This window comes from Cellulosimicrobium sp. SJTW-1 (assembly GCF_047716875.1).
Taxonomy (GTDB): Bacteria; Actinomycetota; Actinomycetes; order Actinomycetales; family Cellulomonadaceae; genus Cellulosimicrobium; species Cellulosimicrobium funkei.
This window is the reverse complement of sequence record NZ_CP136680.1, coordinates 2,121,781-2,176,366: the sequence shown is the minus strand read 5'-3', so window position 1 is coordinate 2,176,366 and position 54,586 is coordinate 2,121,781. Positions and strand designations below refer to the sequence as shown.

At 76.3% G+C, this 54,586-nt stretch carries 54 protein-coding genes and 1 tRNA gene (2 of these 55 running past the window's edge); 28 read left to right on the top strand and 27 right to left on the bottom strand.

Features of this window, described 5'->3' with window-relative positions; genetic code table 11:
• Both RSE42_RS09945 and RSE42_RS09940 read left to right on the top strand, forming a co-directional pair.
• Positions 1-279 carry the final stretch of an alpha/beta fold hydrolase gene (locus RSE42_RS09945; RefSeq protein ID WP_051028337.1) on the top strand. The gene continues 558 nt to the left of window position 1, outside the view, so 279 of the gene's 837 nt are visible here — the last part of the coding sequence; its start codon lies off the left edge, out of view; it ends in the stop codon at positions 277-279.
• 100 nt (positions 280-379) lie between these two features.
• Complete coding sequence (locus RSE42_RS09940; protein WP_415296013.1) at positions 380-964, top strand: putative immunity protein; 585 nt, start codon at positions 380-382, stop codon at positions 962-964.
• Between the two features lie 29 nt (positions 965-993).
• On the opposite strand, the gene RSE42_RS09935 is transcribed toward RSE42_RS09940, so the two are convergent.
• Positions 994-2,214: a Fic family protein gene (locus RSE42_RS09935; RefSeq protein ID WP_415296011.1), complete on the bottom strand. Its 1,221-nt coding sequence runs from the start codon at positions 2,212-2,214 to the stop codon at positions 994-996.
• Between the two features lie 151 nt (positions 2,215-2,365).
• Between RSE42_RS09935 and RSE42_RS09930 the strand changes: the two genes are divergently transcribed.
• The 10 genes from RSE42_RS09930 to glsA all read left to right on the top strand — a co-directional run bounded on the left by RSE42_RS09930 (position 2,366) and on the right by glsA (position 9,746).
• Positions 2,366-3,010: a GntR family transcriptional regulator gene (locus RSE42_RS09930; RefSeq protein ID WP_415296010.1), complete on the top strand. Its 645-nt coding sequence runs from the start codon at positions 2,366-2,368 to the stop codon at positions 3,008-3,010.
• The gene (locus RSE42_RS09925) at positions 3,007-4,359 is read left to right on the top strand and encodes an MFS transporter (protein WP_415296009.1); all 1,353 of its coding nucleotides are present in this window, start codon (positions 3,007-3,009) and stop codon (positions 4,357-4,359) included. Before RSE42_RS09930 ends, RSE42_RS09925 begins: the two co-directional genes overlap by 4 nt.
• Before the next feature lie 57 nt (positions 4,360-4,416).
• Positions 4,417-4,490, top strand: a tRNA-Pro gene (locus tag RSE42_RS09920).
• 96 nt (positions 4,491-4,586) lie between these two features.
• Positions 4,587-5,000, top strand: a complete 414-nt coding sequence (locus RSE42_RS09915) for a DUF6153 family protein (protein ID WP_144723230.1) — start codon at positions 4,587-4,589, stop codon at positions 4,998-5,000.
• Between the two features lie 93 nt (positions 5,001-5,093).
• Positions 5,094-5,723 carry a DUF305 domain-containing protein gene (locus RSE42_RS09910; protein ID WP_415296006.1) on the top strand — a complete coding sequence of 210 codons (630 nt, stop codon included), beginning with the start codon at positions 5,094-5,096 and terminating at the stop codon, positions 5,721-5,723.
• Between the two features lie 343 nt (positions 5,724-6,066).
• Positions 6,067-6,492: a hypothetical protein gene (locus RSE42_RS09905; protein ID WP_415296005.1), complete on the top strand. Its 426-nt coding sequence runs from the start codon at positions 6,067-6,069 to the stop codon at positions 6,490-6,492.
• A gap of 25 nt (positions 6,493-6,517) precedes the next feature.
• Entirely contained in the window at positions 6,518-7,222 is a 705-nt protein-coding gene (locus RSE42_RS09900; protein ID WP_415296003.1) for a histidine phosphatase family protein, read from the top strand.
• Positions 7,223-7,286: 64 nt separating this feature from the next.
• Positions 7,287-7,835: a DUF3090 domain-containing protein gene (locus tag RSE42_RS09895; protein WP_034652290.1), complete on the top strand. Its 549-nt coding sequence runs from the start codon at positions 7,287-7,289 to the stop codon at positions 7,833-7,835.
• Between the two features lie 122 nt (positions 7,836-7,957).
• Complete coding sequence (locus tag RSE42_RS09890) at positions 7,958-8,710, top strand: SCO1664 family protein (RefSeq protein WP_144723320.1); 753 nt, start codon at positions 7,958-7,960, stop codon at positions 8,708-8,710.
• 43 nt (positions 8,711-8,753) lie between these two features.
• Positions 8,754-9,746, top strand: coding sequence for a glutaminase A (gene glsA / locus RSE42_RS09885; RefSeq protein ID WP_415296001.1), 993 nt, complete (start codon positions 8,754-8,756; stop codon positions 9,744-9,746).
• A gap of 46 nt (positions 9,747-9,792) precedes the next feature.
• On the opposite strand, the gene RSE42_RS09880 is transcribed toward glsA, so the two are convergent.
• Positions 9,793-10,557: an SDR family oxidoreductase gene (locus RSE42_RS09880; RefSeq protein ID WP_396051684.1), complete on the bottom strand. Its 765-nt coding sequence runs from the start codon at positions 10,555-10,557 to the stop codon at positions 9,793-9,795.
• 100 nt (positions 10,558-10,657) lie between these two features.
• On the opposite strand from RSE42_RS09880, the gene RSE42_RS09875 reads away from it, so the two are divergent.
• Complete coding sequence (locus RSE42_RS09875) at positions 10,658-11,524, top strand: helix-turn-helix transcriptional regulator (protein WP_396051681.1); 867 nt, start codon at positions 10,658-10,660, stop codon at positions 11,522-11,524.
• A gap of 4 nt (positions 11,525-11,528) precedes the next feature.
• On the opposite strand, the gene RSE42_RS09870 is transcribed toward RSE42_RS09875, so the two are convergent.
• Positions 11,529-11,909, bottom strand: a complete 381-nt coding sequence (locus tag RSE42_RS09870; protein WP_114553458.1) for a VOC family protein — start codon at positions 11,907-11,909, stop codon at positions 11,529-11,531.
• Positions 11,910-12,006: 97 nt separating this feature from the next.
• Between RSE42_RS09870 and RSE42_RS09865 the strand changes: the two genes are divergently transcribed.
• Positions 12,007-13,266, top strand: a complete 1,260-nt coding sequence (locus RSE42_RS09865; RefSeq protein WP_043657815.1) for an AI-2E family transporter — start codon at positions 12,007-12,009, stop codon at positions 13,264-13,266.
• 19 nt (positions 13,267-13,285) lie between these two features.
• Here RSE42_RS09865 and RSE42_RS09860 read toward each other — a convergent pair whose 3' ends face one another.
• Positions 13,286-13,663, bottom strand: a complete 378-nt coding sequence (locus RSE42_RS09860) for a hypothetical protein (protein WP_415295998.1) — start codon at positions 13,661-13,663, stop codon at positions 13,286-13,288.
• 103 nt (positions 13,664-13,766) lie between these two features.
• Here RSE42_RS09860 and RSE42_RS09855 point away from each other — a divergent pair, with 103 nt between their 5' ends.
• A complete protein-coding gene (locus RSE42_RS09855) occupies positions 13,767-14,372 on the top strand; it encodes a DUF4334 domain-containing protein (protein WP_415295996.1) in 606 nt (201 codons plus the stop codon).
• Here RSE42_RS09855 and RSE42_RS09850 read toward each other — a convergent pair.
• Together RSE42_RS09850 and RSE42_RS09845 are read right to left on the bottom strand one after the other, a co-directional pair.
• Complete coding sequence (locus RSE42_RS09850) at positions 14,336-15,529, bottom strand: NAD(P)/FAD-dependent oxidoreductase (RefSeq protein ID WP_415295995.1); 1,194 nt, start codon at positions 15,527-15,529, stop codon at positions 14,336-14,338. The genes RSE42_RS09855 and RSE42_RS09850 overlap by 37 nt on opposite strands.
• A 95-nt stretch (positions 15,530-15,624) precedes the next feature.
• On the bottom strand, positions 15,625-16,818 hold the full coding sequence (locus tag RSE42_RS09845) for a helix-turn-helix transcriptional regulator (RefSeq protein WP_415295993.1): 1,194 nt from the start codon (positions 16,816-16,818) through the stop codon (positions 15,625-15,627).
• Between the two features lie 135 nt (positions 16,819-16,953).
• On the opposite strand from RSE42_RS09845, the gene RSE42_RS09840 reads away from it, so the two are divergent.
• From RSE42_RS09840 to RSE42_RS09830, 3 genes are all read left to right on the top strand, one after another.
• Positions 16,954-17,370, top strand: a complete 417-nt coding sequence (locus RSE42_RS09840) for a VOC family protein (RefSeq protein WP_415295991.1) — start codon at positions 16,954-16,956, stop codon at positions 17,368-17,370.
• A gap of 175 nt (positions 17,371-17,545) precedes the next feature.
• A complete protein-coding gene (locus RSE42_RS09835) occupies positions 17,546-19,027 on the top strand; it encodes a trypsin-like serine peptidase (protein ID WP_085387916.1) in 1,482 nt (493 codons plus the stop codon).
• Between the two features lie 40 nt (positions 19,028-19,067).
• A complete protein-coding gene (locus RSE42_RS09830; protein WP_415295989.1) occupies positions 19,068-20,069 on the top strand; it encodes an MvdC/MvdD family ATP grasp protein in 1,002 nt (333 codons plus the stop codon).
• A gap of 82 nt (positions 20,070-20,151) precedes the next feature.
• On the opposite strand, the gene RSE42_RS09825 is transcribed toward RSE42_RS09830, so the two are convergent.
• The 5 genes from RSE42_RS09825 to RSE42_RS09805 form a co-directional block, all read right to left on the bottom strand.
• The gene (locus RSE42_RS09825) at positions 20,152-20,889 is read right to left on the bottom strand and encodes a glycosyltransferase family 2 protein (protein WP_415295987.1); all 738 of its coding nucleotides are present in this window, start codon (positions 20,887-20,889) and stop codon (positions 20,152-20,154) included.
• Positions 20,886-21,491 carry a hypothetical protein gene (locus RSE42_RS09820; RefSeq protein ID WP_415295985.1) on the bottom strand — a complete coding sequence of 202 codons (606 nt, stop codon included), beginning with the start codon at positions 21,489-21,491 and terminating at the stop codon, positions 20,886-20,888. The genes RSE42_RS09825 and RSE42_RS09820 overlap by 4 nt, the downstream gene beginning before the upstream one ends.
• A gap of 83 nt (positions 21,492-21,574) precedes the next feature.
• Positions 21,575-22,390 (bottom strand): MerR family transcriptional regulator, encoded by an 816-nt coding sequence (locus RSE42_RS09815; protein WP_415295983.1) that lies wholly within the window; start codon positions 22,388-22,390, stop codon positions 21,575-21,577.
• Between the two features lie 32 nt (positions 22,391-22,422).
• Positions 22,423-22,929, bottom strand: coding sequence for a VOC family protein (locus tag RSE42_RS09810; protein WP_114554159.1), 507 nt, complete (start codon positions 22,927-22,929; stop codon positions 22,423-22,425).
• Positions 22,930-22,962: 33 nt separating this feature from the next.
• Positions 22,963-23,559 carry a GNAT family N-acetyltransferase gene (locus RSE42_RS09805; protein ID WP_415295982.1) on the bottom strand — a complete coding sequence of 199 codons (597 nt, stop codon included), beginning with the start codon at positions 23,557-23,559 and terminating at the stop codon, positions 22,963-22,965.
• A 131-nt stretch (positions 23,560-23,690) separates the two neighbouring features.
• Here RSE42_RS09805 and RSE42_RS09800 point away from each other — a divergent pair, with 131 nt between their 5' ends.
• Positions 23,691-24,230: a hypothetical protein gene (locus RSE42_RS09800; protein ID WP_051028402.1), complete on the top strand. Its 540-nt coding sequence runs from the start codon at positions 23,691-23,693 to the stop codon at positions 24,228-24,230.
• Positions 24,231-24,255: 25 nt separating this feature from the next.
• Here the strand turns inward: RSE42_RS09800 and RSE42_RS09795 are convergent, their stop codons facing one another.
• Both RSE42_RS09795 and RSE42_RS09790 read right to left on the bottom strand, forming a co-directional pair.
• Positions 24,256-25,881 carry an ABC-F family ATP-binding cassette domain-containing protein gene (locus tag RSE42_RS09795; protein WP_415295980.1) on the bottom strand — a complete coding sequence of 542 codons (1,626 nt, stop codon included), beginning with the start codon at positions 25,879-25,881 and terminating at the stop codon, positions 24,256-24,258.
• 320 nt (positions 25,882-26,201) lie between these two features.
• On the bottom strand, positions 26,202-27,104 hold the full coding sequence (locus RSE42_RS09790; RefSeq protein ID WP_034655259.1) for a LysR family transcriptional regulator: 903 nt from the start codon (positions 27,102-27,104) through the stop codon (positions 26,202-26,204).
• Positions 27,105-27,199: 95 nt separating this feature from the next.
• Here RSE42_RS09790 and RSE42_RS09785 point away from each other — a divergent pair, with 95 nt between their 5' ends.
• Positions 27,200-28,474, top strand: coding sequence for an MFS transporter (locus RSE42_RS09785; RefSeq protein WP_415295978.1), 1,275 nt, complete (start codon positions 27,200-27,202; stop codon positions 28,472-28,474).
• Positions 28,475-28,515: 41 nt separating this feature from the next.
• On the opposite strand, the gene RSE42_RS09780 is transcribed toward RSE42_RS09785, so the two are convergent.
• Together RSE42_RS09780 and RSE42_RS09775 are read right to left on the bottom strand one after the other, a co-directional pair.
• Entirely contained in the window at positions 28,516-30,360 is a 1,845-nt protein-coding gene (locus RSE42_RS09780; protein WP_415295976.1) for a siderophore-interacting protein, read from the bottom strand.
• Positions 30,360-31,394 (bottom strand): ABC transporter substrate-binding protein, encoded by a 1,035-nt coding sequence (locus RSE42_RS09775; protein ID WP_171467894.1) that lies wholly within the window; start codon positions 31,392-31,394, stop codon positions 30,360-30,362. Before RSE42_RS09775 ends, RSE42_RS09780 begins: the two co-directional genes overlap by 1 nt.
• A gap of 233 nt (positions 31,395-31,627) precedes the next feature.
• Here RSE42_RS09775 and RSE42_RS09770 point away from each other — a divergent pair, with 233 nt between their 5' ends.
• Complete coding sequence (locus RSE42_RS09770) at positions 31,628-32,428, top strand: helix-turn-helix domain-containing protein (RefSeq protein WP_415295974.1); 801 nt, start codon at positions 31,628-31,630, stop codon at positions 32,426-32,428.
• Positions 32,429-32,434: 6 nt separating this feature from the next.
• On the opposite strand, the gene RSE42_RS09765 is transcribed toward RSE42_RS09770, so the two are convergent.
• Positions 32,435-32,992, bottom strand: coding sequence for a dihydrofolate reductase family protein (locus tag RSE42_RS09765; protein ID WP_043659185.1), 558 nt, complete (start codon positions 32,990-32,992; stop codon positions 32,435-32,437).
• A gap of 209 nt (positions 32,993-33,201) precedes the next feature.
• Between RSE42_RS09765 and RSE42_RS09760 the strand changes: the two genes are divergently transcribed.
• Positions 33,202-34,227 (top strand): hypothetical protein, encoded by a 1,026-nt coding sequence (locus RSE42_RS09760; RefSeq protein WP_415295972.1) that lies wholly within the window; start codon positions 33,202-33,204, stop codon positions 34,225-34,227.
• Positions 34,228-34,273: 46 nt separating this feature from the next.
• Here the strand turns inward: RSE42_RS09760 and RSE42_RS09755 are convergent, their stop codons facing one another.
• From RSE42_RS09755 to RSE42_RS09735, 5 genes are all read right to left on the bottom strand, one after another.
• Positions 34,274-35,410 carry an endonuclease/exonuclease/phosphatase family protein gene (locus RSE42_RS09755; RefSeq protein ID WP_415295970.1) on the bottom strand — a complete coding sequence of 379 codons (1,137 nt, stop codon included), beginning with the start codon at positions 35,408-35,410 and terminating at the stop codon, positions 34,274-34,276.
• A gap of 206 nt (positions 35,411-35,616) precedes the next feature.
• Positions 35,617-36,090 carry an HNH endonuclease gene (locus RSE42_RS09750; protein ID WP_009863577.1) on the bottom strand — a complete coding sequence of 158 codons (474 nt, stop codon included), beginning with the start codon at positions 36,088-36,090 and terminating at the stop codon, positions 35,617-35,619.
• 273 nt (positions 36,091-36,363) lie between these two features.
• Complete coding sequence (locus tag RSE42_RS09745) at positions 36,364-37,656, bottom strand: low temperature requirement protein A (protein WP_415295968.1); 1,293 nt, start codon at positions 37,654-37,656, stop codon at positions 36,364-36,366.
• A complete protein-coding gene (locus RSE42_RS09740; RefSeq protein ID WP_415295966.1) occupies positions 37,653-39,233 on the bottom strand; it encodes an ATP-binding protein in 1,581 nt (526 codons plus the stop codon). The genes RSE42_RS09745 and RSE42_RS09740 overlap by 4 nt, the downstream gene beginning before the upstream one ends.
• Before the next feature lie 83 nt (positions 39,234-39,316).
• A complete protein-coding gene (locus tag RSE42_RS09735; RefSeq protein WP_260679244.1) occupies positions 39,317-40,993 on the bottom strand; it encodes an FAD-dependent oxidoreductase in 1,677 nt (558 codons plus the stop codon).
• Positions 40,994-41,176: 183 nt separating this feature from the next.
• Between RSE42_RS09735 and RSE42_RS09730 the strand changes: the two genes are divergently transcribed.
• Genes RSE42_RS09730 through RSE42_RS09710 form a run of 5 tightly spaced genes read left to right on the top strand, consistent with a single transcriptional unit; the run spans position 41,177 to position 49,658 of the window.
• The gene (locus RSE42_RS09730; RefSeq protein ID WP_085387928.1) at positions 41,177-42,742 is read left to right on the top strand and encodes a pyridoxal phosphate-dependent decarboxylase family protein; all 1,566 of its coding nucleotides are present in this window, start codon (positions 41,177-41,179) and stop codon (positions 42,740-42,742) included.
• Positions 42,739-44,301, top strand: a complete 1,563-nt coding sequence (locus RSE42_RS09725; protein ID WP_415298801.1) for a lysine N(6)-hydroxylase/L-ornithine N(5)-oxygenase family protein — start codon at positions 42,739-42,741, stop codon at positions 44,299-44,301. The genes RSE42_RS09730 and RSE42_RS09725 overlap by 4 nt, the downstream gene beginning before the upstream one ends.
• Complete coding sequence (locus RSE42_RS09720) at positions 44,298-46,808, top strand: GNAT family N-acetyltransferase (RefSeq protein WP_415298799.1); 2,511 nt, start codon at positions 44,298-44,300, stop codon at positions 46,806-46,808. The genes RSE42_RS09725 and RSE42_RS09720 overlap by 4 nt, the downstream gene beginning before the upstream one ends.
• A gap of 1 nt (position 46,809) precedes the next feature.
• Complete coding sequence (locus RSE42_RS09715; protein WP_415298797.1) at positions 46,810-49,026, top strand: penicillin acylase family protein; 2,217 nt, start codon at positions 46,810-46,812, stop codon at positions 49,024-49,026.
• Positions 49,023-49,658, top strand: a complete 636-nt coding sequence (locus RSE42_RS09710) for a GNAT family N-acetyltransferase (RefSeq protein WP_415298795.1) — start codon at positions 49,023-49,025, stop codon at positions 49,656-49,658. Before RSE42_RS09715 ends, RSE42_RS09710 begins: the two co-directional genes overlap by 4 nt.
• A 45-nt stretch (positions 49,659-49,703) precedes the next feature.
• Here RSE42_RS09710 and RSE42_RS09705 read toward each other — a convergent pair whose 3' ends face one another.
• The 5 genes from RSE42_RS09705 to RSE42_RS09685 form a co-directional block, all read right to left on the bottom strand.
• The gene (locus RSE42_RS09705) at positions 49,704-50,210 is read right to left on the bottom strand and encodes a hypothetical protein (protein WP_415298793.1); all 507 of its coding nucleotides are present in this window, start codon (positions 50,208-50,210) and stop codon (positions 49,704-49,706) included.
• A 54-nt stretch (positions 50,211-50,264) separates the two neighbouring features.
• On the bottom strand, positions 50,265-50,627 hold the full coding sequence (locus RSE42_RS09700) for an ACT domain-containing protein (RefSeq protein WP_034652603.1): 363 nt from the start codon (positions 50,625-50,627) through the stop codon (positions 50,265-50,267).
• Positions 50,628-50,728: 101 nt separating this feature from the next.
• Positions 50,729-51,859 carry an NAD(P)/FAD-dependent oxidoreductase gene (locus RSE42_RS09695; RefSeq protein ID WP_415298791.1) on the bottom strand — a complete coding sequence of 377 codons (1,131 nt, stop codon included), beginning with the start codon at positions 51,857-51,859 and terminating at the stop codon, positions 50,729-50,731.
• Positions 51,856-52,407 (bottom strand): isoprenylcysteine carboxyl methyltransferase family protein, encoded by a 552-nt coding sequence (locus tag RSE42_RS09690; RefSeq protein ID WP_061268437.1) that lies wholly within the window; start codon positions 52,405-52,407, stop codon positions 51,856-51,858. The genes RSE42_RS09695 and RSE42_RS09690 overlap by 4 nt, the downstream gene beginning before the upstream one ends.
• Positions 52,404-53,582 (bottom strand): type III polyketide synthase, encoded by a 1,179-nt coding sequence (locus RSE42_RS09685; protein WP_415298789.1) that lies wholly within the window; start codon positions 53,580-53,582, stop codon positions 52,404-52,406. Before RSE42_RS09685 ends, RSE42_RS09690 begins: the two co-directional genes overlap by 4 nt.
• Positions 53,583-53,690: 108 nt before the next feature.
• Between RSE42_RS09685 and RSE42_RS09680 the strand changes: the two genes are divergently transcribed.
• Positions 53,691-54,545: a UbiA family prenyltransferase gene (locus tag RSE42_RS09680; RefSeq protein WP_415298787.1), complete on the top strand. Its 855-nt coding sequence runs from the start codon at positions 53,691-53,693 to the stop codon at positions 54,543-54,545.
• 6 nt (positions 54,546-54,551) lie between these two features.
• On the opposite strand, the gene RSE42_RS09675 is transcribed toward RSE42_RS09680, so the two are convergent.
• Positions 54,552-54,586, bottom strand: partial view of a LysR family transcriptional regulator gene (locus RSE42_RS09675; RefSeq protein WP_415298786.1) — the 3' portion only. The gene runs 907 nt beyond the window's last position; only the last 35 of its 942 coding nucleotides appear in the window; its start codon lies off the right edge, out of view — the gene reads right to left on this strand; its stop codon occupies positions 54,552-54,554.

Below are 54,586 nucleotides of genomic sequence, written 5' to 3'. Positions count from 1 at the left end.
GTGCTGCGCGTCCCCGTGCCGACGCTCGCCGTCCTCGGCACGCGCGACCCGCTCATGCCGCCGCCGTGGCGCGTGCGGGAGGTCGGAGCGCTCGCGCCCCCGCACGTGACCGTCGCGGCGATCGAGGGCGCTCCGCACGCGATGAACTTCAGCCACCCCGGCGAGCTGGCGCACGTCGTCGGGTGCTGGCTCGACGGGCGCGACATCACCGACGACCCCGACGAGCCCGGCGTCGCCCGGGTGCTCCAGGTCGCGCGGGGCGCCGGGCCGGTCGTGTGAACCGCGGGCCGGGACGTGACGGCGCACGGCTCGGTACGGTGCTCGCAGGGCGTTCCGCGTCCTGGCCCGGACGGGAGCGCGCGAGAGCGAGGAGCGAGCGGTGACGACGACGGCGGCTGCGGTCGAGCTGAGCATCGAGGACCCGCGGGCGGTCACGGGGTACGCGGCCCGGTGCGCGGAGCCGGCGCTGGAGCTCGTCGAGGCGGTCCGGCCCGACGACGCACGCCCCCGCGAGGCGGTCGACGCGGCCCGCGCGTTCGCCGACGGCGGTGCGCGCGGCAAGGTGCTGCGCGACACCGCCTGGGCGGCACTGCGCGCGGCGAAGGAGGCGGGCGATCCCGCCGCGGCGGAGGCCGCCCGGGCCGCGATGGCGGCGGCCGGCGCCGCGCACCTGCACCCGATCGCCGACGCCCACCAGGTCAAGCACGTCCTCGGGTCCGCGGCCCACGCGGCGCACGCCGCCGCGCTCGCCGCGGGCGGGGACGGGTCCGGCGAGAGCGTCGCGAGCAGGTGGCTCGACACCGCGCGGGCGCTCGCGACGCCCGAGGTCGTCGCCGTGCTGCGTCGCTACCCGCCCGCGCCGGGCGGCGGCGGTCGCGTCGGCGAGCTGGTCCGACGGCTCGACGCGGCGCTGCGGGACGGCACGGGGCCGTCGGAGGGCGCCGTACCGGACGAGCGGACGTAGTCGACACCCGCCGGGACCTCCAGGCGTCGTCAGCTGCGCCGGATCCGCTGGGCGAACAGGTCGAGGACGGCGAGGATCCCCTCGTGCTGCCAGACCCGGTTGCGACGGAGGCCGCTGCGCTCGCGGAGGACACCCGCATCGGCGAGCTGGCTCAGCGCTCGCTGGGCGGTGACGTCACTGAACCCGAGGTGGTCGCGGAGGAACGCCGCGTTGATCACCGGATGGGCCACGAGGTGCGGCACGACGCTCCAGGCGGAGGCCTGGGGCCGCAGCCCGGAAAGCTGTTCCCGCGCTGTGGCGACCTGTCCTGCGAGGTCGTCGACGAGCCGCGCTCCGGCCGTCGCGGCGAACCGGCTCGCGCGGGAGAGCTGCTCGACGATCGGCCAGGCGTCACCGGCGCGGAACGCGGTGAGCGCGTCGAAGTAGGCCTCGGTGTCGATGAGGAGGCCCGCGGAGACCGGGGCGATGGTGTTCCGTGTGAGGCCCTTCGAGCGCAGCATGGCGTGCACGAGGGCCCGGCCGGTGCGACCGTTGCCGTCCGTGAACGGGTGGATCGTCTCGAGCTGCGCGTGCGCGACGGCGGTCTGGACGAGGACGGGAAGGTCCTCCCGGCGGACGAAGGCCATCAGGTCCGCCATCGCTCCGGGGACGAGCTCGGGCTGGGGCCCGACGTGGGTCGCGCCTCTCGGGCTGATGCTCGACGAGCCGACCCAGACCAGAGTGCCTCGGTAGCGCCCCGCGTGCTCCTCCCATCCGGGCTGCCCGGCGAGGAGCTCGCGGTGCATCGTGAGGATCGAGGCCTCGTCGAGCCGGTCGGCGAGGTCGATGGCGGCTTGCATGGCCCGGACGTTCGCGACGACGGTGCGTGCGTTGGTGCTCGTCGTCTGGTCGATCTCGGCGAGCGCGAGCTGCTTGGCGCCGACCGTGAGGTTCTCGATCTGCGACGAGGAAGCGGACTCGGTGCGCAGCAGGATCGAGGACATCGGACCCAGGGTGGGGTTGTCCGGCCCGAGCGTTGCGCTGGCGTACGAGTCGAAGCGTGCGAGAGCGGCGGCTGCTTCCTCGGCGTCGGCGGACTGCTGCGGCGTCAGTACGGGGGAGTAGTCCGCGATGGCGGTCGGGATGGTGGACTCGTAGGGTCCCGAGCCAGCCGCCACCTGCGCACGCGTCGAGAGGCCGTCGTTCTCTGCTGTCCAGTAGTGGCTCACGTGAGCTACCGCTGGGACAGCGAGCGCCTGAACTGCTTGCATGACGTCACCTTACTTACAGTTTCGCCGAAACTGTAAGTAACGGGCGGCGTCAACTATCACTTGAGGGTTCCGCGCTCGGTGTGTCGAACCGCACGGCCCCGGAGAGCGTTTGCGGTCGATGTCGTGCACACGATAGATGCATCATGTATCTATGCCACGCACCACCAGCGCTTCTGCCACGGAACAGGCGTACCGGCACGTGAAGTCCATCGTCCTCGACGGGAGGCTGCCCGGCGGGTCCATGACGAGCGAGGGCGAGATCGCCGAACAGCTCGGCGTGAGCCGCACGCCGGTCCGGGAGGCGTTCCTGCGCCTGGAGGCCGAGGGCCTGCTCCGGCTCTACCCGAAGCGCGGCGCGCTCGTCGTGCCGGTCGCGCCCGGCGAGGCCGACGACGTCCTCGACGCGCGCCTGCTCGTCGAGACGCACGCCGCCCAGTCCGTCGTCCGCCTGCCCGACACCGAGCTCGCCACCCTCGTCGCGCTCCTGCGCGACCTCGTCACGGCTCAGGAGGCCGCCGTCGCTGACGGGGACGTCGCGGAGTGCGCGACGCTCGACGCGCGGTTCCACCAGGAGATCGTCGCGGCCGGGGGCAACGCGCTGCTCACCACGTTCTTCGTGAGCCTGCGCGAGCGTCAGCAACGGATGGTCGCGCACAGCGTCCGGTGGGACCCGGGCCGTGCGACGACGTTCGTCGCCGGGCACCGCGCGCTCGTCGACGCGCTCGAGGTGCGCGACACCCGCACCTACAAGCGCCGCGTCCAGCGCCACCTCGAGGACGCGAGGGCCGGCCTGTGAGCGCGGCTGCCTCGGACCCCACGAGCGAGGCCTCCGCGCCGGGGGCGAGCGCCGCCGTCGGACCGCGGGCGTGGCTCGCCGTCGCGGCGGTGATGTTCGCCGTCGCGTGGGGCGGCAACGAGTTCACGCCCCTGCTCGTCATGTACCGCGAGGTCGGGCACTTCTCCGCGGTGACCGTCGACGCGCTGCTCGCCGCCTACGTGCTCGGGATCGTCCCCGCGCTCCTGCTCGGCGGACCGCTCTCCGACCGGTACGGGCGCCGCCCGCTGCTCCTGCCCGCCGCGCCGATCGCGCTCGTCGGGTCCCTCGTGCTCGCGGCGGGGGAGTCGTCCGCCGCGCTGCTCGCGACAGGGCGCGTCCTGTGCGGCGTCGCGCTGGGCCTCGTCATGGCCGTCGGCACCACCTGGGTCAAGGAGCTCAGCGACGCGGCCGCCCACGCGTCCGGCGTGCCCGACGGCGGCTCCGGCGCCCGCCGCGCGGGCCTCGCCCTCACGCTGGGCTTCCTCGTCGGCGCCGGCGTCGCAGCGGTGCTCGCCCAGTGGGCGCCCTGGCCTACGCACACCGCCTACCTGCTGCACGCGGCGCTCGCCGTCGCGACCGGCGTCTGGCTGCTGGGCGTCCCGGAGACGCGCGTCGTGCCCGACGGCGGAGCCCGGGGCCGGCTGCGCGACGACCTGCGCGTGCCGGCGGTCGCGCACCGGCGGTTCCTGCGCGTCGTCGTGCCCGTGGCCCCCTGGGTGTTCGGGTGCGCCGGCAGCGCCTACGCCGTGCTGCCGGGCCTCGTGTCCGCCAGCGCGGGCAGCGCGCCCATCGCGTTCTCCGGGCTCATGACCGTGCTCGGCCTCGGCTGCGGAGTCGGCATCCAGGTGCTCGGCCGCCTCATCGACACCCGGCACAGCGCGCGGGCGTCCGTCGTGGCGATGTCCATCGTCGTCGTCGGCATGGGCTTCGGCGCCTACGCCTCGGCGCGGCTCGACCTCCCGACGGCGCTCGTCGCCGCCATGGTCCTCGGGGCCGGCTACGGGCTCGCGCTCGTCGCCGGGCTCAGCGAGGTCCAGCGCATCGCGACGCCCGACGACCTCGCCGGCCTGACGGCCGTCTACTACTCGCTCACCTACATCGGGTTCTGCGTGCCCGTGGCGCTCGCGGCGCTGTCCGTGCGGTGGACGTACGCGCAGATGTTCCTCGGCGGCCTGGTCATCGCCGCCGTCTGCCTGGTGATCGTCGCGAGCGCGTGGCGCGCGCACCTGCCGACGGGGGAGCGGGACGCCGCGGCGACCTCCGGCGAGACCGACCGCACAGCCCCGACCGGGGCAAACGGTGCGCTGGAGGCGTCACGGATGGGGTAGAGTATCCGAGGCTTCACGGGGTCCGATCCGGTCGGATCTGGCTCGGTGATCCAGCCACGGGCTGTGGCGCAGCTTGGTAGCGCACTTGACTGGGGGTCAAGGGGTCGCAGGTTCAAATCCTGTCAGCCCGACACACGAAGAGGGACCGGCACCTGTCGGTCCCTCTTCTCGTCGTGCCGTGACCGGACCGGGTGGCCGCTTGCTAGGGTGGCGGCGACATGCAGCTCATGGCCGCACTCCGTTCGCTGCTCGCCGGGCGCCGGCGAGGCCTTTCGGGTGCCCTGCTGATCGCTGCGCTGCTTCTCGGCGTCGTGACGATGCACGCGATGAGCGGGTCGTCGACGGCCCACGTCGGGCCTGCGGCGGTCATCGCCGAGACGAGCCACCCCGCGGGTGCACCGGTGGCCGACGACGGCCCCGGGCACCACGAGCAGGGTGGCTGCCTCGACTGCGGCGGGCACGAGATGGCGTCGGCCATGTGCCTCATGGTGCTGGTCGTGCTGCTCGCCCTCGTGCGCCCCGGGCGCGGCCTCCTGGCACGCCTCACCCCCGTCTGGTCCCGCCTCGTCGAACCGGGGCGCGCTCAGCCCTTCGTCGGCCTCGCGCCGTCGCTGCACCTTCTCGGAATCTCTCGGACGTAGGAGCCGCACGCCGTCGACGCACCCTGCGTCGACCGATACGCCCCGCACCGGGGCGCATGTGGTTCCTGAGTACCGAGACGAGAGGTCTGTCCCATGAAGTTCAAGAGTGTGCTGGTGCCGGCGATCGCGCTGGTGACCGTCGCGAGCCTGGCGGCGTGCTCGACCGACGACGAGCCCGGGAGCGGGGCGGCGCCGTCGTCCGCCACGACCGGGGCCGAGGAGCAGGACGGCACGGCGGAGGGCGGCACGTTCAACGACCAGGACGTGATGTTCGCCCAGATGATGATCCCGCACCACGAGCAGGCGATCGAGATGTCCGACGTCATCCTGGCCAAGGACGGTGTCGACCCTGAGGTCACGGATCTGGCGAACCAGATCAAGGACGCCCAGGGCCCGGAGATCGAGCAGCTGACCACGTGGCTGGAGGAGTGGGGCTCCCCGATGGAGGAGTCCGGCGGCATGGACCACGAGGCCATGGGCCACGGGTCGATGGACGGGATGATGAGCGAGGAGGACATGCAGGCCCTGGACGCCGCGCAGGGCGCGGAGGCGGGGCAGCTGTTCCTCGAGCAGATGATCGTCCACCACGAGGGTGCCGTCGAGATGGCGCAGACCCAGGTCGACGAGGGCGAGAACGCGGACGCGGTCGCGATGGCACAGGAGATCGTCGGGACCCAGCAGGCCGAGATCTCCACCATGGAAGACCTGCTCGCCTCGAGCTGATCCCGCCCCGCGGGGCGTGCGCACCGACGTGCGCGCGCCCCGCGGCCCATGCCGGAGGGTCGAGCAGCGCGCCGAACGTGCACGGCGTTCAGGTCGTGCGCGGCGACCCTTCACTGCTCATCGGAGCCAATTTCGGGGGTTCGAACCCAGGGCAAGCCGATCCAGGACGGCGTCAGGCCGGTCGAGCGAGCGGGCCCTCCCCTCAGGCATATACCCTTACCGGGTATATGCGGCGGTGGGCCGCGGGTTCCGCCAGCACGACAGGAAGTAGGACAGCCAGGATGTCCCGAGCACATCGCAGCGGGCACGGCGCGACGGCGGTTCGTGACCGAGGTTTTGGCGCGTGACGGCGTCGATCCCGACCGACGAGCGGGGGCGTCGTCCCCGCCCGGCGCGCACGGTGCCCGGCATCACGGCGTGCGGGCTGTGCGCGGGGGAGACGCTGGGCGCGACCGACACCCGCCCGGGCGGACAGCTCGAGCGTCTGCGCCGGATCGCCGAGAGCGGGGACGCGCGCCTGACGGTCGTCGACTGCCTCGACGCGTGCGAGCGCGGGGACGTCGTCGTGGTGCGGCCGGTGCCCTCCGCGCGCGCCGCCGGCCCCGCCTGGTTCGAGCAGCTGGCGGGCGACGAGCTCACCGCCGCCCTGCACTCCTGGATCCGCGCGGGCGGGCCGGGCCTGGCGCCCCTGCCCGACCAGCTGGCCCCGCGGGTGATCTCGACCCAGGCCGAGGTACCACCGCCCCCGGACGTCGCCGCCACGGGGTGAGGGCCCTGTCGCCTACGCTCGGGGCATGCCGACCGTCCTGCTCGTCCGTCATGGCCGCACCACCGCGAACGCGAGCGGCATCCTCGCCGGGCGGGCCGACGGCGTCGCGCTGGACGCCGTCGGGCGTGACCAGGCGGCCCGGGCGGCCGAGCGCGTCGCGGGCGTGCCGCTCGTGCGGGTCATCACCAGCCCGCTGGAGCGGTGCCGGCAGACCGCGCAAGCCGTGCTCGACCACCAGGCGGACGACCCGGAGTCGTTGACCGAGCACGGGATCACCGAGTGCGACTACGGGCAGTGGCAGGGGCGTGCGCTGAAGGACCTCGCCCAGGAGCCGCTGTGGTCGGTCGTGCAGGCGCAGCCGTCCGCGGCCGTCTTCCCGGGCGGCGAGTCGATGGCCGCGATGCAGGCCCGGGGCGTCGAGGCGGTCCGGCGCCACGACGCGGAGGTCGCCGCCCGTCACGGCGCGGACGCGGTGTGGGCGGCGGTCTCGCACGGCGACGTCATCAAGTCCGTGCTCGCCGACGCGCTGGGGGTGCACCTGGACCTCTTCCAGCGCATCGTCGTCGGCCCGGCGTCGATCTCCGTCGTCCGGTACGGGCCGCACCGCCCGGAGGTCGTGGCAGTGAACACCGACGCGGGCGACCTCTCCTGGCTGCGCAGCGCGGCGCCCGCGGGCGACGCGCCGGTGGGCGGCGGCGCAGGGCCGGGCCAGGCCGACGCCGCGCGGTAGCCGGGCCGACGTCCGACCCGTGGCCGTCCCGTGCGGACGGGCCGTGCGCTCGTAGAGTGAGGGCATGCCCACTCTCGTCCACGAGTACGACTGGCCGGACCGCGTCGTCGTGGGGACCGTCGGGTCGCCCGGTTCCCGCACGTTCTACCTGCAGGCGCGCGAAGGCACGCGGACGACGAGCGTCGCGCTCGAGAAGGAGCAGTCCGCCGTCCTGGCGGACACGATCCAGCGCCTGCTGGACGAGCTCATGGAGGAGCCCGACAACCGGTACAGCGTCCCCGCCGACGTCCCGGCCGAGCTCGTCGACGACGACCCGCTGGACCTCCCGGTCGAGGAGGAGTTCCGCACGGGCGCGATGCGCCTGACCTGGGACCCGCGCACGGCGCAGGTCATCGTCGAGGCGTTCCCGCTCGTGGACGACGACGACCTCGACCCCGAGGCCGACGAGCCGGAGCCCGCCGAGTCGCTCCTCGTCAAGATGCCCGTGGGGACGGCCCGCGCGTTCGCGCAGCGCACGCGCGCCGTCGTGAGCGCGGGCCGCCCCCTGTGCCCGCTGTGCGGCCGGCCGGTCGACCCCGACGGCCACGAGTGCGCGCTGCCCGGCGAGGCGTGACGACCCCGCACGACGACGCCGCCGCGCCGTCCGACGTCGACCCCGCTGTCTCGCCGCCCGGCCTCGGCCCTGCCGTCCCGCCTTCCGGTCTCGACCCTGCCGGCACCCCGCTCGACGCCGCCCTGACCGAGGGTCCGCTCGACGTCGTCGGGCGGATCCGCGCCGCGTCGAACGCGACGTTCCTCGCCCGGCTGGGTGACGTCTCGGTCGTGTACAAGCCGGTCGCGGGCGAGAAGCCGCTGTGGGACTTCCCGGACGGCACGCTCGCGGGCCGCGAGGTCGCCGCGTACCTCGTCTCGGAGGTGTTCGGCGGGGGAGTCGTGCCGCGCACGTGGCTGCGCGACGGGCCGCTCGGTCCGGGCATGGTGCAGCTCTGGCAGGACGTCGACGCGGCACAGTCGCCCGTCGACGTCGTGCCCACCGACGAGGTGCCGCCCGACGGCGTGCGGACGGTGCTGGAGGGCGTCGACGAGGACGACCGCCCGGTGAGCGTCGTGCACGAGGACTCGCCGGCGCTGCGGCGCATGGCGGTGCTCGACGCCGTCGTGAACAACGCCGACCGCAAGGGCGGGCACGTGCTGCCGCTGGCGGACGGGCGGCGCCTCGGCGTCGACCACGGCGTCACCTTCCACGTCGAGCCCAAGCTGCGCACCGTGCTCTGGGGCTGGCTCGGTGAGCCCCTCGCCGACGACGAGCTCACGGGCGTCGAGCGCGTGCGCGCGGGCCTCGACGGCGACCTCGCCCACCGCCTGCGCGGTCTCCTCGCACCCGACGAGGTGGCCGCCCTCGCGGAGCGCTGCGACCGGCTGCTGCGCACGGCACGGTTCCCCGCACCGGAGGGCGACATGCCCGCCGTCCCGTGGCCGCTGTTCTGACCTCCCGGGCGAGCGGCACGCGCCCCGGGTAGCGTCACGACGGATGAGCCATCTCCCCGACCCGTGGGTCTCCACCGGTACCCTGCCCGGGCGCGACGTCGTCGAGGCCGCTCTCGACGACGCGTACGAGCGCTTCCGCGACCTCGACGAGGGCACGGTCATCGAGGACGTCCCGGCGCTCGCGGGTGCGGAGCCGGACCTGTTCGGTGTGGTCTTCACCGACACGGCGGGTGCGGAGCACGCGCGCGGCGACGTGCGCCACCGGTTCTCGATCCAGTCGATATCGAAGGCGTTCGTGTACGCGTTCGTCTGCCAGGAGATCGGGCACGACGCCGTGCTGGAGCGGGTCGGCGTCGACAACACGGGCGTGCCGTTCGACTCGGTCCTGGCCATCGAGCACGGCGAGGGGCACCCGATGAACCCGATGGTCAACGCGGGCGCGCTCGCGACGACGGGTCTGGTCCCCGGCGACACGGACGACGCCCGGTGGGACTTCCTCGTGCACGGTCTGTCGCGGTTCGCCGGGCGCGCCCTCGACGTCGACGAGGAGGTCTACCGGTCCGAGTCCCGGACGAGCCGGCACAACGAGGGGCTCGCCTCGCTGCTCGCGAGCCACGGGCGACTGCACGGTGACCCCGGGGCCGTCGTCGATCTCTACACCCGGCAGTGCGCGCTGCGCGTCGACGCCCACGACCTCGCCGTCATGGGCGCCACGCTCGCCAACGGCGGCGTCAACCCGTCGACCGGCGAGCGCGTGGTCGAGGCGGGCATGGCCCGCGACGCGCTCAGCGTGGTGGCCTCGACGGGCATGTACGAGAGGTCGGGCGAGTGGCTCTTCGAGGTCGGGGTGCCGGCCAAGAGCGGCATCTCCGGGGGCATCGTCATGATGTCGCCGGGGAAGGGCGCGGTGGCGGCGTTCTCCCCGCGGCTCGACGACGCGGGGAACTCCGTGCGCGGCCGCCGCGCGGGCGCCCTCCTGTCGCGCGCTCTCGGGCTCGACCTCTTCGCGTCCCGGCCCGCTGGTACGCGCTCCTGACCAGGCTCCCGCGTCGCCCGTCCTGCGCCGTCACGGACCAGCCCGCTCAGCGCCCGTGGGGGTCGGACGCGTTCAGGGTCCGCACGACGTCGTCGTAGTCGCCGCGTGCCTCGCCGAACCGCAGGAACTTCACGCGCTCGACGAGGATCTCGTGCGCGTCGGGCTGCGTGCGCAGCAGCTCGACGACCTCGGTGACGAACTCGTCCAGCGGCATGGCGATCGCGCTCTCGCGCTGACCCGGCATGAGGTCGGTCGCCACCGACGGTGGGACGAGCTCGACGACGTCGACGCTCGTGTCGGCGAGCTGGAGCCGCAGCGCCTCGCTGAGCATGTGGATCGCGGCCTTCGACGCGTCGTACGTCGGCGTGGCCGCGAGCGGAGCGAACGCCAGCCCGGACGACACGGTGACGATCGTCGCGCGCGGCCGGGTCTGCAGGTGCTCGACGAACGCGCCGACGAGCCGGATCGGGCCGAGCACGTTGGTCGTGACGATCTGCTCCGCGGTGTCGAGGAAGCCCTCGGGGTGGTGCCAGTCCTCGGTGCGCATGATGCCGGCCATGGTGACGAGCGTGTCGAGGTCGGGGTGGCGGTCGAGGACCTCCTTCGCGGCCGTGGCGATGCTCTCGGGGTCGGTGGTGTCGATGCGCACGGTGTCGAGACCGGGGTGCTCGACGGCGATCCGCTCCAGGAGGTCGGTGCGGCGCCCGCCGACGACGACGGTGCTGCCCTGCTCGTGCAGCGCGACCGCGAGCGCCAGCCCGATGCCGCTCGTCGCGCCGGGGATGAAGACGGTGCTGCTCGTGATGTCCATGCCTCGATCCTGGGCGCCGTGCACGCGGCGCGGCAGAGTCCGGTGGACGGGGGACCGGCGATCCCTGGCACGGGCGCCGCGCACCCCGGACGATGGGCGCATGGACCGCGCCGCGCTCGCCGACTTCCTCCGCCGTCGCCGGGAGGCGCTGCAGCCGGGCGACGTGGGACTCCCGGCCGGGCTGCGCCGTCGGGCACCGGGCCTGCGCCGCGAGGAGGTGGCGCAGCTCGCGCTGATGTCGACGGACTACTACACGCGCCTGGAGCAGCAGCGCGGGCCGCAGCCGAGCACGCAGATGCTCGCGTCGATCGCGCGGGCGCTGCGCCTGTCCGACGACGAGCGCGACTACCTCTACCGGGTCGCCGGGCACGGGGTGCCCGACCGGGCGACCGATCCCGGGCACGTGGCTGCCGCGCTGCAGCGCGTCCTCGACCGCCTGGACGACACCCCGGCGCTGATCCTCGACCCGCTCGCACAGACACTCGCGCAGAACGACCTGGCGCGCGCGCTCTACGGCGACGCGTCGGCGTACTCGGGGTGGGACCGCAGCGAGATCTACCGGTGGTTCGCCCACCCGACGACGGCGCGGGCGATCTACCCGGCCGACGACCGGGACCGGCAGGGCCGCGCGCTCGTCGCGAGCCTGCGGTCGGCCGTCGCGGTGCTGGGTGCGTCGTCGCGCGCGGGCGAGCTGGTGCGGGTCCTGTCCCGCACGAGCCCGGAGTTCGTGGCGCTCTGGGACCGGCAGGAGGTGGCGCGCCGGTTCGTGGACCACAAGACGCTCGTGCACCCCGTGGTCGGGGAGATCGAGGTGGACTGCCAGGCGCTCACCACGGAGGACCAGCTCCAGGTGCTCCTCGTGCTCACGGCGGCGCCGGACACGGAGGCGGCGGACAGGATCCGCCTGCTCGGGGTCGTGGGCACGCAGGACCTCGCGGTGCCGTCACCCGGCCCGCAGCCCTCCTGACGCCTCAGGGGTCGAGGCGCCGGCGCAGCAGGCAGAACACGTTCCCCTCGGGGTCGGCGAGGACGTGCCACGGCTCGTCGCCCGTCTGGCCGACGTCGGCGGGCCGCGCGCCGAGGGCGAGGAGCCGCTCGAGCTCGGCGTCCTGGTCGCGGTCCGTGGGGTTGACGTCGAGGTGCAGCGGGAGCTTGCCGGAGCGCGGGTCGGTGCTCGGGCTGAGGATGAGGGTCGGCTGCGGGCCGCCGAACCCGACGTCGGGCGGGCCGATCTCGATCGACCCGTCCTCCTCGCGGTCGAGCTCGACGTAACCGAGCACGTCGCACCAGAACCGGGCGAGCAGCTCCGGGTCGGTGCAGTCGAGGACCAGCTCGCTGATGCGGGACGCCATGCCTCGCAGCCTACGGGGCGCCCCGTCCCGGCACCCGGCGGGTGACGCCCGATCGTGGCACCCTGGCCGTCACACGTGCGGTGAGAGAGGGAGCGGGATGGGTCTGGGCAGACGGCGGTCGGGCAAGCGGGCGGACGAGCGCGCCGGGGAGGCTCCCGCCGCGGAGCGGGTCGCCGTCGCGGAACGTGCCGCTGGCGGGGAGACGGACGCCGCCGCGGACCGGGCCGGCGCCGTCGAGCCCGCGCGGCCGGCGGGGGCGTCCGCGCTCTGGTCGGACGGCCTCGGTCGCGCGGGCACGCGCTCGGTGCAGGTGCTCGCCCTGGTCGCGCTCGTCGCCGTCGCGGTGTTCGCCGTGACGCGGCTGACGCTCATCGTCATCCCCGTCCTCATCGCGCTCGTGCTCGCCGCGGCGATCTCGCCGCTCGTCGGCCTGCTCCGGCGCAAGGGCGTGCCGTCGTTCCTGGCGACGGTCGTGGCGCTGCTCGCGCTCGTCGTCGTGCTCGGCGTGGTGGTGTGGCTCGTCGCGGCGGCGGTCGTCAAGCAGTGGCCGGAGCTGCGCGACCAGGCGGTCGAGGGCTTCGACGAGCTCCAGACCTACGTGCAGAACCTGCCGTTCGACATCACCGAGGAGCAGATCGCCTCGGTGCGCGACTCGCTCGTCGGCCTGCTCCAGTCCGACGCGGTCGGCGCCGGGGCGCTCGCGGGCGCCTCCCAGACGGTCGACTTCGTCGCCGGGTTCTTCGTGATGATCGTCGTGCTGTTCTTCTTCCTCAAGGACGGCCCGGCGATCTGGGAGTTCCTGTTGCGTCCGTTCGAGGGCGCCCGGTACGCGCGCGGGCAGCGCATCGGCGAGACGACGGTCCGCACCCTCGGCGGCTACGTGCGCGGGACGGCGATCGTCGCCGCGGTGGACGCCGTCGCGATCGGCATCGGCCTCGCGATCGTCGGGGTGCCGCTGGTCCTCCCGCTGTCCGTGCTCGTGTTCCTGCTCGCGTTCATCCCGCTCGTGGGGGCCACGCTCGCGGGCGTCCTGTGCGCGCTCGTCGCGCTCGTCGCCGTCGGGCCGGTCGAGGCGCTCATCGTGGTCGCGATCGTCATCGCGGTGAACCAGCTCGAGGGCGACCTGCTCCAGCCCGTCGTCATGGGCCGCACGCTGCGCCTGCACCCGCTCGTGATCCTCATCGCCCTCACCGCGGGCACCGTGCTCGCGGGCCTCACGGGCGCCGTGCTCGCCGTGCCCATCGCGGCGTCGATCTGGCGCGCGATCCAGGTCTGGGACGGCCCCGACCTCCCCGCGCGGTTCGCGCGCCAGAAGCGGCACGAGACCGTGGACGGCGCGCCGGCGTCGTCGTCCTGACGGCGGGCGCTGGGCGGGCTCACGCCCTGGCGGTCCCCGCGCGCGCCCAGAGGGCGGCGAACTCCGCCCCGTCGATCGGGTGGACGTCGCCGGTCCCGGCGAGGTCGTCGTCGCCGAACGGCTGGTCCGTGAGGAACCCCGCGTCGTCCTCGACGACCTCGTCGTACGCGTACCGGCGCCAGGTCCCGTCCTCCAGCCCCACGACCTGTCGCACGGCGACCACCTCGCCCGCGAGCGGCACGCACGCCCACGCGTAGGCCCGCCCGTCGAGCTCGCGCCCGCTCGCGAGGTAGCACCAGCGGTCCGCGTGGTCGGCCGCGCGGCGGAGCATCGCGACGCTCCGGGCGAGCGCGTGCGCCGCGGCGTCCTGGTCGGTCTCGATGTCGCCGTGCTGCACGGGGACCAGTGTGTCACCGCGGGGGGCGGCACGACGGGCGTCGTCCCGCGCCGCGCGCGAGGATCGGGACGACGGTCCCGCCCGGACGACCGAGGAGCGACGCATGGCCGACCCCGACGCCCCGCAGCAGGTGCGCGCGCCGTCCGGCACGCTCGACGACCTCGCGCGCGGCACGACGACGGCCGGGGCGCTCGCGTTCTTCGACGGCCTCGCGCCCGTCGACGGCGAGTCGCTCCCGGGGTTCTGGTGGGGCTCCGGGCTGCCGACGGGGCACGTGCTCGACGGCGCGCTCGAGGCGCTGGGCTGGGCGGGCAAGCGGTTCGAGCCCGGCGGCGACGCGCACCCCCTCCTGTTCGACGGCGCGGGCGGCGGCCTCGTGGACGTCAACCCCGCGTTCGTGCCGCTCCCGCTCGTGCTGCGGGCGGCCCCGGCGCTGCGCCGACCGCCGGTCGCCCGGGTCGTGCGGGCGTTGCTGCCGCTCACCCGGACGCGGTCGCCCCGGGCGCGGGTGCGCGCCGTCGTGCACCGGGGCGTGGTGACCGCGGCGATGACCTACGACGCGCTCCCGGTCGATGACGCGCTGCGCGCCGTCGACGACGACACGCTCGTCGGGTGCATGGAGGCGCGCGGCATGGGCCGCCCGTTCTTCTTCGTGCTGCGGCGTGCCGCGGGTCAGGACACCTTGCCCTGGAGCAGCCGCCGCCAGTAGATCGTGGGCTGCAGGTAGCGGTCGAACAGCAGCAGGCTGCGGCGCGGGCGCGCGAGGTCGACGACGCCGAACCCCGGGTCGGGCCGACGGTCCCGGTCGAACTCCGCGAGGAGGAGGCGGTCGCGCGACGTCGTGACGGGCGCGACCGAGTAGCCGTCGTAGCGCTGCATCGGGGTGCCGCGCCGTCGGGCCTGGATGTTGCGCGCCACGACGGGCACCTGCCGGCGCAGGGCGCCGCCCGACGGCATCGCGTCGACCGCCGCGGCGTCTCCGAGCCCCCAGACGCACGGGTGCGCGACGTGCTGGAGGGTCTCGGGGTCGACCGCGACGAACCCGTCGCTCTCGGGGGTCGCGAGCCCGCTCGCGGCGACCCATGCCGGGGCGCGGTGCGGCGGCGCGACGTAGAGCGCGTCGTAGGAGACCTCGTCGGTCCCGTGCGGCCCGCGGAGCCGGACGGTGCGGTGGGTCGCGTCGACGGACACGAGCGACGTCGCGGTGCGCACCCGCACGCCGTAGCGCCGGGCGGCGGCGCGCAGCGCGGGCTCCGCGCGCGGGTCGTCGACGAGGCGCGGCGACTCGACCGCGAGCTCGATCCGGATCGCGTCGAGGACGCCGGTGCGGCGCCAGTGGTCGGCGGCGACGAACAGCGGCTTGAGGCCCACGGGGAAGCACGGCACGTGCCGCGCCGAGATCGCGAACACCACCGTGCCGGAGGTGAGCGACGACAGCATCTCCCACGTCTTCGGCGCGAGGTCGGGCAGGTAGCTCGTCGCGGCGAACGGCGTGCCCATCGCCTGCTCGGCGCCGGGCACGGCGTCCCAGTCGACCTCCGACCCCGGGCAGACCGCGAGGTCCCCGTAGCCGAGGGTGCGCCCGCCCGCGAGGTGCACGAGCGAGCGCTCGGGGTCGACGCCGACGACGCGGTCGGGGTAGACGCGCACGCCGTCGGGCACGACGTCCTCCTGCGGCCGGGTGAGGTCGTCGAGGGTCGCCATGCCCGACGCGACGTAGGAGAGCAGCGGCCGGTACTGGTGCGTGGTCCGCGGGTCGACGACGGCGACGTCGGGGCAGCCGTCGCGGCGCAGGCGCCCGGCGAGCGAGAGCCCGGCGTTGCCGCCGCCGAGGACGAGCACGTCGTGGCGTGCCGGTGCGCTCATGGCGGGTCCGATCTGCCGGGGGCGGGTCGCTCCACGCTACGGCCGGGTCAGTGGGCTCGCCTCGCCGACGGCGCAGCGTCTCGGGTGCGCCGGGGTCACCGCCCGGCGACTGCGCCGAGGCGCCGGGCGACGGCGTCGCACGCGGCGACGAGGTCGGCCGGGCCCGCGGCGAGCACGTCGGCGTCGAAGGCCGCGACCCGGGCCGCGAGCGCCACCCACGACCACGACCCGAGCGTGACCCGGCAGTGCTCCGCGCCCACGGCCTCGACCGTGCCGTCCTCGACGAACGGCGCGACCGCGCGTGCCGGGGCGGCGAGCTCGGCCCAGCCCTGGCACGGCCACCGCGCGGCCGGTGTCTCCCGGGCTTCCGGGTTCCTGGACGTCACCGCCGCGCCCGAGGCCTGCTGCGCCGCGCTGCCCGTCGCCGTGCTTCCTGTCGCCGTGCTGCCGGCGGACGGCACAGGGCCCGCGACGGCGCCCGCGACGGCGCCCGTGAAGCGCGCCGCGACGAACGCGCCGACGTCGCCGCCGGGCACCTCGCGCGCGACGAAGCGTGGTCCCGTCGGCGTGCGCGGCGTCATCCGGTCGAGCCGGAAGGTGCGCCAGTCGTCACGGTCGAGGTCCCACGCCACGGCGTACCAGCGCCCGTCGTGCACGACGACGTGGTGCACCTCGGCGCGGCGGGGCGGCCGGGGGCCGGTGCGCGGGTCGTCGGGCTGCACCGTCCCGGATGCCGCGCCGGGGCTCGCGTCCGGGTTCGCGTCGGGGGTCGCCTCCGGTGGCGCGTCGAGCGCCACGGTCGCGTAGTCGAAGCGCAGCACCTCCCGGCGGCGCGCCGCCGCGCTCACGGCGAGCAGGACGTCGAGGTCGACCCGGACAGCCGGGCGCCCAGGTGTCGGGGCGACGGTCGTGACGTCGACCGCGTCGACGCGGTGCCGCAACCGGGCGGGCAGCACCTGCCGGACCGTCGTGAGCGCCCGGACGGACGCCTCCGCGAGGTCGTCGCCGACGCCGCTCGCGGTGACCGTCCGCAGCCCGACGGCCAGGGCCACGACCTGCTCGTCGTCGAACAGGAGCGGCGGGAGCTCGGCGCCCGCGTCGAGGCGGTACCCGCCCACGCGTCCGCGCGTCGCCACGACCTGGTAGCCGAGCTCGCGCAGGCGGTCGACGTCGCGCCGGACCGTACGGGCGTCGACGCCGAGGCGGGCGGCGAGCTCGGGCCCCGTGCGGTCCGGGCGCGCCTGGAGCAGCGCGAGCAGCAGGAGGGTGCGGCGCGACGTCTCGGTCATGGCTCCATGGTCCCGCAGAATGCGGACACCGTCCGTCCTGATGGAGCGCGAGAGTCGTGGGGTGCGCACGGGTCGTCGGCCCGGCGCACGGCCCTCGGCGACCGCCGCGGGCCCCGAGCCTCCCGAGGAGAGCCCATGTCCGTCCAGACCACCCCGCACCTCAACTTCCGCGGCGACGCCCGTGCCGCGCTCGAGCTCTACCGGTCCGTGTTCGGGGGCGAGCTCGTCGTCACGACGTACGGCGACCTCGGCCAGACGGCCGACCCGGCGGCCGCCGACCTCGTCGTCTGGGGCCAGGTCAGCGCGCCGAGCGGGTTCCGCGTCATGGCCTACGACGTCCCCGCCGACCGGCCGTGGAGCCCGGGCGAGGCGCCGTTCTTCGTGTCCGTGCGCGGCGACGACGTCGAGGAGGTCCGCCGCTACTGGGACGCGCTCGTCGACGGCTCGACCGTCGTCGCGCCGCTCGCGTCGTCCGACTGGGCGCCGGCATACGGCATGCTCACCGACCGCTTCGGCGTGACCTGGGTCCTGGACGTCGCAGCGCCCCGCTGACCCTGGGCCACCGGCCACCGGCCGGCAACGTCCACCGGCGAGCACGGGACGGGCGACCGGATCTCCCCGGATCCGGTCGCCGGTCCCGTGCTCGGGCGCGAGAGGGGCGCGGTGTACGTGCCGAGGCACAGGGGCCTCCCTCCAGGTGCAGGGGGACCGAACCGAGGGGGAACCCATGCCCGGAAGCAAGAAGTCGGCACCGCGGAAGCCGAGCCGGCGCGAGGTGCCGCAGACGCCCGACACCGTCGACGCGCTGTACCCGCCGCTGCCCGAACGCATCCCGTTGACGCTCGAGTCCATCGCGGGCGACGAGCCCACGTACGCGGAGATGCTCGAGTCCATCTGCGGCGCGACCGACGACTCCCAGCCCGTCGAGCAGTACGACGGCACGCTCGGCGTCACGCGCGCGTACGTGGACGCCCACCAGAAGCAGGCCGTGCAGGTCCAGTGGAACGCAGGGCTCGGCGGCGTCTTCACCAACCCCGGCAACGTCGACGGCGTGCGCTGGGGGAGCGGCACCCTGATCGCGCCCGACCTCGTCCTCACGTGCGGTCACCTGTTCGACCAGAGCGCCGACGGCTGGGTCCTGCCCCGGCAGAACGGGTCGATGCAGGTCCTCACGCCGCAGCAGATCGCGACGAGCATGCACATCAACGTGCTCTTCCAGGTGGACCCGTCCGGTGTCCTGCGCACCGAGCACAGCTTCCCGATCGTCGCGCTCGTCGAGTACCGGCTCGGCGGCCTCGACATGGCCGTCGTGCGCGTGGGCGGCAACCCGGGCAGCACCTACGGGTTCACGGCCGTGGCCACCGCCAACCCGGCCGTGGGCGACATGCTCGCGATCATCGGCCACCCCGCCGGGATGCCCAAGCGCGTCGAGGCCGGCCCGGCGACGGTCGTCACGACGAACCAGGTCCGCTACGACGACATCGACACGCTCGGTGGCAACTCCGGGTCCGGGATCCTCGGGCCCGCGGGCGAGCTCGTCGGCGTCCACACGAACGGTGGCTGCAACGCGGCCGGGACCGGGTCGAACTTCGGCACGGCGATCGCGGGCATCCGCGCGGTGTCGCCGACGCTCCAGGCCCTGCCCCACGGGGCGCGCACCGCGACCGCCGACGACGGCTTCACCTCCCTCGCGCAGGACGTCATCGCGACCGTCAAGGCCGCCGACCAGGTCGGCACGCTCCTGGGCGCCGACACGGCCCGCGCCGTCGACGTGCTGACGATCCGGCAGGCCGACTCGCACACGGTCGCCGACCAGATCGGGACGTCGTTCCTCCGGGACCAGGGCGGCACGCCGCGCGCCCTCGACTCGGTCTTCCAGGGCGACACCCGCTTCGCCGCGGACAACCCCGTCGGCACCGGGCTCGCGGGTGACGTCGGCTCCGGACCCGGCGACACGCTCCAGGAGGGGATCGTCGACCCCGGCGACCTCTTCGACCCCGTGGTCAACCCCGTGATCGGGCGGCTCGTGCAGGCGGGCGCGCTCGCCGGGGCGCGGCCGTTCGTCCAGGGCGCGGAGTCGCTCGTGGACGAGGACGGTCCGGGCGAGGCGGTCGACGTCGTCGGCGCGCTCGTCGAGGCCGTCGCCGAGGCGCGCGCGACCCTCGAGGCCGTCGAGGCGACGCTCGCCGCGCTCCAGGCGGGGCAGTGACCCGGGCGACCTCGCCCACGGACCGGACCGGGAGACCGCGATGATCGGCATCGTGTCGCACGCGGACGACCTCCACACCACGGAGGTCGTCCGCCACCTGGACGCGCTCGGCGCGCGCCACGCGCTCCTCGACACGGGGCACGCGCCCCGCGACGTGGCGCTGACCTCGACCCAGGACGCCGCCGGGTGGCGCGCCGACTGGGTCGACACGAGCGCCGAGGGCGTGAGCGCGGTGGACACCACCACGCTGCGCGCCGTGTGGTGGCGCCGACCGCAGCCGTTCGCGCTGCACGACGACCTGCGCTCCGCCCAGGACCGCGGCTTCGCCCACGGCGAGGTCGCCGCGGCGGTGTCCGGGCTCTGGTCGTGCCTGCCCGCCACGTGGGTCAACGACCCGGACCGCGACGAGGCAGGGTCCCGCAAGATGTGGCAGCTCCAGGTCGCCGCGCGCCTGGGGCTGCGCGTGCCGCGCACGTGCATGACGAACGACCCGGCCCGCGCCCGGGAGTTCCTGCACCGGGAACCGGGGCGCGTGATCTTCAAGCCGTTCAGCGGCACGCCCGCGACGTGGCGCGAGACCCGCCCCGTACGGGAGGCGGACCTCGCGCTCATCGAGAGCGTGCGGTACGCGCCGGTCATCTTCCAGGAGGCCGTCGCGGGGTCGGACGTGCGCGTGACGATCGTGGGCACGGAGCTGTTCGCGGCCGAGCTGCGCACGGAGGAGTCGGCGTACGCGTACGACTTCCGCGTCGACACCCACCACTGCCCGACGTCCGTGCACGACCTCCCCGAGCACGTCGCCACCGCGCTCCTGCGGCTCATGGAGGTGCTCGGCCTCTGGTACGGCGCGGTCGACCTGCGCCGCACGCCCGAGGGCGACTACGTGTTCCTCGAGATCAACCCGGCCGGGCAGTGGCTGTTCGTCGAGTACGCGACCGGGCAGCCGATCGCCGCGGCGCTCGCGGCGCTGCTGGCCCGTCTCGACCGCGAGGAGGCACCGGGCGCGACGCGGCGGCGCACCTGGCGCGGCAGCGCGGACTGAGCTCTGGCCTGTCGCCGGCCCGTCGCCGGCCCGTCGTCGGGCCGTCGCCGGCCGGTCGCAGGCGGGGAGGTGTCCGTGCGCGTCAGCGCCAGCGGTCGCCCCCCCGCCCCCCGGGGGGCGCCACCGCCCAGTTGACGCGCAGCGTGCGCCACGCGCGGTCCATGCGCCGACGGCGCTGGCGTCGCCCGCGCAGCGAGCGCGCCGACACCCCGACGCGCCACGACCGGTCGAGCACCGTGCGCCGGCCCGGGCCGAGGCGGAACGACAGGTCGAGGTCGTCGTGCACCTCGGGGTCGTCGCGCACGACGGCGTCGCGCACGGCGGTCCACGCCGAGCGGCGCAGGGCCATGCACGAGCCCCAGAGCGCGGTGTGGCCGAGCGCGAGGTGGCACAGCACGTAGTACGCGCCGAGGTAGGCGATCGCCACGGCGGCGCGCGCCCCGCGCGGCAGGTCGTCGAACGTGCCCGTGCCGGTCATCGCGTCGAGCGTCGGGTCGGCAGCCATGCGGTCCACGACGCGCTGCACCCACCCCGGGTCGGGGAGGGAGTCGGCGTCGAGCCGCGCGATGACGTCGCCGCGCGCGGCGTCGTACCCGGTCGCGGCGGCCGCCGGGATGCCGACGCGCTCCTCGCGCACGACGACGGCGCCCCAGCGGCGCGCGACGAGCGCGGAGTCGTCGCGCGACGCGTTGTCGACGACCACGACCTCGAGCGGCGCGACGGTCTGCCGCGCGATGCGCGCCAGGCAGCGGTCGAGCGCGGCGGCGTCGTCGCGGACCGGGACGACGACCGACACGGTCGGGGCGGTGCGGGGCGTCACGGCCGGTGCTCCCGGGCGGCGGTGCCGCGCGCGAGGAGGACCCCGGCGACGACCGAGCCGAGCAGCCCCGTCGCGAGGTCGGTGACGGTGTCGCCGTAGCCGACGCCGATCCGGTCGTCGAGGAACGTGTGCCCGGCCCACTCGCCGAGCTCCCACAGGATCGCGAGGACCGCCCCGAGGCCCGTCGTCACCACGACGACGCCCGTGCGCCACGGCCGGGCGTCGGCGTGCGGGGCGGGCAGCGCCCCGACCCGGACGAGCGTCACCGTCGCGAGCGCCGCGATCAGACCGGTGCACACGGCGTGCACGGGCAGGTCGAGCCACGGCACCGCGCGGTACCACTCGAGCTGGGCGGCCCAGGCGGAGGCGAGCAGCGCGGCCCCGTAGCCGACGTCGAGCACGCCGGTCACCCCGAGGGCGCGCGGCACCATCGTCCCGCCGAGCACGAGCAGGAAAAGCGCGACGCCGACGCCGTCGAGCGCCGCGCCGGCCGCGACGACGCTGAGCGCGGCCGCAGCCCGGACCGCGTCGCCCGCGAGGATCGCGCCACGTCCCGGGGCGGCGAGGGAGGGGCCCGCCGTGGGGGCGGGGGTGGCGGGCATGCGGGGCTCCTGGGAGGGTGGTGCGGCGGCGGGGATCACAGCCTCACACCCCGGCGCCGCGTTCGCACGCCCGTCCGCCGGGGTCAGCCCCAGGTGGCGGTCGCCGGGTCCACGCCGTGGGAGCGCGCGCTCGCCTCGACCGCGGCGCGCAGCCACGTGGCCAGGCCGGGGGCGAGGCCGTCGTAGTGGGCACGGAACCCGGCGTCGTCGACGAACCGCCGCGCGAGGCACACGTGCCGCGCGGGCGGGCAGTCGAAGTGCGCGCCCATCGAGGCGCGGTGCCTCTCGGCGAGGGCGGCCGCCCGCGGCGTGGCCGGGTCGACACCCGCGCGGCACGCCGTCGCGAGGTCGGCCTCCAGGGCCGCGACGTCGTCGGCCAGGCGCTGCCAGTCCTCGGGCGTGCGCTCCGCCGACCGCTCGGCGTACTGCGCCCACTGCGCGGTGTCGCCCCAGAGCTCGCGCGCCTGCCCGGGCCACGCGGGGTCCCAGCCCTCCCCGAACAGCGCGACCTGCTCGGTAGGCGTGAGCAGGAGCCCGCGCTCGCGCGCCGCGACGAGGCGGTCCAGCGCGCGGGCGGTGCGCTCCATCCGGGCGATCCGCTCCCCGAGCAGCGCCCGGTGCCTGCGCAGCGCGTCCACCGCCTCGGCGCCGGTCGCGTCGAGGAGCGGCGGGACGTCCTCGAGCGCCACGCCCAGCTCCCGGTACGCCACCACCCGCCGCAGCCGCGCGACGTCGGCCGCCGCGTAGAGCCGGTAGCCCGCCGGGGTACGCGCCGAGGGGCGCACGAGCCCGACCGCGTCCCAGTGGTGCAGCGTGCGGACGGTGACGCCCGCGGCCGCGGCCGCGTCGCCGACCGTCAGCGGGTGGGCGACGCGGCCGGGCGTCGGGTCGGTGGTCACGTGACCCAGTGTCCACCGCGGAGCCGCGTTGCTCACGGGGCGGGCGCCTCGATCCCGATGCCCTCCAGGAACCGGGCGGAGTCGCTCCCGGCGACGAACGGGCGCGCCGCCGTCATGACGACGCGCGCGTTCTCCGGCGTGCGGACCTCCACCTCGACGGACCCCCACGGCATCTCGCGCGGGCCCGTCGTGCAGCCGGGCGTCACGGCCTCGCACGCGGCGACGATCGCGTCGACCTGCGACAGCACGCACGAGAAGCTCACCGTCAGGGCCGGCAGGTCGGGCGCGGGGGTGCCCGGGACGAGGAGCACGTCCTGGAACGCCCAGCGGCGCAGGTGCACCACGCCGCCCGGCACGGAGAACAGGTCGAAGAACCCGAGCCCGCGCGTCCAGAGCTCGACGGACGCCGCGAGGTCGTCCGTCGGGACGGTCACGAACTGCGGCATCCCGTAGATGCCGCGGAACGGCTCCGGAGCGACGGCGTCGGGCCCCGGGACGGGGACGGGGGAGAGGTCGAAGGCGGGGAACGTGTCGGTCATGCGGGCAGCCTGCGCCCTGACGTCGCGTCAGGGTCAAGCGCCCGCGCGCGTCTCGTCGGCCAGCAGCGCGTACACGACGCCGTCGACCCAGCCCAGGTCCCGGTGCAGGGAGTCGCGCACCCCCACGCCCTCGCGCCGCATCCCCACGCGCTCCATGAGCCGCCACGACGGCTCGTTCGCGAGGAACGCGCTCGCCACGACGCGCCGCAGCCCCAGGTCCTCGAAGCACACCTGCAGCAGCGCGCGCACGGCCTCGGTCGCGTAGCCCTGCCCCTGGTGCGCCGGGTCGAGCACCCAGCCGATCTCGGCCTCGTCGTCGTGCGGACGGTCGACGACGTCGCGCTGCGCCCAGCCGTCGCGGACCGCGAGGTAGAGGTCCCCGACCACGGCACCCTCGCGCTCCACGACGAGGGTCGTCGCGAGCCGCCCCGGCTCGACGTGGTGCTCGCGCCACTCCTCGACCGCGGTGAACCGCTGCGTGAGCCACCGGTCCACCTCGGGCAGGCCGCGGTAGGCGAACAACGCGTCCGCGTCGTCCGGCCGGGCGCGGCGCAGCGTCAGGCGAGCGGTCCGCACGGGCCACGCGACCCGCTCCAGGGCGTCGGGGCGCACGTCGGTGGCGTCGGTCATGCGCCCACCCTGGCACGTGCGTGGCCTGCGCATCGAGGGGATTCCCGCGGCGCGGGAGCGTCGGCCCGGGCGGCGGCCCCGACGACGGGCGCGTGCGACGGCACGGCCCGCGCCGGTCTAGGGTCGCCCCCATGACGCTGTTCCTCGACGACCCCGACGAGGGTCTGTCGCCCGCGACGAGCCACCCCGCCTTCGTGTCCCTCGCGCCGGAGCCGTTCTACGACGAGGGCGAGGACCTCGCGCCGTTCGGCAACGACGCCGGGCACGACGCGCTGCGCGACCTCGAGGAGTGGTACGCCGCCGACGGGCGCGACGACGCGCTGCCCGCCTTCGTCGACGGCCTCCTGGCGGCGTGGGACCTCGGGGTCCCCGAGGACGTCTGGGCGTCCGGGCGGCAGGGCGCCGCGGACCGGCTCCGCGGCGGCGACGTCGACGAGGCGGCGCTCGCGGCCGAGGCCCGCGCGCAGATCGCGATCGTGCTCGGCCAGCTGAAGATCCGCGGCGGCCTCACACCTCATGCGCGGGCCCTGGGCGTCGCGGTGCTCGACGTGCTCGCCGCGCTCAACGACCACGCGCGGGTCGTGAGCCCGGGCTGGCGGCACGCCGACGCCGACGCCGCGGCGACCGCCGCGATGGCCGCCGTCGTGCGGGCCGCACCCGACCTGCCCTGACGGCCCGGCCGCCCCGGACCGGCGCTCAGCGGGCCGCATGCTCCGCGCCCGGCGCCACCTCGTGGAGCGCGCCGTCCCGGTCGAGCTCGAGCCGCACGTCGACCCCGAGGCGGGCGAGGAACCCGTCGTCGTGGCTCACCACGAGCAGCGCGCCCGCGTAGCCCGACAGCGCCTCGACGAGCCGTTCGACGCTGCGCACGTCGAGGTCGTTCGTCGGCTCGTCGAGCACGAGGAGCTGGGCGGGCGGGTCGGCGAGCAGGAGCCGCGCGAGCGCGACGCGGAACCGCTCGCCGCCCGACAGGGTGCCCACCGGACGGTCGACGGCCGACCCGCGCAGGAGCAGGCGCGCGAGGTGGTTGCGGACCGTGCCCGGCGCGACGCCCGGGGCGCCGTCGCGGACGGTGTCGAGCGCGCTGCGCGCGTCGTCGAGCCCGTCGCGCCGCTGCGGGAGGTAGCCGACCCGGTCCGTGAGGAGCGTCCCGCCGGCGCGTCCCGGCTCGGGCGCGCGCCCGGCGAGCAGGTTCTCCAGGAGCGTCGTCTTGCCGGTGCCGTTGGCCCCCACGAGCGCGACCCGCTCAGGCCCCTGGACGACGACCGTGCGGTTCGTCCCGTGCAGCTCGGCGAGCCGACGCCCGCGCGGGACGTCCGGGTCCGGCAGCACGAGGTGCACGTGCTCGTCGTCGCGCACCCGGGCCGCCGCCGCGTCGAGCGCCTGCTGCGCGGCCTGGACCTTGGCGTCCAGGCCCTGGCGCATCGAGCCCGCCGAGACCTGGGCCGCGGACGCGCGCAGCCCCATGGAGATGCGTGACCCGGTGCGGTTCGCCTGGGCGGTCCGCGCCGTCCGCTCGCGGCGCGCGAGCTTGGTCTCGGCCTCGACGCGCTGGCGCTTCTCGGCGCGCAGGGTCTGCTCGGCGCTCCGCGCGGCCTGCGCCGCCGCGGCCTGGTCGACCTCCAGCTGCGCGCGCCACGCGCTGTACGGGCCGCCGAACGTGGTCAGCGTGCCCGCGTGCAGCTCGGCGGTCTCGTCGACGTGCTCGAGCAGCTCCAGGTCGTGGCTCACGACGACGAGAGCCCCGGGCCAGTCGTCGACGAGCGCGGCGAGCCGGGCCCGGGTGGCGCGGTCGAGGTTGTTCGTCGGCTCGTCGAGCAGCGTGATCGCGCTGCGCCGCACGCGCAGGCCGCTGATCGCGACGAGCATCGCCTCGCCGCCGGACAGCGCGCCGACGCGCCGGTCGAGGCCGACGCCGTCGAGCCCGATCTCGGCGAGCACCTGGGCGGCGCGCGCCTCGACGTCCCAGTCGTCGCCGACGGCGTCGAAGTGCCGCTCGTCGACGTCGCCGGACTCGATCGCGCGCAGGGCGTCGAGCGTGGCGTCGATGCCGAGCAGGCGCGCAACGCTCGCGTCGCGGCCGAGCGTGAGCGTCTGGGGGAGGTAGGCGACGTCGCCCGTGGTCGTCACGCGCCCGGATGTGGGCGTGAGCAGGCCGGCGACGAGGCGCAGCAGCGTCGACTTGCCGGCGCCGTTGTCGCCGACGAGGCCCGTGCGGCCGGTGCCGAACGTGCCGGAGAGGTGGGAGAGCGCGACGGTGCCGTCGGGCCACTCGAACGTGAGGTCGGTCAGCGTCACCGCGGACCGGTGCAGGGTCGACATGGGTGTGCTCCTCGGCCCGCGGTGCCGCGGGCGTGGTCGTGCCGGGAAGGACGGGTGGGCCGCCGTCGCGCGGGCGCGCGGACGGGCCGCCGGTGGCGGGAGCGGTGGGGCGTCGTCCAGGCACGCCGAGGCCGCGGCACGAGCCGGGCAGGGGTCGCCGACGAGGGCTCCGACGTGGCGGAGCAGGGCGAGGGGTGCGCTGGGGCGGGCCGCCGACGGCTCGGCGGCTAGAGTCTGTCGACCTCGATGAGCACGTGCCGATGCTAGCAGCGCGGCCCGGCGGGGTCCGCGGGCGCAGGGTCCGCGGGCGCGGGGGCCCGTCACCCCGCCGGAGCCTGCTCCCGACCCGTGACGAGCGAGGCGACGAGCGAGGCGACGAGCGCCGCGGCGGCCGCGCCCGGGTGCGGCCGCGTCACGAGCCCGAGCGACCACGCCTCCGGCGCGTCGAGCGGCACCGCGACCGCGCCCGGCGCAGGCTCGTACATGTCCGCGGGGACCACCGCGACGCCGAACCCGGCGGCGACGAACGCGGGCAGGTCGCCGACGTCGGCCACCTCCGTGTCCGCGCGCGGCGCGACGCCCGCGTGCGCGAACGCGCGCTCGGCGACCACCCGGTTGCCGAACCCGCGCGGCGTCGTCACGACGTGCTCGTCGGCCAGGTCGCCGGGCGCCACCGACCGCGCCCCGGCGAGCGCGTGGCCCGCGGGCAGCACCGCGACGAACGTCGACGACGTGAGCCGCGTGTAGCGCAGGCCGGGGTGGTCCTCGGGCCCGAGCCCGGTGAACGCGACGTCCACGACGCCGCGCCGCACGTCCTCTCCCAGCCCCGTGGACCCGGCGGGCGACGGGGTGAGGCGCAGCACCACGCCGGGGTGGCGGTCCCGGAACGCGGCGAGGGTGCGCGGCAGCCCGAGGTACCCGAGGTTCGTGAACACCCCGAGCCGCACGGTGCCGCGCACGTGGTGCGGCCCGGGGGCGACGGCGGCACGGGCCTGGTCGACGGCGTCGAGCACCGCCCGGGCCCGGGGGAGCAGCGCCTCGCCCTGCGACGTGAGCGCGACCGAGCGCCGCGTGCGCTCGAACAGACGAGCGCCGAGCTCCGCCTCCAGCGCGCGCACGCCCGCCGAGACGCTCGACTGGACGGCGAAGACGCGCGCGGCGGCGCGCGTGAAGCTCAGCTCCTCGGCCACGGCGACGAAGTACTCGAGCTGGCGCGTCTCCATGCCGCTCACCCTACGACGTCTCATCGCTAACATCGATCAGACGGATCGGTACAAGTCGTTGGACACGATCAAGCGCGCAGGCGCACGGTGGACGCATGACGACGACCTCGGCACCTCCGACCCGCCCCGCACCCGCGCGACCGGACGACGCGCAGCGGCCCTCCCGGCCGCCGCGTGCGCGGCGCGCGCGGCCGCTCGTCTCGCACGGGTCCGGGTTCCTCGTGGTGGCGCTCGCGTTCGCCACGGCCATGGCGTTCTCGACGGTCCCGACGCCGCTCTACCCGCTGTACCAGGCGCGTGACGGCCTGCCCACCGTCGCCGTGACCGTCGTCTTCGCCGCGTACGCCGTCGGGGTCGCCGCGAGCCTCTACCTCGTCGGGCACCTCAGCGACCGGTTCGGGCGCCGCCGCGTGCTGGTCCTCGGCCTCGTGGCCGAGCTCGTCGCGGCCGTGCTGTTCCTGCTGCTGGACGGTCTGGGCGGCCTCGTCGTCGCGCGGCTCGTCTCGGGCGTGGGGATCGGGGCCGTCACCGCGACGGCGACCGCCCACCTCGCCGAGCTCCGCGCGGCCGCCCGCCCCGGCGGCCCGACGGACACGAGCGCCGTCGCGGGCCTGGCGAACATCGGCGGCCTCGCGCTCGGACCGCTCGTCGGCGGGCTGCTCGCCCAGGCCGCGCCCGCGCCGCTCACGACGCCGTACGTCGGCTTCGCCGTCCTGCTCGCCGCGGCGGTCCTCGCCGCCGCGCTCGTGCCCGAGACCGTGCCGCCCGCCGCCGCCCCGTACCGCTACCGCCCGCAGCGCGTCGCCGTGCCGCGCGGCGGGCGCGGCACCTTCGTCGCCGCGGCGGCCGCCGCGTTCGCGGGCTTCGCGGTCTTCGGCCTCTTCACGTCCCTCACCCCGAGCGTGCTCGCGACCGTGATGCACGAGGAGTCGCGCCTCGTCGCCGGGCTCGTCTCGGCCGCGGTCTTCGCCGCGGCCGCCGTCGCGCAGCTCGCCACGGGCCGGCTCGCCCGCCGGCGCCAGGTCGCTCTCGCCGTCACGCTGACGCTTACCGGGCTCGCCGTGCTCGCCGTCTCCGTCGGCACCGCGAGCCTGCCCGGGTTCGTCGCGAGCGCCGTCGTCGCGGGCGCGGGCGTGGGCATCCTCTTCCGGGGCGCGCTCGCGACGGCGGGGGCCCTGGCGGAGCCCGGCCGCCGGGGCGAGGTCCTCGCGGGGGTCTTCCTCGTCGCATACCTGGGGCTCGCCGTCCCCGTGCTGCTCCTGGGGATCTCGCTCACGGTCGAGCCGCTGCGCCTCATGGTCGTCGTGTTCGCGGCGGCCACCGCGCTGCTCGTCGCGGCGGCCGCGCCGGGCCTGGCACGCCGGTCCTGAGCGGGCGGGGCGGACCGCGGTCCGCCCCGCCGTGCCGTGGGTCAGCGGGCGAGATCGACCCGCGCGACGCCCCAGCCGAGGGCGTCGTGCCCGACGACGCGCCACCCGGCGCGCGCCGCGAGCCGCGCCACGTCGTCGGGCGTTCGCGGTCCGGACCCCGTCGTCGCGAGGGACAGCAGCGCGTGCTCGTGCGCGTGCGGGCTCAGGCCGTCGGGCGTGAGGTCCTCGACGAGCACGGCCCGACGCGCGGCCGCCCCCATCGCGGCGAGGAGCGCGACCACCTCGTCGTCGGTGCGGTGCCCGGTCCCGAGCGCGCACACGGCCAGGTCGGCGCCGGGCCAGGAGCCGGACGTGGCGTGGGACGAGCCCGTGCCGGCCTGCGCGCGCAGGACGGCGAGCGGCACGGGGTCCTCGACGAGCGTCGTCGTGCGGTCACCGGGCACGTCCGCGAGCAGGTCGGCCACGACGAGGGCCCCCGGCCCCCCGACGGCCACGGATTGCGCGCCCGACCACACGGGCCACGTCGGGAGGCCGGTGAGCACGTAGGGCAGGACGTCGGCGCCCTCGACGACCTCCGCGGCGAGGTCGGCGTCGGCCTCGACCTCTGCGCGCAGGGTCCGGCCGCGCGAGCGCGCCCACGCCGGGGCGTCCTCGCGCAGCGCCGGGGCGAGCGCGGCGAGCGCGAGGACCGCGTCGGCCTCCAGGCCTTCGTACTCCTCGCGCGCGTGCTCGTCGTCGAGGAGGTCCTCGCCGGCGTCGGCCAGGGCCACCTTGTCACCGTCGGAGGTCACGACCCCCGACGCCGCGAGGACGCCCACGAGGACCCGGACCGCCGCGGGAGCGACGCGGGCCGCCTCGGCGAGCGCCGCGACGTCGCGCGGGCCGTCGCCGAGCGCGTCGAGCAGCCCGAGCTGGAGTGCGGCGCGCGTCGCGAACCACGGCACGGGGGACGGCACGCCCGCGGGCTGCGCCGTGGGGACGGTGCCGGTCGCGGTGCTGCCGGGCGCGTCGCTCGCGGTGATGCCCGGGACGCCGCCCGCGGTGTCGCCGACGGTGCTGCCCGCGGTGTCGCCCGGCCTCGCGCCCGAGGGCGCCGGCTGTGCGTGCCAGTACCCGGTGACATCGACGTGCGTGCGGGGCACGCCGCGCTCGCGCGTGAGGTGGCGGCGCACCGGCAGCAGGGCCCGGCTCTCGCTCGCGGCCCACGCGTAGACGCGCCCGGGCCACCACGTGATCGCGCGCACCGCCTCGCCGAGCGCGACGCGGTCGCCCTCGGGCGCGACGACCCAGCGGACGGTGTCGCCGTCGCGCAGCGCGAGGTCCTGGCGCGCGGACGCGTCGACGACCGTCACGACGACCTGCACGGGCACGTCGACAGGACGCTCGTCGAGGAAGCGGCCGATCGCGGGCAGCGCCGTCTCGTCGCCCGCGAGCAGGGCCCAGTCGACGTCGTCGGGCCACACGGTCGAGGCCTTGGGGCCGACGAACCACAGGGCGTCACCGGGGCGCGCCGCCCCGGCCCACGCGGCGGCGGGCCCGTCGCCGTGCAGCACGAGGTCGAGGTCGAGCTCGCCCGCCACCGGGTCCCAGCGGCGCGGCGTGTAGTCGCGACCCTGCCGGTTCGGCGCGGGCGGCCAGTCGATGCCGTGCGCGCGCTGCACGGGCAGCGCGGACGCGACGTCGCCGTCGGACGAGAGGACGAGCTTCACGTGGTCGTCGAACCCCGGGGCGTCGAACGCCGGCATCGGCATGCCGTCGCGCTCGAACGCGCCCAGCTCCGGCCCGACGAGCGTCACGCGGCGCATGCGGGGCGTCACGTCGACGACACGAGCGACCTCGACGCGCCGCAGGACGAGAGGGTGGGTGCGCAGGCGGTGCTGGGCCATCAGGAGAACTGCTCCTCGACGACGTCGAGCAGGGCCATCGCCTCGTGGTAGTCGCTGCGGATCGTCCACGTGGGCAGCTCGTGCGCGGTGCCGGCGGCGAACGACGGAAGCGCGGCGAACACCGGGTCGGCGGCGAGCGCGTCGAGGTCGACCTCCGCGCCGTTGAAGCCGATGACGAACACGTTCGGCGCCGTGACGACCGACGTCACCTGCTCGGCCGACACCTCGAACATGTCACCGCCCGGCGTGTACGGCTCGGCTCCGGTCTGCTCCTGGATCGGCTGGACCGCGAACCCGAGCCGCTCGAAGATCGCGGGCAGCCCCTCGCCCTCCTGGAGGGCGTACGTTGTGCCCTCCGCCGTGCGGGCGAGGAACGCCGTCTCGCCCGCGGGCACGGTGATCGCGTCGCGCACCTCCGTGAGCCGGTCCTCGTACCCGGCGGCGAGCTCCTCGGAGGTCTCCGCGTCGTCGAACACGTCCTCGGCGAGGAATGCGAGCTGCTCCTGCCACGTCGTGTACGTGCCGCTCACGAGGACGGTCGGGGCGATCTGGCTCAGGCCGTCGTAGACGTCCGTCGCCTGCTTGAGCGGGAAGCCCCACCCGCCACCGACGATGAGGTCGGGCTCGAGCGCGAGGATCGCCTCGAGGTTGAAGCCGTCGGCGCTCCACTCCAGGAGCTCCGTGCCGTCGGCCTCGGCCTCCTGCGCCCAGAGGGGGGAGAAGGCCGGCTCGGGGTCGTCGGTCACCTCGGGCACGGTGGCGAGGACCGGGACGTCGAGCGCGTAGAGGTACCCGGCGAGCGCGTGGTTGAGCACGACGACGCGCTGCGGGTCCGTCGGGACGGTGACGTCGCCCTGGTCCGTGGCGACGACGCGCTCGGCCGAGGACGAGCCGGTGGGCGCATCGGAACCCTCGGGCCCGGCGTCGGACGTGGTGGTGCCGCCCGAGCACGCGGAGAGTGCGAGCGTCGCGGCGGCGACGAGCGCGGCCAGCGCGGTGAGGGGGCGGCGGGTGGGACGGCGGGACGGCAGCATGGGACCTCGCACTCGGGAGCAGGGACGCGGGGGCCGCACGGCGTGACCGGGGCGCACCTCGCGAGGTTAGGCTAACCACACCTGCGTGCCGTGCCGCGCCCGGACATGACACGGACGCGCCCGGACACGACACGACCGGGCGCGCGACGTCGCACCGTGTGCCCCGGGACACGTCCGAGGTCGTCCCGCAGGAGGTTCGGACCGGAGGGCCCGGCCGAGGAGAGGAGCGCCGCATGACCCCGACCGCGCTGGGCGCCGTCGTCCCGGAGAACGCCGTCCGCTTCCTCGGCCACGACACCCACGCGCACGACGAGCCGCACCTGGTCCACGTCGTCGCGGGCACCGCGGAGCTCGTGGCCGACGGCGCGCCCCTGACCCTGCGCACGCACGAGAGCGTGTGGCTCGCCCCCGGCGTGCCGCACTCCGTGCGTCTGCCGGCCGGGGCGATGGCCCTCGGACCGGTGCTCTCGCCGGGCGTCGAGCCCCCCGTCCGGGTGCACCGGCTCGGCGTCGTGCCGGCCGTCACGGACGTCCTGACCGCCGTGCTCTGCGCGGGACCGGCGACCCCGGAGCAGGTCGCGCCGTTCCGCGCGGCCCTCGAGGAGGTGCTCCGCGGGGTCGCGGGCGACCACTTCGTGCTGACGCTCCCGTCGCACCCGGTCGCGCGCGCCGTGGCCGAGGACGCCCGACGCGGGGGTGCGACGCTCGAGGAGCTCGCCGACCGACGGCACGCGAGCGCGCGCCACGTCCAGCGGCTCTTCGTCGAGGAGACGGGGCTCCCGTTCGGGCGCTGGCGCACGCGCGCCCACCTCAACGTCGCGATCGCGCGGCTGCGCGGCGGCTCGCGGCTGGACGCGGCGGCGCGCGCCGCCGGCTACGCCACGCGGGCCGGCCTGCTGCGCGCCCTCAGCCGGGAGACCGGGCAGCCGGTCGCCGACCTCGCGCGGGATCCCCTGGCGGTCCTCGACCGCGCGCCGCGGGACGCGGGACGCGGGACCCGGGCGGCTCGCCCCGCCGAGCGGCTGAGCGCCTGAGCCGGATCAGCGGTCGCGCACGACCCGGTAGCGCAGCGCGGTGCGGACGCCCACCTCGTCGACGCTCACCTTCTCCAGGGTGGCGGGGACGCCGCCGTCGAACAGCCGGACGCCGCCGCCGAGCAGCACCGGCATGACGTCGACGGCGAGCTCGTCGACGAGGTCCGCCGCGAGGAGCTGGCGGAAGAGGTCCGCGCCGCCCACGAACGTCACGTCACGGTCGCCGGCGGCCTCGACGGCGCGGCGCACCGCCTCCTCGACACCGTCGGTGACGAACTCGATCCACAGCCGCTCGTTGCGGCGCGGCGCGACGGGCAGCGGGTGGTGCGTCACGACGAAGATCGGCGCCTGGAACTCGTAGTCCTCCGCGTAGCTGTCGGGGTCCTCGGCGCCGTCGAACGTGCGTCGCCCCATGAGCACGGCGCCGGTCTCGTCCTGGAGCCGGCGCATGTAGTCGCTACCCACGAGCGTGTCGAAGTCCGCGTAGAGCGCGGCGCTGCTCCCGGCGGCGTCCTGCACGAACCCGTCGAGCGACACCGTCGCCCCGGCGATCACCTTGGCCATGGATCCTCCTCGTCCCTGTTGCGCGGTCGAGGGGGAGACCCGGGGCGGCGCGCGGACTCATCGGTCGGCGGGCGGCCTCCGGGCCGGCCCGCTCCCGGTCGGCGCCCGCCGTCGGGCCGTTCGGCAGTTCTCATTATCGTGTTGACCCTGGTCACGGGCCGTCGTGAGAGTGGCTGCCGTCCCACCCGCTCTCTCACCGTGGAGGCAGCATGCCGGACGACCCTCGCCCACCCGTCCCTCGTCCCCTGACCCGTCGCGCGCTCCTGCGCGGTGCCGTCGTGCTCGGCGCGGCGACCGCGACCGGCACGCTCGCCGGCACCGTGGGCGGCATCGCCGCCCCGGCACCCGCGCACGCGGCGGTGCCCGGCTTCCCGACCTTCCGCTACCTCGGGCAGCCGCTCGACCGGAGCACGTTGCGGTACAACCCGACGAACGAGCTGATCTTCCCCTCGGTCGGGTACGTCGCCGGGCGCGTCGAGAACCCGCTCGGCCGCTGGTACATGTACTACGCCCCGCACGACGCCCCGGGCGGCATCTGCCTGGCCTACGCGGACTCCGTCACCGGCCCGTGGCGCGAGCACCCCGCCAACCCGATCATCCCGCGCACCTGGGCGGGCTTCGACGTGAGCCACGTGTCGAGCCCCGACGCGTTCTGGAACCCGGCGGACCGCCGGATCTACCTGTTCTTCCACGGCGAGAACCACACGACCCGGGTCGCGAGCTCGGCCGACGGCCGCAGCTTCACGTACCACAACCGGGTCGTGGGCACGTACATGCTCCCGGGCGTGAGCGAGACGTCGTACGCGCGCGTCTTCCCGCACCCGACGCAGTCCGGGGTCTACGTCATGCTGCTCATGGGCAACCACGGCGGGACGCGCAAGATCTACGTCGGCTGGTCGCACTCGCTGACGTCCGGCTGGCAGGTCAAGCCGGAGCCGCTCATCACGCCCGCCGCCGGGGAGGGCGGCCAGGTCTCCGGGGCGCACTACTGGTCGCGCAACGGCGGAGGCCACGTCGTCTACCACGCGGGCTCGGGCAACATCCACGTCGCGCGCGTGGGGACGGGCTTCGACCGCGAGGACCACCTCGGGGTCCTGTACGACTCGGGGTCCGCCGCACCGGACCACGGGCGCGCCGCGGCGCCGTCGTTCGTGGAGGTCGACGGCCGCCTGCACATGTTCTACGAGGCCGGCCAGCGCGGCTCCACGACGATCGCCCTCGCCCGCGCGGACTGACGCCCCGGCCGGGCGCCCCACCGCCCCGGGCGCCCGGCCGGGCCCGTCACGCGAGGTCGACGTCGGCCCACAGGGCGGCGTGGTCGGACGCCGCGTGCACGGGCGAGGTCATCGTGTCGTAGTGCGGGAACAGGGTCCCGTCCTTCCCGCCCCACACACCGCGGCGGAAGACCGACCCGCCGACGGTGCGCTCGAACAGCGCGGGGGAGAGCAGGACGTAGTCGATCTTCTGGCTCGCGGTCCCGTTGCCGTACGTCCCGGGACGCCCGTCGCCCCGGAAGTCCGGGTGCACGCTCACGTCCCGCAGGTCGGTCCCCTCGAGGAGCGGGCGCAGCGGCACCGACCCCGGTGCGTCGTTGAGGTCGCCGACGACCACGACGTGCTCCTCGCCGCGGGCGCGCAGGCCGGCGTAGATCGCCGCGGTGCGGGTCGCCTGGCGGCGCCGGGTCGCGTCCGACTCGGCCTGCGTCCCGTACCCCTTGGACTTGAAGTGGTTGACGAGCACGGTGAGCGTGCCGCCGCCCGGCAGCGCGACGACGTACTCGGGGCAGTCACGACCGAAGACGAGGCGTCCGCGCGAGTCCCGGTCGTCGACGTGGGAGCGCACCGTCCCGATCTCGTACGGTCGCCGCGTGAGCAGCCCGACGTCGATCCCGCGGTCGTCGTTGCCGTCGATGACCATGACGTGCGGGTAGAGCGCGCGCCCGGAGCGGGTGACGCCCGCGTCGGTGAACCGCTTGAGCGCGACGCGGCTCTCCGCCTCGACGACCGCGAGGACGTCGGCACCGACGTCGGCCACGACGCGCGCCGTGTGGGCCATCGCGAGCTCGTCGACCCGGTCTTTGACGAGGTCGACCCAGCCGACCCAGTCGCCCCGCCCGGTCGCGACCACCTCCGTGCGGGCCGTCCCGGCGGCCTGCGACCCGGTGCGGCGCACGAGCCGCCCCCGCACCTGGCGCAGCACCGCGAGCGCGGCGGCGTCGGCGCGCAGCAGGCCGAGCGTCTCCAGGTGCTCCAGGATCTCGGCGCGGACGTCGGGGCCGTACCGCTCCTCGGCGATCAGGGCGTTGACCCGGGCGTGCGCCGCCAGGACCGCGTTCCCCGCGGTCAGCGGGCCCGCCATCGCGCGCGGCCGCTCGAACAGGTTCTCGACGTTGAACGTCCCGATCCGGACCGTCGCCATCGTGGGCTCCCTCGCGCGGCCCGGGACCCGAGATGGGTGCGCGGCGCGGACCGGCTCCACCAGGAGGGAGGGGCGCGGCCGGTGTCCCGGACGCCGCCGCGGGCGCGGTCGCGGTCGCAGGACCGCACCACGAGGCCGGCCCGGCCGGTGTCACCGCCACCGGCCGGGCCGCCCGTGACCGGCCGGGCGCGCCGGCCGGTGACCCGTCAGCGTCTGCGCGGGGCGGGCGCCGACGGGTAGATGTCGCGGAACGCGGGCTCGAACGGTCTGGACAGGAGCGACAGACCCGCCTGCTCAGGCGTGCGCCCGCCCTTGGCCGCGTTGCACGGCTCGCACGCGGCGACGGCGTTGAGCCACGTCGTCGTGCCGCCCTGGCACCGCGGGACGACGTGGTCCATCGTCGTCGCGGTGCCGCCGCAGTACGCGCACCGGTAGCGGTCACGGCGCAGGAGCGCGGCGCGCGAGTACGGCACGCGGCCCTGGCGCTCGTACACCCAGCGCGCGTGCACGTACCGCACGAGCGCGACCGACCGGGGCCGCTGGTAGGGCCCGAACGTCTCGCCCTCGACGGCCTCCAGCACCTCGGCGACCTGTCGGTGCAGCATGCGGATCGCGTGGCGCAACGACACGCGGCCGAGCACCTGGCTGCCGCCGAGGTTGTAGATGACCACCTCGCTCATCGTCGCTCCTCCTGTCGTGCGTTCGCGTGCCGTGCCCCCGGACGACGAGAGCCGCCCCAGGACGGTGCCCCAGGACGGCTCTGCAGGTGGACGACGCACGTCGTCTACCTGAGGAGCGCCCTTCGGGACGGGTCGACGGACCACTCGTGCGTCACGCGGGTCCACCTGCCCTTCACCGGTCGTCATGGTCGAGCGTCCGGGCGGGTGTCGACCGGACGCCACGAGGCTATGCCCGCGAGCGCGCGACGTCCACGGTTTTGCGCCCGGGCGGCGTCAGGTGTCGTCCCTCGCGTCCGTATCCGCCGCCGTCGGGCCCGACGGCGCCGTCGGCGCCACGCGGCGTGCGCGCACCGCACCCGAGAGCTGGACGAGCAGCGCGCCCGACAGGACCCACACGAGCCCGGCGGCCGAGACCGACCCGCCGGCGAGCGCGGCGACCGTTCCCGCGGCGACGACGGGCACGGCGAGGACCAGCGCGGTGCGGACGTCGCGCAGCACCGCGTGGACGCCCGCGGACACCAGGCCGTGGAGGGCGAACGCCCCGACGAGCAGCGCGAGCTCGGCCGGCTCGAGGGCGCGCGCCGGGCGGTCCAGCACGCCGCCGAGCGCGCCCGCGAGCGTGGCGAGGGCCCCCGTCGTCACGAGGTGCAGGAACCACGCGACCCGGGGCGGCACGCCGGCCGGGCGCAGGAGCGCCACGCCCGCGTACCCGGAGCGCACCGTGAGCGCCCACAGCCCGACCAGCAGGGTGAACGCCCCCGCGCCGGCCACGAGCAGGGTGCGGTCCCACTCGGCCTCGCTCGCGGCGTCGATCGCCTGGATGAGGCCCTCGCCGAGCACGATGATGACGAACAGCCCGAGCCGCTCGCCGAGGTGGGGCACGTCGCTCGCGGCGGCGTCGACCGTCGTCGGGACCTCCAGGTCGCGCCGCCGCCCGCGGTCCGGCGCGCCGGGTCGTGCACGACGGCCGCCCAGCGCACGACCCCGGCCCCGGCGCTCGCGGACCTCGTCGAGGCGTTCCTGCGCGCGCCGCACGAGCCGCTCGCCCGAGAGCGTGAGGAGCAGCAGCAGGTCGATCGCGAGGCCGACGCCCCACAGCACGTAGCGGGTCTGGCCGTCGGCCCACCACGACACGACCCACGGCACGACGCCGGCGAGCGCCTGCACGACGGGCAGGTCCACGACGACGGTCGTGCGCCGCCACGGGCGTGCGGCCACGAGGCGGCCCACGACGTAGGCGACGGCGAACGCCCGGGCGTGCTCGTCGTGGATGCCGGGGACGGCGGCGATCATCACGGCGAGCGCGGCCATCCCGGCGAGGATCGGCAGGGACCGCGCGCCCTCTCCCGCGACGTTGCCGTACGTGGTGAAGCACGCCCACACGAGCCAGAAGGCCGTGTACGCCACGACGTACAGCGCGAGCCCGCCCCCGTCGTGGTCCTCCTGGAGGAGGTGGGCGAGCATGCCGATGCCCGCGACGACGACGAGGTCGAAGAACAGCTCGAGCCAGGAGGCGTGGCGCTCCTCGCCGACGGGCGAGGTCCCCGCCGCGGGGGCGGCCGTCACGGGCGGCCGTCGGGCGCGTCGGGCGAGGTGGGCGCGGTGGGGACGGGCGCAGGTTCGAGCGGGAGCCGCACGACGAACCGCGTGTCGCCCGGCGCGGACGTCACGGCGAGGTCGCCGTGGTGCTTGTTGACGACGATGCGCCACGAGATGTCGAGACCGAGCCCGGTGCCCTGCCCGACGGGCTTGGTCGTGAAGAACGGCTCGAAGATGCGCGGGCGCACGTCGTCGGGGATCCCGGGGCCGGTGTCGGCGACCTCGACCTCGGCGTGGTCGTCGACGCGCCGGGTGGTCACGGTGAGGGTCCCGGTGCCGGCCATGGCCTGCGCGGCGTTCTCGACGAGGTTGGTCCACACCTGGTTGAGCTCGGCGGCGTACACGGGCACGGGGGGCAGGTCGGGGTCGTAGCGACGCACGACGTCGACGCCGTCGAGGGTGTGGTCGAGCATCGTCAGGGTGGAGTCGAGCAGCTCGCGCAGGTCCACGGGCCGGAACGGCGCCCGGTCGAGCTGGGAGTACTGGCGGGCGGCCCCGACGAGGGAGGAGATGCGCACGGTGGCGTCCTCGATCTCGGCCATGAGCTGCTCGGTCTCGATGGTGTAGGCGAGCCAGCTCACCGCGCCGGTGAGCGCGCCGGCGTCGACGCGTCCGGCGACGCGGTCGAGCCACGGCTCGTCGATGCCGGCCTGGACGAGCGCGGGGGAGACCCGCCACCCCTCGGGCAGGCCGTGGTCGTCGAGCCAGTCGGTGAGGCGGTCCTCGAGGTCGGAGGTCTCCAGGGCGCCGACGGCGTCCGCGGTGCGCGTGTCCGCGTACCGCTCGAGCGCCTCCTCCTGGAGCCGGATCAACTCGGCGAGCGTGGCGCGGTCGTAGGGGCCGTCGGCGATGAGCGCGAGCTTGTGCCGCATGGCCGCGACGCGCTCGCGCAGGGTCCCGGTGGCGCGCACGGCGGCCGCGGCGGGGTTGTTGAGCTCGTGGGTGAGGCCCGCGGACAGGGACCCGAGCGCGAGCAGCCGCTCGCGCTGCCCGACGAGCTGCTGCGCGTCGCGCGTGCCCCAGAACACGCCCTCCAGGAGGTGCACCGCCATGGGGAACCACTCGGTCATGAGCTTGGCGAAGTCGGGCGCCGCGAGCACGAAGAAGCGCGAGGGCTCGAGCGCGCGCGCCGAGTGCAGGTAGGTCTGGGGCAGCCGGTCGCCGAGGTAGGCGTTCCAGGCGCCGAGGTAGACCCCGACCTGACGGGTGCGCGAGACCTCGACCTCGTCCTCGCCGACGCGCCGGTAGAGCGCGACGCCGCCGTCGAGCAGGACGTAGAACGCCTCGGCGGGCGCGCCCTCGTGCAGCAGCCAGCCCGCGTCGTGCCGCTCGACGTGGCCGGTCGCGCACAGCCAGGCGAGCTGGTCGTCGGTGAGGTGCTCGAACAGGAACGTGGCGCGCAGCTCGTCGACGTCGCACGGCAGCCAGCCGCGCGCGGCGGCGGCCGCGGCGGTGGTGTGCCTGGTGGTGGGCGCGGTGGTGCCGGGCGCGGTGCTCGCGCCGCCCGCGGGCGGGGTCGTGGTGGGGTCCTCGGTGCTGGTCACGGTGTCGCCTCCGGGTCGGTCGGGGCTGTGTCGTCGGGGCTGTGTCGTCGGTGCTGAGTCGGCGGGAGCGTGGCGGGTCGGGGTCAGAGCTGTTCGAGGTAGCGGTGGACGAGCATGACGGCCATCGCGCCCTCGCCGACGGCGGACGCGACGCGCTTGGCCGACTCCGCGCGCACGTCCCCGGCGGCGAACACGCCGGGCACGGACGTCTCCAGGTGGTAGGGCGGGCGGTCGAGCGTCCACCCGGCGGGCGGGGCGCCGTCGTGCAGGAGGTCGGGTCCCGCGAGCACGAACCCGCGGGGGTCGCGCGCGACGACGCCGTCGAGCCAGTCGGTGCGGGGCGCGGCGCCGATGAACACGAACGCCCACCCGCACTCGACGCGCGACGTCGTGCCGGCGTCGAGGTCGCGCAGCTCGAGGTGCTCCAGGTGGTCGTCGCCCGACGCCGCGACGACCTCCGTGCGGGTGAGGACCCGCACGCGCGGGTGGGCCTCGACCTGCTCGACGAGGTAGGACGACATGGACCGGGCGAGCGAGTCGCCGCGCACGACGAGCGTGACCTGCTTGGCCTCGCGCGCGAGGTAGAGCGCCGCCTGCCCGGCGGAGTTCGCGCCCCCGACGACGTACACCTCCTGGTCCTGGCACGCGGACGCCTCGGTGAGCGCCGAGCCGTAGAAGACACCGCGGCCCACGAGGTCGGCGAGGCCCGGGCCGTCGAGCAGCCGGTAGGAGACGCCGGACGCGAGGATGACGGTGTGCGCGTCGATCGACGTGCCGTCGGGGAACCGCACCGAGCGCGCCGGGCCGTCGACGTCGAGCTCGACGGCGTCGCGCGTCGTGACGATCTCGGCGCCGAACCGCACGGCCTGGCGGCGCGCGCGCTCGGCGAGCTGGGCGCCCGAGATCCCGTCGGGGAAGCCGAGGTAGTTGTCGATGCGCGAGCTCTGGCCGGCCTGGCCGCCGGTCGCGGTGCGTTCGACGAGCACCGTGCGCAGCCCTTCCGACGCCCCGTACAGCGCCGCGCTGAGCCCCGCGGGCCCGCCGCCCACGACGACGAGGTCGTAGAAGTCGGCCGCGGGGCGCGTGGCGAGCCCGACGCGCTCGGCGAGCGTCGCGTCGTCGGGCGCGACGAGGGGCTCGCCCTCGGGCGTGACGACGAGGGGGAGGGTCCCGCCGTCGGCCTGCGCGGCGGTGAGCAGGCGCGCCCCCTCGGCGGACTCGGACGGGTACCACCGGTAGGGGACGCGGTTGCGCGCGAGGAACTCGCGCACCTGCGACGAGCGCGCCGACCACCGGTGCCCGACGACGACGGTCTCGGCGGGCCGGCGGCGGTCGGTCGCGGACCACGCCTCGAGCTGGGCGTCCACGACGGGGTAGAGCTTCTCCTCGGGCGGGTCCCACGGCTTGAGCAGGTAGTAGTCGAGGTCGACGACGTTGATCGCCTCGATCGCGGCCTCGGTGTCCGCGTAGGCGGTGAGCAGGACGCGCCGCGCCGCGGGGAAGAGGTCCATCGCCTGCTCGAGCAGCTCGACGCCCGTCATGCCGGGCATGCGGTGGTCGGCGAGGACGACGGCCACGTCCTCGCCGCGCAGCGCGAGCTCGCGCAGGGCCGCGAGCGTCTCCGCACCGGACTCGGCACGCACGATCCGGTACCGGTCGCCGTAGCGGCGGCGCAGGTCGCGCGCGACCGCGCGCGAGACCCCGGGGTCGTCGTCCACGGTGACGAGGGCGGGGCGGGTCGTCGCGACGGTGGGTTCCACACGGCCTCCTCGGGCACCAGGACGGGCGACTGCCATCCTCTCCCCGCCGTGGCCGCGCGTCCACGGCGGACGTGGTGCAGGTCACTCTTGACGCGAGACCGCGCTGCGCTAGGTTAGGCAAGGCAAACCTCAGGTTGCCCCGCCGCGGTCCGTGGCGGTCCTCTCCCCGTCCTGGAGCCTCGCATGCTCTCAGCACGATCCGGCGCGCCCGCGCACGGTACCCCGACCGCCCCCGCGCTGCTCACCGGCGCGACCGCGGGCGCCTACGCGAGCACCCTGCACGCCGTGGTGGACGACGTCGCCGCGCGCGTGGCCGCCGTCGACCAGCCCTGGTCCGGCGCGAGCCGCACGCACCTGGCCGCGCTCGTCGACGCCGCCGACCTCGACGGCCCCGGCGTCGGGACCGACGCCGCGCTGCGCGAGGCCGCCGACCTCTACGCGACCCACGCCGTGTGGTTCCACCACCCCGCCTACGCCGCGCACCTCAACTGCCCGGTCGCGCTGCCCGCCGTCGGCGCCGAGGCTCTGCTCGCCGCGATCAACACGTCCGTCGACACCTACGACCAGTCGACCGTCGCGACCCTCATGGAGCGCCGCCTCGTCGCCTGGACCGCGGGCCGCGTCGGCTACGCCGCCGGCGATGGCGTCCTCACGTCGGGCGGCACCCAGTCCAACCTCCACGCGCTCTTCCTCGCCCGCGAGCGCGCCGTCGAGCGCGCGGCCCGCGACGGGCTCGGACGCTCGGCCGTCCTGCCGCGCCTGCGCGTCCTGGCCGCGGGATCCAGCCACTTCAGCGTCGCGCGCTCGGCCCTGCTGCTCGGCCTCGCCGACGACGCGGTCGTGCGGGTCGAGGCCGACGCCGACGGGCGGGTCGTGCCCGCGGCGCTCGCGGCCGCCGTCGCCGCGGTGCGCGCCGCGGGCGATGTGGTCATGGCGGTCGTCGCGACCGCCGGCACGACCGACCGCGGCTGTGTCGACCCGCTCGCCGCGGTCGCAGACGTGTGCGACGCGGCCGACGTGTGGCTGCACGTCGACGCCGCCTACGGGTGCGGCCTCCTCGTGTCCCCGACGCGCCGGCACCTGCTCGACGGCATCGAGCGTTCGCGGTCGGTGACCGTCGACTACCACAAGGCGTTCTTCCAGCCCGTGTCCGCGAGCGCGCTGCTCGTGCGCGAGCGCGCCGACCTGGAGCGCGTCGCGCACCACGCGGACTACCTCAACCCGCGCGAGAACGCCGAACCGAACCAGGTCGACGTGTCGCTCCAGACGACGCGCCGCTTCGACGCGCTCAAGCTCTGGACCACGCTGCGCGCGCTCGGCCCCGGCGGGGTCGGCGCGATGGTCGACGCCGTGTGCGAGCTCGGCGCGCAGGTGCACGCCGACCTCGCGGACGACCCCGAGCTGCGCGTGCTCGGCCGCACGGACCTGTCCACGGTCCTGTTCCGCTACGAGCCGCCGGAGCTGTCCGCGGCGCACGCGGACCGCCTCGTGCCGCTCGTGCGGCGCGTGCTGTTCGAGTCCGGTCGCGCGGTGGTCGCCAAGACCGTGCTCGACGGCGTCCCGTGCCTCAAGCTCACGCTGCTCAACCCGACCGTGACGCTCGCGGACGTGCGCCACGTGCTCGACCTCGTGCGCACGACCGCCCAGGCGCTCGTCGAGCGCGACGAGCTGCTGCACGACGACGACGTCGCGACGCACGCCGCGGACCTCGTGGCGTCCCTCGCGACCGCCGGGGCGGTGACCCGATGACCACGACTGCTCGCACGACGAGCGGCCCCGCCCGAGCGCCCCACGACCCGGCGCCCCACGACCCGGCGCGCGTGCGCGACGTCGTCGGCGTGGGGATCGGGCCGTTCAACCTCGGCCTCGCCGCGCTGTCCGCGCCCCTCGACGACGTCGACGCCGTGTTCCTCGACGCCGCGCCCGAGTTCCGCTGGCACCCCGGCATGATGATCGAGGGCGCGACGATCCAGGTCCCGTTCCTCGCCGACCTCGTCACCATGGCGGACCCGACCTCGCCGTACTCGTTCCTCGCGTTCCTCAAGGCCACGGGCCGGCTCTACCCGTTCTACATCCGGGAGTCGTTCTACCCGCTGCGCGCCGAGTACGACGCGTACTGCCGCTGGGTCGCGGCCCGCCTGGGCTCGCTGCGCTGGTCGCGGCGCGTCGTCGCCGTCGAGCACGACCCGGCCGCCGACGCGTTCGTCGTGCGCGCCGAGACGCTCGCCCCCGACGGGAGCGTGACCGGTACCGAGGAGCACCGGGGTCGCCACCTCGTGCTCGGCGTCGGCACGTCACCGGTGCTGCCGCCCGCGCTGCGGGCGCTCGCGGACGAGGTCGCGCGCGGCGAGCACCCGGGTGCCGGGCCGCTCGTGCACAGCGCGCAGTACCTGCCGCACCGCGACGCGCTCGCGGCCGCGGGCTCGGTCACGGTCGTGGGCAGCGGCCAGTCGGCCGCCGAGGTCTACCGCGACCTGCTCGACGGCGTGCACGGCGACGCGCGGCGCCCCGGCTACCGGCTCGACTGGGTGACGCGCTCGCCGCGCTTCTTCCCCATGGAGTACACGAAGCTCACCCTCGAGATGACGTCGCCGGAGTACACCGACCACTTCCACGCGCTGCCGCTCGAGCTGCGTCAGCTCCTCGGCCGCGAGCAGCGGGGCCTGTACAAGGGGATCAGCGGCGACCTCGTGGACGAGATCTACGACGCGCTGTACCGCCTGAGCCTGGACCGCCCGGTGCCGACGACGCTGCTCACCGACACCGAGGTCGTCGCCGCGCGGTACGAGCCGGCCGTCCGCGGGCGCGACGACACGGGCGCCGCCGGGCAGCCCGACGCGGCAGGCCCGGCCGGGGAGTACGTGCTGCGGCTGCGGCACGCGCAGCTCGGGCGGGAGGTCGAGCGTCGCACGCGCGCGCTCGTCGTCGCGACCGGCTACGCCGCCTCCGTCCCGGCGTTCCTCGACCCGGTGCGCCACCTGCTCCGGTTCGACGAGCTCGGGCGGTTCGACGTCGCGCGCGACTACACGGTCGACGTCGCGCGCCGCGTCCACGTGCTCAACGGCGAGGAGCACACGCACGGCATCACCGCCCCGGACCTCGGGTTCGCCGCGTGGCGCAACGCCGTCGTGCTGCGCACCGTCACGGGCCGCGAGGTGTACCCGGTGGAGGAGCGCATCGCGTTCCAGACGTTCGGCCTGCCCGACGACGTCGGTCCCGCAGCCGACCCGCCCTCGACCGCGTCGCGCACCGCGGACGCCGCGGCGTCCGCCGCGGCGGCCGGGCGCACGGCAGGGGAGGCCCGATGAGCGCCCCCACCGTGACGACGGCGGCCGCGCCGTCGCCCGCCCCGGCGACGAGCGCGGGCCCGGGCGCCGCCTTCGCGGTGCGGGTCCGGCTCGGCAGCGGCCGCGCGGACGTCTCGTTCGAGGCGGTCGACCCGGTGCGCGACGCCGCGCTCGTGCAGGGCTGGCTCGCGCACCCCCGCTCGGCGTTCTGGCAGCTGGGCCACCTCGACGTCGACGGCGTGCGGGACTACCTCGCCGGGGTCCGCGCCGACCCGCACCAGGACGCGTGGCTCGGCCGGGTCGACGGCGTGCCGTCGTTCCTCGTGGAGACGTACGACCCGGCGCGCGTCACGCTCGCCGACGTCCCCGCGGCCGTCGCCCTGCTGGAGCCGGGAGACGTCGGGATGCACCTGCTCGTCGCGCCCCCGGCCGGTCCCGCGCGCGGCGGGTTCACCTCGGCGGTGATGGGCGCCGTCGTGCGGTTCTGCCTCGACCCCGCGGGGTGTGGCGCCCGCCGCGTCGTCGTCGAGCCGGACGTGCGCAACGCCGCGATCGCGGCGAAGAACGCCGCGGCCGGGTTCCGCGTGCTGCGCGAGGTGGAGCTGCCCGGCAAGACGGCGCACCTCGCCGTCGCGACGCGGGCCGACCTCGACGCGAGCCCGCTGGGCGACGGCGTCGACCACGCGCCGCACCTGCGCCCCGACCTCGCCGAGCGCGCGCACCGCCACCTCGTCGCCAAGACGATCGCCGAGCTCACCCACGAGCGGCTGCTCGCGCCGCGCGCGGAGGTCTGGCCGGTCGAGGCCGACGGGCCGGGGCAGTACGTGCTGCCCGTCGCGGACGGCTCGGTGGAGTACCGGTTCGTCGCGCGGCGGTACGCGCTCGAGCACTGGGTGCTCGACGAGGCGTCGATCCGGCGCACCACGACGGCCGGGCACGGCACGGCGGGCCGGCCGGGCGACGCGGGCGACCCCGCGGGTCCGGGCGGCACGGACGCGCGGCGCGAGCTGCCGGTCGACGCGCTCGACCTCGTCGTCGAGCTCCAGCCCGACCTGCGCATCCCCGACGACCTGCTCGCCACCTACCTCGAGGAGGTGTCGTCCACGCTCGCGAGCGCGACGGCGAAGCTCGAGCGGTACGAGCGCACCGGCGGGCCGAGCGCCACCGACCTCCTCGGCGCGTCGTTCCAGCAGGTCGAGGCGGCGATGACGGAGGGGCACCCGGGGTTCGTCGCGAACAACGGGCGCATCGGGTTCGGCCTCGCGGAGTACCGCGCGTACGCGCCCGAGAACGGGGGCCGCGTGCGGCTGCTGTGGCTCGCCGCGCGGCGCGAGCACACCCACCTCGCGCTCGGTGCGGGGCTCGACGAGGAGACGCACTACGGGGCCGAGCTCACGCCCGACGAGCGCGCCGCGTTCGCCGAGCGGCTCGCCGCGCGCGGCCTCGACCCGGCCGACTACCTCTACCTGCCCGTGCACCCGTGGCAGTGGGAGCACCGCGTGCCCATCACGTTCGCGGCCGACGTCGCGCGCGGCGACCTCGTCCCGCTCGGGCCGGGCGCCGACGAGTACCAGCCGCAGCAGTCGATCCGCACCCTGTTCAACCTCACCCGGCCCGGCCGCCACTACGTCAAGGTCGCGCTCGCGATCCAGAACATGGGGTTCCTGCGCGGGCTGTCACCCGCGTACATGCGCGACACCCCCGCCATCAACGACTGGGTCGCCGACCTCGTCGCCGCCGACCCGGAGCTCGGCGGCCGCGGGTTCACCGTGCTGCGCGAGCTCGCCTCGATCGGGTACACCGGCGACGTCTACCACCGCACCGCCACGCCGTCCCCGCACCGCAAGATGCTCGCCGCCCTGTGGCGCGAGAGCCCCGTGCCGCGCACCGGGCCCGGGGAGCGCCTCGCCACCATGGCCGCGCTCCTGCACCGCGACCCCGACGGCGCCGCGCACGTGACCGCGCTCGTGCGCGCCTCCGGGCTCGACCCCGCCGACTGGGTACGCGCCTACCTCGACGCCTACCTGCGCCCGCTCGCCCACGCGCTCCTCGCGCACGACCTCGCGTTCATGCCGCACGGCGAGAACCTCATCCTCGTGCTCCGTGACCACGTCGTGGTGCGCGCGGTCATGAAGGACGTCGGCGAGGAGATCGCCGTCCTCGGCGACGCGCCGCTCCCGCCCGGCGTCGAGCGCGTGCGCGCCGTCGTCGACGACGAGGAGAAGGCGCTCGCGATCTTCACCGACGTGTTCGACGGCGTCCTGCGCCACCTCGCCGCGATCCTCGCCGGCGACGGCGTGCTGCCCGAGGACCGGTTCTGGCGGCTCGTCGCGGAGTGCCTCGACGCCCACCGCGCCGACCACCCCGACCTGCGCGGCGGCGTCGACCTGCGCGCCCCGCGGTTCGCGCACTCGTGCCTCAACCGCCTCCAGCTGCGCAACACGCTCCAGATGGTCGACCTCGCCGACCAGTCCGCGTCCCTGCTGTACGCGGGCACCCTCGCCAACCCCGCCGCGCGGGAGGGCTGACGTGGCGGCGAACCCGGGCGGGTTCTCCGTGCACCGCGACGCGTGGGGCGTCCCGCACGTGCGCGCCGCCGACGAGCTCGCGCTCGCGCGCGGGCAGGGGTACGTCACCGCGCTCGACCGCGGCTGGCAGATCGAGGTCGACCGGTGGCGCGCCGAGGGGCGGCTCGCCGAGCGCCTGGGCGAGCCGGGCCTCGCGTGGGACCGGTTCGCCCACCGCGTCCGTCTCGCCGACACCGCGCGTCGCGCCTACGCGGCGCTCGCGGACGACGACCGTGCTTGGGTCGACGCGTACACCGCGGGCGTGAACGACGGTCTCGAGCGCGGGCGCGACGTGCCCGAGATGCACGCCCTCGCCGACGCGGCCTGGCCCGGAGGGGGCGACCTGCCGCCGCACGAGCCGTGGCCCGCGTGGGCGCCCCTCGGCGTCTTCCTCGTCGCGCACGTCCTGTTCTCCGGCTTCCCGCACGTGCTGTGGCGCGACCACGTCGCGCGCACGCTCGGGGCCGAGGTCGCGCGCTCCCGGCCCGACGTTCCCCTCACCACGGTGCTCGACCTGCTCGCCGTCGACGGCGGCCCCGGCTCGGGGTCGAACGCGTGGGCGCTCGCGGGCGCCCGCACGCGCGGCGGGGCGCCGCTGCTCGCGGGCGACCCGCACCGTCTCCTGGAGCTGCCGGGCGTCTACCAGCAGGTGCGCCTGGCGTGCGACGCGTACGACGTCGTCGGCCTCGCCTTCCCCGGTGTCCCGGGGGCCCCGCACTTCGGGCACGCAGGCGGGGCGGCGTGGGGCGTGACGAACGCGATGGCGCACCACGTGGACGTCGTCGCGGAGCGGCTGCACCGCACCGCGGACGGCGGTGTCGTCGCGGAAGGGCCGGACGGTCCGGAGCCGGCGGACGTCGTCCACGCCACGGTCCGCGTGCGCGCGGCCGGCGGCCCGGTCGAGCACCGCGTGGAGACGATCGAGACGGCGCGTGGGGTGGTCGTCACGGGCGGCCCCGACGACCCGGGCCGGACGTTCGCGGTGCGTCTGCCCGCTCGCGTGGACGCCGACCTCGGGGTCGCCGCGTGGCGACGGCTCCTGCGGGCCGGGTCGGCGCGCGACGTCACGGACGCGTTCGCGACGTGGGTCGACCCGGTCGACCGCGTGCTGGCGGCGGACCGCGCGACCGTGCTGTCGGTGACGGCGGGGCGCGCGCCCCGCCGTGACCCGGCCGAGCGCGCGCTGCCCCTGCCGGGGTGGGCCGACGCCGGACGCGCCCGCCCGTGGGTCGTGCCGCCCCCGCCCGTGGTCGTCGACGACGTCGCGGTCGACGCGAACGAGCGGCCCGCGCGGCTCGACCTCGACCTGGGCCGCACGTATGCCCCGCCGCACCGCGCTCGCCGGATCCGGGCGCTCCTTGCGACCGCGGGCGACGACGCGACCGCGGCGGACCAGTCGCGCGTCCACGCGGACACGCTGCTCGGCGGCGCGGACGACCTGCTCGGGTGGCTCGACCGCGACGCTCGCGCCCCGGGCGCGGCCGGGGCCGACGGCAGCACGACCGCGCGTCCCGACCCCGCGACGGTCCGCGCGGCGGCCCGGCTGCGCGCGTGGGACCGCCGCATGGACGCGGACAGCGCCGACGCGGCGCTCTTCGCGTCCTGGCGCGGCGCGCTCGTCGGCCGGGTTGCGGCGCACCCCGCGCTCGCGCCTCTGCACGCGCCCCACGGCCTCGACCCGGTCTTCGCGCCGTGGCTGTCGGTCACCGCGCGCGTCGCCGACGCGCTGCCCGCGCTCCTCGGCGCCGCGTGGCTCGGGATCGACGGCGCCGCGCTCGCGTGGGCCGCGCTCGCCGACGTCGTGCGGGCGCGGGACGACGAACCGGGCCCGGCGCCGGTGTGGGGCGACACCCACCGCGTGCTCGGGCTGCACGTGCTCCTCGACGTGCCGGGCGCGCCGGTCCCGCGCGTGCCGGACGTGCCGCTCGGGGGCGACACGGACACCGTGCGCTGCACCGCGAGCGTGCCGGGGGTCAGCGACGAGTGCGTGCGCGGGTCGGTCGCGCGCTGGGTGTGGGACCTCGCCGACCGGGACGCGAGCCGCTGGGGCGTGCCGTTCGGCGCGAGCGGCGACCCGCGCTCGCCCCACTTCGCCGACCGGCTCGCCGCCTGGGCCGACGCCGAGACCGTGCCCGTCGTGACCGACTGGGCCCTGCTGCGCCACGAGGAGACCCGATGACCACGACCGACCTGCCCGCCCCCGGCCGCCTGCGCACCGGCGCGCCCGGGGAGCTGCTCCTCGCGCACCACGCGCCGGGCGGAGGGCGCCTGACGCTGCGCGCCCTCGACCCGGACGCCGACCTCGACGTCCTGCACGCCTGGGTGACCCGGCCGTGGGCGCGGTTCTGGGGACTCGGGGACCTGTCCCGGACGGAGCTGCGCGACCTGTACGCCTACGTCGGCTCGCTGCCGACGCACCACGCGTTCCTCGTGTGGTGGGACGACGCCCCGGTCGCGCTCCTGCAGACCTACGAGCCGGAGCACGACCCGGTCGGCGAGGCGTACGCGGTGGCGCCGGGCGACGTCGGGCTGCACTTCCTGCTCGGCGGGCGCGGTCCGCGCGGGGCGGACCTGTGGGCCGCCGTCGGTCCGCTGGTCGTCGCGTTCTGCCTCGCCGACCCGCGGGTGGACCGGATCGTCGTCGAGCCGGACGCGGCGAACGAGCGGGCGCACGCCCGGATGCGGGCCCTCGGCTTCGAGGTGGCGGAGCGGGTGCGCGTGGGGGAGAAGGACGCGCTCCTCGCGTTCCTGCCGCGCGACCGCGCGCGCGACCTGCTCGACCGGGCGGAGAAGGCGGCGGCGCCGGGCTGACCGGCTGCGCCGCTGAGCGCGGTGGCGCGCCGGCCGGGCGTCGGGCTAGCCGCCGGTGAACGGGGCGATCGTCAGCGGAGTCCCGAGCGCCTCGCACGCGTCGCCGAGGTCTGCCTGGGCCTGCGACCACTCCGGGGAGCCCACGCCGGTCGACTCGGCGAACGTCCCGACCGCGACGGCCGGCGCGGCCGCCTGGAGGTCACCGACCGCCGTCTGCACGGCGCTGTCCCCGCCGGACGGCAGGCGGCCGAGCACGCGGGTGGCGAGCCTGTACCAGCCGTCCCGCTCCTGCTCCGCCATGCGGCCGTCGGCGAGGCCGAGGTCGGCGTTCTCCACGATCGTCATGACGTCGCTGAAGGCGACGCAGGTCGCGGCGTCGTCCGGGGCGCCGTCCTGCGCCGGGGCATCCGTGGCGGGCGACGGCGCAGCGCTGCTCGCCGCCTCCGGTTCCTCGGTCCCGTCCGCCGGGCCCGCACCGCCGGACCCGCACCCGACCAGGACCGCCGTGCTCAGCACCACGGCCGCTGCCGCCACCCACCCTCGCGCTCGCATCCGCGCATGCTACCGGTACGGGGACCGCGCACGACGACGGGCGGCGACCCGGGGTCACCGCGGAGCGGCGACCGCGTGACCGGCGTCGCGCAGCACCCGGGTGGCCTGCTCGAGCCGCACCTCCGGGACCAGCACGAGGTCCGCGTGGAACGTGGACGCGACGAACACCGGTACACCCGCCTCGCCCAGCGGCCCGACGACGGACGCGAGCACGCCCGACGTCTCCAGCCCGTGGGCCGAGCCGTAGAAGCCCGCCCACCGCTCGGCGTCGTCGAACGGGGACGCGTGCCGCACGACCGTCAGCCCTTCGGGGGCACGCACGAGCGCGACCCACTCGTCGTCCTCGGGGAACGTGGCGCCCGGCACGTGGCCGAGCAGGAAGCGGTCGGGGACGACGTGCAGGTCGAGCGAGGTCATGGCCGCACGGTAGCGGTGGGCGCCCACACCGGGGCGTGGAGACGGGCCGCTCGCCGGACGAGGGCGGCGGGCGGGTACCGCGACCGGCACGGAGCCGCCCGTCAGCGGGCCAGGCGCTCCACGACCGCCCCGTACAGCCACGGCGCGGCGCTCGCGGCGGGCACGATCGCGCGGCGGGCGGGGCTGCCCGCCCAGGCGAGCAGGCCGGAGGTGAGGACGCGGTAGTCGCGCGTGGCGCGGGACCAGGCGCGCTCGTACCCGGCCGGGTCGTCGAGGTGACGCACGGCGGCCTCGGCCTGGGCGAGCCCGACGCGCACGCCCTCGCCGGTGAGCGCGTCGACGTACCCGGACGCGTCGCCCACGAGGCGCACGTGCCCGGCGGTGCGGCGTCGGGCGCGCTGGCGCAGCGGCCCCGCGCCGCGGACGCGCCCGAGCACGGGGGCGTCGCGCACGCGGTCCGCGAGCTCGCCGAACGCGTCGAGACCGTGGTGCGCGTCCTGCGGTGTGCCGCGGGCGCCGTCGCGGTGGGTGAGGACGGCGACGCCGACGACGTCGGGCGCGACCGGGGTGACGTACGCCTCGGCGTGCGGTGCCCAGTGCACCTCGACGAGGTCGCTCCACGGGGCGAGCCGGTAGTGGGTGCGCAGGCCGAACCGGGCGCGCCCGTGCGGCGGGGCGTCGAGGCCGGTCAGACGGCGCACGGTGGAGTGCAGCCCGTCGCAGCCGAGCACGTGGGCGGCCCGCACGACATCGTCCGCGCCGCCGTCCGGTCCGGGTCCCTCCCCGGCGGGTGCTCGCGCCGCGCCGAGCACGACGTCGACCCCGCGGGCGTCCTGGCGCAGGGTCCGGAGCGTGGCGTGCTCGATCGTGACGCCCTCGGCGAGCGCGCGCTCGCGCAGGGCGGCGTGCAGCGCGGTGCGCCGGACGCCGCGGCCCGGGCCGGCGGCGAACGGGTGGTCGGCGTGGCGGGTGGCGTCGCGGTAGCTGATGCCGGCGAGCGGGTGGCCCGGCGGGTCGACGCCGAGGGCGAGGACCGCGGCGAGCGCGCCGGGGAGCAGCCCCTCGCCGCACGCCTTGTCGATGACGCCCGCGCGGCGGTCGACCACGAGGACGTCGTGCCCGGCGCGGCGGGCGTGCAGGGCGGCGGCGAGCCCGACGGGCCCGCCGCCGACGACCAGCACGTCGACGTCGCGGTCGGTCGTGCGGCGGTCGGTCGACCGGGGAGGGGTCACGGCACGGCCGGGTGCGCGGCGGCGCCGCCCGCGGTCGCGCGGGCGAGGGCGCGCTCCTCGGCGGGGATGCGGAAGCGGGCGAGCAGCACGGCGTTGAGCAGCGTGAACGCGACGGCCGTGATCCAGCATGAGTGCACGAGCGGCAGCGCGACGCCCTCGACCACGACGGCGACGTAGTTGGGGTGGCGCAGCCACCGGTAGGGGCCGCGTGCGACGAGCGGCAGGCCCGGCACGACGATGACGCGCGTGTTCCACCGCGGCCCGAGGGTCGCGATGCACCACCAGCGCAGGCCCTGGCTCGCGAGCACGAGGACGAGCATGGGCCAGCCGAGCCACGGCAGGAACGGGCGGTCGGCGAGCCACGCCTCGGCCACGCACGCGAGCAGCAGACCCGTGTGCAGGGCGACCATCGCGGGGAAGTGGCCGCGGCCGGACTCGACGCCGCCCCGGGCGAACGACCAGCGGGCGTTGCGGGCCGAGACGACGAGCTCGGCGAGCCGCTCGACGGCGGTGGCGCCGACGAGCACCACGTACCAGGCGAGGCTCATCCCTGGACCTCCTCGGCTCGCGCGACCGCGTGCTCGCCCGCGTGACCGGGCCCGTGCGCCCGGCGAGGGCCGCGGCCGTCGAGCCGCAGCAGGACGAGCTCGGTGCTCACCCCGGGCCCGAACGCCATGAGGACGGCCGGCGCGCCGGGCGGCACGTCCGTGCGGGCCAGGGTCGCGCCGAGCACGTGCAGCACCGACGCCGACGACAGGTTCCCCACGTCGCGCAGGGACGCCCGGCTGAGCGCGAGCTCCTCCTCGGCGAGTCCCAGGGTGTCGCGCACCGCGTCCAGGACGCGCGGGCCGCCCGCGTGCACGACCCACGCCCCGACGTCGCCCGGCTCGAGGTCGTGCTCGGCGAGCAGGGCCTTGACGTCGCCCAGCAGGTGCGCCCCGATGAGCTCGGGCAGACGTGCCGACAGCACGATCTCGAACCCCGTGTCGCCGACGCGCCACCCCAGGTCGCCCGTCGTGCCGGCGTGCAGGTGCGAGCGCGAGTCGACGATGCGCACGCCTCGGGCGCGCACGCCCGCGCCCGCCCGTCCGTACGGGCCCGGGCGGCGGGCGAGGCGGTGCTCGTCCCCGACGAGGACGGCCGCCCCCGCGCCGTCGCCGAACAGGCCCGACGCCACGATGTTCGCCGTCGACGGGTCGGTGCGCTGCAGCGTCAGGGAGCACAGCTCGACGGCGACGAGGAGCGCGACGTCCCGCGGGCGCCCCCGCAGCAGGTCGTCCGCCCGCGCCAGGCCCGCCGCGCCCCCGGCGCAGCCCCACCCGAACGACGGCGTGCGGCGCACGTCCGGTCGCAGGCCGAGCCGGGCCGCGACGAGCACGTCGAGCGTCGGCGCGCCCACGCCGGTGACGGTCGTGAGGACCACGTGGTCGACCTCGTCCGGGCGCAGACCCGCGTCGTCGAGCGCCGCGCGGCACGCCTGCTCCGCGAGGTCGGTCCCGAGCGCGAGGAAGGCGTCGTTGGCGGAGCCGAACGACAGCCCGCCGTAGTCCTCCAGGGGCAGCGCGAGATGACGGGTCTCGACGCCCGCGTGGGCGTGCAGCCGGCGCGTGAGCGCACGGCGCACCGGGTCGTCGGTGAGCAGCTCGCTCGTGACCCGGGAGATCTCGTCCTGGCGGTACGCATGCGCGGGAAGCGAGGTCCCGACGGCGACGACGCGCGACATGCCCGCATCGTCCCACCGGCCCGGTCCGCCCGCGCGGGGGGAGGGGTTGGCCGTGGCGACCGGCCCCGGCGTCGGGCGCGCGACCCGGCGGCGGGCTAGGTTGCCGCCATGGTGACCGGTCGCTCGCGAGGGCTCGTGCGCGGCCTCGTGGTCGCGAGCCACTTCCCGCCCACCGTGATGGTCACCGCGTTCGCCCTCGCGCTCTCCGCGGGCATCGGCGCCGGCGCCCGCACCACGACGCTCGTCGCGCTCGCCGTCCTCACCGGCCAGCTCTCCGTCGGCTGGTCCAACGACTGGCTCGACGCGCGCCGCGACGTCGCCGTCGGCCGCGCCGACAAGCCCGTGGTCACGGGCCTCGTCACGGCGGCCACCCTGCGCGCTGCGGCGCTCGTGGCGCTCGGCGCGTGCGTCGTGCTGTCCCTCGCGACCGGGCTGCTGCCCGGGGCGGTGCACGTCGTCGCCGTCGGGGTCGCGTGGTCGTACAACGCGCTGCTCAAGGCGACGTGGTGGTCCTGGGCCCCGTACGCCGTCTCCTTCGGGCTGCTCGCGGTGTTCGTCGTGCTGGCCGCCCCCGGAGCGGGCCGCCCCGCACCGTGGGCCGTCGCGGCCGCCGCGCTGCTCGGCGTCGGCGCGCACGTCGCGAACACGCTGCCCGACCTCGAGGACGACGCCGCCACGGGCGTGCGCGGCCTGCCGCACCGGCTCGGGCGCCGCGCGAGCTCCGTGCTCGCGCCCGTGCTGCTCGCCGCGGCGTCCGCGCTCGTCGTGCTCGCACCGCCCACGCCCCCCGGCCCCGTGACGTGGGCCCTGGGCGCCGTCGCCGTCGTGCTCGCCCTCGCCGCCGGCGCCGTCGGGGTCGTGCGCCCGCGCAGCCGCGCCCCGTTCGCGCTCTCCATGGCCGTCGCGGGCGTGTGCGTCGTGCTGCTCGTCCTCGCGGCGCCCGCCGTCGTCGTGCCCGCCTGACCGGCGTCAGCCCGCCGCGCGCACCAGACCCTCGACCACGG

Excerpts from the sequence above, each read along its gene's own strand:
- RSE42_RS09680 (WP_415298787.1), top strand. The coding sequence starts at position 53,691 with ATGGTGACCGGTCGCTCGCGAGGGCTCGTGCGCGGCCTCGTGGTCGCG.
- RSE42_RS09915 (WP_144723230.1), top strand. The coding sequence starts at position 4,587 with ATGGCCGCACTCCGTTCGCTGCTCGCCGGGCGCCGGCGAGGCCTTTCG.
- RSE42_RS09790 (WP_034655259.1), bottom strand. The coding sequence starts at position 27,104 with ATGGAGACGCGCCAGCTCGAGTACTTCGTCGCCGTGGCCGAGGAGCTG.
- RSE42_RS09830 (WP_415295989.1), top strand. The coding sequence starts at position 19,068 with ATGATCGGCATCGTGTCGCACGCGGACGACCTCCACACCACGGAGGTC.
- RSE42_RS09935 (WP_415296011.1), bottom strand. The coding sequence starts at position 2,214 with ATGCAAGCAGTTCAGGCGCTCGCTGTCCCAGCGGTAGCTCACGTGAGC.
- RSE42_RS09850 (WP_415295995.1), bottom strand. The coding sequence starts at position 15,529 with ATGAGCGCACCGGCACGCCACGACGTGCTCGTCCTCGGCGGCGGCAAC.
- RSE42_RS09720 (WP_415298799.1), top strand. The coding sequence starts at position 44,298 with ATGAGCGCCCCCACCGTGACGACGGCGGCCGCGCCGTCGCCCGCCCCG.
- RSE42_RS09750 (WP_009863577.1), bottom strand. The coding sequence starts at position 36,090 with ATGAGCGAGGTGGTCATCTACAACCTCGGCGGCAGCCAGGTGCTCGGC.
- RSE42_RS09810 (WP_114554159.1), bottom strand. The coding sequence starts at position 22,929 with ATGACCGACACGTTCCCCGCCTTCGACCTCTCCCCCGTCCCCGTCCCG.
- RSE42_RS09900 (WP_415296003.1), top strand. The coding sequence starts at position 6,518 with ATGCCGACCGTCCTGCTCGTCCGTCATGGCCGCACCACCGCGAACGCG.
- RSE42_RS09770 (WP_415295974.1), top strand. The coding sequence starts at position 31,628 with ATGACCCCGACCGCGCTGGGCGCCGTCGTCCCGGAGAACGCCGTCCGC.
- RSE42_RS09870 (WP_114553458.1), bottom strand. The coding sequence starts at position 11,909 with ATGGCGTCCCGCATCAGCGAGCTGGTCCTCGACTGCACCGACCCGGAG.
- RSE42_RS09685 (WP_415298789.1), bottom strand. The coding sequence starts at position 53,582 with ATGTCGCGCGTCGTCGCCGTCGGGACCTCGCTTCCCGCGCATGCGTAC.
- RSE42_RS09930 (WP_415296010.1), top strand. The coding sequence starts at position 2,366 with ATGCCACGCACCACCAGCGCTTCTGCCACGGAACAGGCGTACCGGCAC.
- RSE42_RS09705 (WP_415298793.1), bottom strand. The coding sequence starts at position 50,210 with ATGCGAGCGCGAGGGTGGGTGGCGGCAGCGGCCGTGGTGCTGAGCACG.
- RSE42_RS09800 (WP_051028402.1), top strand. The coding sequence starts at position 23,691 with ATGACGCTGTTCCTCGACGACCCCGACGAGGGTCTGTCGCCCGCGACG.
- RSE42_RS09710 (WP_415298795.1), top strand. The coding sequence starts at position 49,023 with ATGACCACGACCGACCTGCCCGCCCCCGGCCGCCTGCGCACCGGCGCG.
- RSE42_RS09880 (WP_396051684.1), bottom strand. The coding sequence starts at position 10,557 with ATGGACATCACGAGCAGCACCGTCTTCATCCCCGGCGCGACGAGCGGC.
- RSE42_RS09855 (WP_415295996.1), top strand. The coding sequence starts at position 13,767 with ATGGCCGACCCCGACGCCCCGCAGCAGGTGCGCGCGCCGTCCGGCACG.
- RSE42_RS09805 (WP_415295982.1), bottom strand. The coding sequence starts at position 23,559 with ATGACCGACGCCACCGACGTGCGCCCCGACGCCCTGGAGCGGGTCGCG.
- RSE42_RS09895 (WP_034652290.1), top strand. The coding sequence starts at position 7,287 with ATGCCCACTCTCGTCCACGAGTACGACTGGCCGGACCGCGTCGTCGTG.
- RSE42_RS09760 (WP_415295972.1), top strand. The coding sequence starts at position 33,202 with ATGCCGGACGACCCTCGCCCACCCGTCCCTCGTCCCCTGACCCGTCGC.
- RSE42_RS09775 (WP_171467894.1), bottom strand. The coding sequence starts at position 31,394 with ATGCTGCCGTCCCGCCGTCCCACCCGCCGCCCCCTCACCGCGCTGGCC.
- RSE42_RS09780 (WP_415295976.1), bottom strand. The coding sequence starts at position 30,360 with ATGGCCCAGCACCGCCTGCGCACCCACCCTCTCGTCCTGCGGCGCGTC.
- RSE42_RS09765 (WP_043659185.1), bottom strand. The coding sequence starts at position 32,992 with ATGGCCAAGGTGATCGCCGGGGCGACGGTGTCGCTCGACGGGTTCGTG.
- RSE42_RS09865 (WP_043657815.1), top strand. The coding sequence starts at position 12,007 with ATGGGTCTGGGCAGACGGCGGTCGGGCAAGCGGGCGGACGAGCGCGCC.
- RSE42_RS09840 (WP_415295991.1), top strand. The coding sequence starts at position 16,954 with ATGTCCGTCCAGACCACCCCGCACCTCAACTTCCGCGGCGACGCCCGT.
- RSE42_RS09690 (WP_061268437.1), bottom strand. The coding sequence starts at position 52,407 with ATGAGCCTCGCCTGGTACGTGGTGCTCGTCGGCGCCACCGCCGTCGAG.
- RSE42_RS09910 (WP_415296006.1), top strand. The coding sequence starts at position 5,094 with ATGAAGTTCAAGAGTGTGCTGGTGCCGGCGATCGCGCTGGTGACCGTC.
- RSE42_RS09785 (WP_415295978.1), top strand. The coding sequence starts at position 27,200 with ATGACGACGACCTCGGCACCTCCGACCCGCCCCGCACCCGCGCGACCG.
- RSE42_RS09725 (WP_415298801.1), top strand. The coding sequence starts at position 42,739 with ATGACCACGACTGCTCGCACGACGAGCGGCCCCGCCCGAGCGCCCCAC.
- RSE42_RS09820 (WP_415295985.1), bottom strand. The coding sequence starts at position 21,491 with ATGCCCGCCACCCCCGCCCCCACGGCGGGCCCCTCCCTCGCCGCCCCG.
- RSE42_RS09795 (WP_415295980.1), bottom strand. The coding sequence starts at position 25,881 with ATGTCGACCCTGCACCGGTCCGCGGTGACGCTGACCGACCTCACGTTC.
- RSE42_RS09755 (WP_415295970.1), bottom strand. The coding sequence starts at position 35,410 with ATGGCGACGGTCCGGATCGGGACGTTCAACGTCGAGAACCTGTTCGAG.
- RSE42_RS09875 (WP_396051681.1), top strand. The coding sequence starts at position 10,658 with ATGGACCGCGCCGCGCTCGCCGACTTCCTCCGCCGTCGCCGGGAGGCG.
- RSE42_RS09730 (WP_085387928.1), top strand. The coding sequence starts at position 41,177 with ATGCTCTCAGCACGATCCGGCGCGCCCGCGCACGGTACCCCGACCGCC.
- glsA (WP_415296001.1), top strand. The coding sequence starts at position 8,754 with ATGAGCCATCTCCCCGACCCGTGGGTCTCCACCGGTACCCTGCCCGGG.
- RSE42_RS09845 (WP_415295993.1), bottom strand. The coding sequence starts at position 16,818 with ATGACCGAGACGTCGCGCCGCACCCTCCTGCTGCTCGCGCTGCTCCAG.
- RSE42_RS09835 (WP_085387916.1), top strand. The coding sequence starts at position 17,546 with ATGCCCGGAAGCAAGAAGTCGGCACCGCGGAAGCCGAGCCGGCGCGAG.
- RSE42_RS09700 (WP_034652603.1), bottom strand. The coding sequence starts at position 50,627 with ATGACCTCGCTCGACCTGCACGTCGTCCCCGACCGCTTCCTGCTCGGC.